Here is a 55,138-nt window from a genome sequence, read left to right on the forward strand (position 1 = left end):
CTTCTTGCCGGGACATAACCTCGTCCCGGGAGCCTTTATCCATTTGATTGGCGCCGAGACGTTGAAGCGAGGCGATCCGGCCGACATAGGCTGGATGCCCGCGTTCGCGCTTGCCTTACTCACGACACTGGGCGCCGTAGCCGTTCGCCGCGGCCGATGGTTCAATGCGATAGCGCTGGGCACGATCCTCGTGCTGATCATCGTCAAGGTCTGGCTGACGACGATGCTCGTCACCGGTTCGATCGGCGCCGCGCTGGTTCTGATCGGAGTGCTTGGCGCCAATGTCTCGCGCCGCCGCCGCCGCGAATCGGCGCTCCATGAAAATCCCGTATCGGGGCTGCCCAATTTCGAGGCGCTGCGATCGCAGGCGCCGTTCGGAAGTCACACCGTGATTGCGGCAAAACTGGTCAATTTCGGCGATCTCGTCGCCTTCCTGCCCGGTGAAGGCAGCCAGCAGCTCGTCGAGCAGGTCGCGCGCCGCCTGCAGCTCGCGTCGCAGTCGACGGCGCTGCACCACGACCCCGACGGCAACTTCGCCTGGCTCGTCCCATTTTATCAGCATAGCCAGATCGAGGCGCAGCTCGCGGGTCTCGCCGCGCTGTTCAACGCCCCGCTGACGATCGGCGGCGCGCGCATCGACGTCGCGATCGCCTTCGGCGTCAACGACGAGTTCGAGGGATCGAACGCGCAGCGGCTGGCCGCGGCGCTGGTCGCCGCCGATCACGCGGTTCGCACCCGCACGCTGTGGACCAAACATATGCCGCGCCAGCAGGAGGACGCCGGCTGGCAATTGAGTTTCCATTCGCAGCTCGAGGACGCGCTGACCGGCGGCGACATATGGGTCGCCTTTCAGCCGCAATATGGCATCGCGACCGGCCAGCTGGTCGGCGTGGAGGCGCTGGTGCGCTGGACGCATCCGACCCGCGGCCCCATCCCGCCCGACGAGTTCATCGTCCAGGCCGAGAAGAGCCAGGACATCTATCGCCTGACGCTGTTCGTCATGGACCAGGCGATCCGGTCGGCGGCCCAGCTGCATGCCCGCGGTCTCCACGCCAACATGTCGGTGAACCTGTCGGCGGCGTTGCTCGACCATGACGACCTCGTCGGCACGATCCGCGTGATGCTCACGGCGCATCATCTGCCGCCCGAATTGCTGACGATCGAGATCACCGAAACCGCGCAGATCGAGAACAGCCGGCAGGCGCGCCAGACGCTGGCGCAGCTTCGTCGTGCCGGCATCCGCCTGTCGATCGACGATTATGGCACCGGCCAGTCCAACCTCGAATATCTGACCGAGATCGAAGCCGACGAGATCAAGATCGACAAGCGATTCGTGATGACGATGCGCGATTCGCAGCGCAACTTCGAAATCGTCAAATCGACCATCGATCTGGCGCATCGTCTGGGCGCCGTCGCGGTCGCCGAAGGGATTGAGGACGCCCCGACGATGGCGTTGCTCCATCAACTCGGCTGCGACGTCGGACAGGGCTATCATCTTGGAAAACCGCAGTTGTTTTCCGATCTGGTCGCGTCGATCTTCCCCACTTCCCACAGCCGCATCGCATAGCTGCCAATCTGGCGGCAATCCCATTGGTTAAGACTCGATTTACCTTAAAAATTAAGGTATACGCGCGGTTAACTGTTCTTTTCGTGGGGCAGTGCCGACAGGAGATTGATCATGGGTTGGTTTTGGGGTTGGCTTGGCGGCTCCGGCAGCGTCATTGGCGGCGCGCACGCCTAAGCCTTGAAAAAATTGCAGGAAGGGCCTCGGCATCGCCGGGGCCTTTTCTTTTTGGGCGAATGGCGATTCGGGATGGAGCCATTTCCATCCGCGCCCGGGCCCCGCTGCCCCCATCCCGCTCCCTGCCGTGACACGGCCGTTGACGGCCACGCATCTGAAAGCGTCGAACCCGCGGAATAGCGTGACCGGCGCGCATCGCGGAGCGGGCGCGAGCGATGAACCGAATCAAATCAGCGACGAATCGAGTCGGTAATCGGGCATTTACTCTCTTGCATCCCTGCGCCGAAGTGGCACTATAGGTGGTGGGTGATCCGTCGGGGGGCCCCAAGAAATTGTATCTGGCTGCAAATGGCGGATTTCCGTCGCTCTTCGTGCAGAGGGGCGGGAAAAGGGCGTGGTGCGCCAAATATGTCCCACCCGACGCGCCGAAAGATGCTAGGCTGGGGCTTCGCCCCGAGTCGAACAAGACAAGAACGAAGGCGCCGTCGCGCGCCATGCAAACGGGGTGAAGCAGGATGGATTTTCGCGAGACCGAACGGGTGGAGATGAACGACGTGGCGACGGTGGAACTGACGAGAAACGATGCGCCCGGTGCGGCCGAATCGAAGACTGATTCGCCGGTCGTCGGGCAGGGCGATTCAGGCGAACCGAAAGTGCACGCGCGCCGATTCGAGGTCACGACCGATTCCAGCCGCGACGCGCTGCTCACCGATTTCGGCAAGGAGACGCTGCAGGACCGCTATCTGCTGCCCGGCGAATCCTATCAGGACCTGTTCGCGCGAGTCGCATGCGCCTATGCCGACGATGCCGACCACGCCCAGCGCCTCTACGACTATATCTCGCGCCTCTGGTTCATGCCTGCGACCCCGGTGCTCTCGAACGGCGGCACCGGCCGCGGCCTGCCCATCTCCTGCTATCTGAACTCGGTCGACGACAGCCTCGAGGGTATCGTCGGCACCTGGAACGAGAATGTCTGGCTGGCCAGCCGCGGCGGCGGCATCGGCACCTATTGGGGCAATGTCCGCGGCATCGGCGAACCCGTCGGCCTCAACGGCAAGACCAGCGGCATCATCCCCTTCGTGCGCGTGATGGACTCGCTGACCCTCGCGATCAGCCAGGGCAGCCTGCGCCGCGGTTCGGCCGCCTGCTACCTCGACATCTCGCATCCCGAGATCGAGGAGTTCCTCGAGGTGCGCAAGCCGTCGGGCGACTTCAACCGCAAGGCGCTCAACCTCCACCACGGCGTCCTCCTGACCGACGAGTTCATGGAAGCGGTGCGCGACGGCGTCGAGTTCAATCTGCGCAGCCCCAAGGACCAGAGCGTCCGCGGCACCGTCGACGCGCGCGGGCTGTTCCAGAAGCTGGTCGAGACGCGGCTCGCGACCGGCGAGCCCTACATCATCTTCATCGACCAGGTGAACCGCATGATGCCCAAGCATCACCGCGACCTGGGGCTGAAGGTCTCGACCTCGAACCTCTGCTCGGAAATCACGCTGCCGACGGGCCGCGACCATCTGGGCAACGACCGCACCGCGGTCTGCTGCCTCTCGTCGCTCAACCTCGAAACCTGGGACGAGTGGAGCGGCGACAAGCCGTTCATCGAGGACGTGATGCGTTTCCTCGACAATGTCCTCAGCGACTATATCGACCGCGCGCCCGACGAAATGGCGCGCGCCAAATACAGCGCGAGCCGCGAACGCTCGGTCGGCCTCGGCGTCATGGGCTTCCACAGCTTCCTCCAAGCGCGCGGCCTGCCCTTCGAGGGCGCGATGGCGAAATCGTGGAATCTGCGCATCTTCAAGCATATCCGCGCGCAGGTCGACCAGGCGTCGATGCTGCTCGCCAAGGAGCGCGGCCCCTGCCCCGACGCCGCGGACCAGGGCGTGATGGAGCGTTTCAGCTGCAAGATGGCGATCGCGCCGACCGCGTCGATCAGCATCATCTGCGGCGGCACCAGCGCGTGCATCGAGCCGATCCCGGCGAACATCTACACCCACAAGACGCTGTCAGGCAGCTTCGTGGTCAAGAACCCGCACCTCGAATCGCTGCTCGTCGACAAGGCGAAGAACAGCGACGCGGTGTGGAATTCAATCCTCGAAAAGGGCGGCAGCGTCCAGCACCTCGACTTCCTGACGCAGGACGAGAAGGACGCGTTCAAAACGAGCTTCGAGATCGACCAGCGCTGGCTGCTCGAACTCGCCGCCGACCGCACGCCCTATATCGACCAGGCGGCGTCGCTGAACCTGTTCATCCCGGCGGACGTCGAGAAGTGGGACCTGCTGATGCTCCACTATCGCGCGTGGGAACTCGGTATCAAGTCGCTCTATTATCTGCGGTCCAAGTCGGTGCAGCGCGCGGGCTTCGCGGGCGGTGTCGAGGCCGATAACACGGCCGAAGCGCCCAAATACGAACTCACGGCCGAAAGCACCGATTACGACGAATGCCTGGCGTGCCAGTGATGCGCGCACGCGCATCCCTGTCCCGCGGCAAGCGCCGCCACGCATCCTCCGCAGCCCTCGCGCGTTATTCCGACGCGAGGCGGGCTGAAGCGGAGCATGGCGATGAGCGACATCATCCACTACCCGATCCTGACGGCGCTGTTCACGCTGGTCAGCTTCGTCGCGATGATCTGGCTCATCATCAACGCGCGCGGCGTGGCGCGCCTGTTCGCCAAGCGGACCAACGATCTGGAACCCGGCCCGGCACCGCGCGGCGTGACGGCATCGGCGCGCGCGGTGTGGATCGCGATCGTCCTGTTCGTTCTCGGCGGATTCGGCGCCTTCCTGATGCTGTTCCTGAGCGGGGAGCGTCAGGAGATCGACGCGATCGACGGCCGCGCGACGCTCGGCGCGCCCTATATCCCGCCCGCCGGCTGACGCCGGCACGGGCACCGGGCCCGCGTACCCCCTTCTATCATGCCGGACGCCCGCCGGGCCGTCCGGCATCTGCCCTTGTCCGCCCTGCCGCTGCCATTGCCTGACGAAAGAAACGAACCATGCCTCTTCTCGAAGCCCGCAAGACCTATAAGCCCTTCGAATATCCCTGGGCCTATGATTTCTGGAAGCGCCAGCAGCAGATTCATTGGGTGCCGGAGGAAGTGCCGCTGGGCGAGGATTGCCGCGACTGGGCGCAGAAGATCAGCGACCACGAACGCAATCTGCTGACGCAGATCTTCCGCTTCTTCACCCAGGCCGACATCGAGGTGCAGGACTGCTACCACGAAAAATACGGCCGCGTGTTCAAGCCGACCGAGATCAAGATGATGCTGACCGCGTTCAGCAATATGGAAACGGTCCATATCGCGGCCTATTCGCACCTGCTCGACACAGTCGGCATGCCCGAAAGCGAATATGGCATGTTCCTCGAATATGAGGAGATGCGCGCCAAGCACGACTATATGGGCACCTTCGGCGTCGACAATGACGAGGACATCGCGCGTACGCTCGCGATGTTCGGCGGCTTCACCGAGGGGCTTCAGCTCTTCGCCAGCTTCGCGATGCTGATGAACTTCCCGCGCTTCAACAAGATGAAGGGAATGGGTCAGATCATCAGCTGGTCGATCCGCGACGAGAGCCTGCATTGCGAAGGCATCACGCGCCTGTTCCACGCCTTCGCCAAGGAACGCGACTGCCTGACCAAGGCGGTGAAGGAGGACATCATCGACTGCTGCCAGAAGACGGTGCGGCTCGAGGATGCGTTCATCGACCTGGCGTTCGAGCAGGGACCGGTCCCCGGCATGACGCCCAAGGAGATCAAGCGCTATATCCGCTACATCGCCGACTGGCGCCTCGGGCAGCTCGGTTTCCAGCCGATCTACATGATCGAGGAGCACCCCCTCCCCTGGCTCGCGCCGCTGCTCAACGGCGTCGAGCACGCCAACTTCTTCGAAACCCGCGCCACCGAATATTCGAAGGCGGCGACGCGCGGCGACTGGAACAGCGTGTGGGACAGCTTCGACAACCGCAAGAAGGCGAAGGCGAACGACGACGCGCCGGTCGACGAAGCCGAAGCCGACGGCGAGGACATGTTCGCCAAGGCGGGCATCGCGGCGGAATAACCCTTCCTCACCCCCTCCTGCTTGCGGGGAGGGACGGCGAGACTTATGGGCTCCGTCCCATCGATCACAGTAGCGGGGCGGGCATCCGGTGTCCGCCCCGGACGCTTAGGAACGAGAAGTCAGAGACGACGGAATGACCGAAAAGAAGAAACTCAAACTCCTGATCCTCAGCCAGCCCCAGCGCGCGACGCTCGAGGGTCTCTCCAACCGCCGCCCCCAACTCGCCGCCGATCCCATCCGCGACGAGCTCGTCGCGCTGGGCCTCGTCGCGCAGCAGGGCGTCAGATGGGCGCTGACCCCGACGGGCAAGAAGGTGCTGGCGGCGAACTCCAACCGGCGGAACAAGGGCGGATTTTCGGTTTAAGGCGGTTATTCCGGTCGCTCCGGGTTCCCGGACGATCCTGCAACGGGGAATCGCCCCCGAATGCCCGGCATCAATGCACCGACACCGAACCGCCGGGGCTCCGCATGCGGCCCACCGCGAACATCACTCCGCCGCGCACCGCCTCGGGCGAGTCTTCGAGCAGGTAGAGCTTGACCAGTTCGCGCGTCACCTCGCTGTCGTCGTCGACGACCAGCCGGAGCGACGCGATGCCGAGGTCGTTGCGTTCGATCACCACGTCGCGGATCAGCGCGAGCGGCCACGCGGCGTCGGTGCCGCGATAGAGCTGCGCGCCGTCATGGACGATCCAGGCATCGCGGCGGCGCCACGCGCGGAAGAAGCCGACGAAGCCGAAGATCGCCGCCGCAAGGGCCGCGGTCACCACCAGATTGCCGAACAGCAAGTTCAGCGCGACCTCCGTCACGTTCGCGCCACGTGCCTGCCGCGCGATCAGGCCAGCCGCCGCCAGCGCGCACAGCAATTGCCCCGCCAGCAGCGGCTTCGCCCTCAATCGGCCGATCACGATCATCCTCGAACCCCGGTGCGTCATCGCCCGGTCCATAGCATCGCCGCCGCACCGCGCCAGCCCGCGCGTCCCGCCCCGCCACGCCGCTCCGCTCTCCCGCCACGACGGGTTGCGGGCGACCGCTTTGCCCGACTCGGCGCGCACATGGTACGCTGATCCGGAAAAGGAGAAATGCCATGCAGGTCGTGACCGAAGGCGATCGCCGCAAGGAGGTCCGCGCGCTCCTCTATCAGATTCAGGCGCATCCCGAGCGCGACTGGACCGCGGCGCGCCGGCGCATCGCCACGTTGAACCGGCTCATCGCGACGCGGCCCGCATCCCGTCACTGACGCCTCGCGCCGAAGTCGGAAGCCCGCTGCAAGAGCGAATCGGAAAGCCGATGGTCTGCAACGACCATTCCGCTGCCGCCGGCCGCGTTCGTCGCAACCTCGCGGCGTCTCGGCGCTTTTCGCCATCCTTCCGGATTCAGCATAAGCGTGTGTAAGAAATAGGTAATTTCCAACGGCCGCGTCTGATCAGGCAGTCGGCGCGACTTGGCGCCATGCAACAGCGCCGCCGATCCTTCGTTTTACCCGCATCCGTCCCCTCGCGGACTCCCCTATCCGATGGAGAATGATGATGCGCAAGACGATGATGATATTCGCCGCGGGCACCGCGCTGCTTGCGGTCCCCGCGTTCGCTCAGCTCGATGTCGGCGGCGCCGTTGGCGGCACGCTCGGCGCGCAGGTCGATCCGGGCGCGACGGTCGGCAACACGGTCGACCGGGTGACGCAGCCGGTCGGCGACACGGTCGACCGCGTCGACGGCACGGTGAACAGAACCGCCGATGCGACTAAGCTGACGCTCGCGACGCGTGAAGAGGTGCGCGCCGGCGTTCAGATCACCGACACCAAGGGCAAGAGCATCGGCACGGTGCAAAGCATCGATGGCGACAATGCGGTGGTGGTCGATGGCGGCAAGCTTTACAATGTGCCGCTTTCCTCGCTCTACCGGCAGGCTGACGGCGCGGCGGGCACGCTGGTGACTAAGCTGCCGAAGGCCGGCCTCGAGGCGCGCGGCAGCGCCGAGGGCGAGACGAACGCCGACGCAACGACGCGCTGAGGCCAAGTAAAAGCCCGGCCGCCGCGATCCGCGTGGCGACCGGGCGCGTATCGAACGGAGCCGGCCCGCGTGTCTGGCTCCGTTTTTTCATGCGCAATCGATCGCCCGAACGGGAAGGGGCTAATCTCGGCTTTTGCCAAAAGGAAATGGCCCGCCCCGGGGCGTCGGGACGGGCCAGTTTCGGTACCGGGGTGCCGGATTGCACCCCCGGCCCTCTGGTTATCCGATCATTCCTCGAACAGGTCGACCGCGTTCGCGGCGTTCGCCGACAGGCGAACCGTGTCGCCATCGACCGAAGCGACGAGACCCGCCGGCAGATAATGATGCCGGCCGTCGCCGCTGTCGGCGCGGGTCAGCTTGATCCGCTCGCCGTCGAGATGATAGACGGTACCGATATGGACGCCGTCGGCGCCGATGACATGCATATGTTCCTTGATCGCGCTATGGTCGTGATCGGCCATGGTCTGTCTCCTTGCCGCGCCGCCGTCCGTTCCGCGGCGACGATGGAGGTCATACGCGCAAGGCCCGCTTCGGCTCCGCCCGCTCCGACGAACCGCCCGAAAGCTGCGGTCGCGCAGCGCCTCGCGACAGGATGGGGTCTGTCAGGGCGCGCCGCGCGGTTCGTCGTCTTCGATACCGCCCGGCCCCAGTTCGGCCTCTTCGTCATCGTCGCTGCGCTCGCCGCGATAGGCGTCCATGTCGATCCGGCCCGATCGCTCCATCTGGCGCATATGGTCGACCAGATCCTCGGCATCGTCACGTTCGTCGCGCGCCTTCGTCTTCCGGCTGTCTTCGAGCGGGCGAGCGCGGCGCGCGGCCTCGGCGACAGTCTGGGCCTGCGCCTCCTCGTCCTGCTGTTCGCGGTTTCGCGCCTCGGGCGCTTCATTCTTGTCGTTGCGGGGTTCGTCGACCATGACCGGCTCCATCGCTGGGGGATGACCGGGAAACGCCCGAGGCGCCGCGGCCGTTCCGTCAGGCGGCCGCCGTCAGCAGCTTGTTCTCGATGATGCGGACGAAGACCTCGGGATCCTGCGCGCCGGGAATCAGCATCCGGCCGCCGAGAATAAAGGCCGGCACGCCGGTGATATTGTTATCGGCCCAATACGCCTCTTCGGCGCGGACCTCCTCGGCATAGGCATCGCTCGCGAGGATCGTGGCGGCGCGCGCGGGATCGAGGCCCGCCGATGCCGCAACATCGACCAGCACCTGCGGATCGCCGACGTCGCGATTGTCGGTGAAATGGGCGCGGAAGAGCGCGAGCTTCAGCGCAGTCTGCACGCCGGTCGCCGCCCCCACCGGTTCGACCGCTTCGCATGCAGCCGCCCAGGCGAGCAGCCGGTGGGCGTCGAAGCTGTTGCGCATGCGGAACGCGGGCCCGCGATTGAAGACGAAGCCCAGTTCGGCGGCCACGCCGGCGAGCCTTTCGCTGCTCGCGCGGCTTTGTTCGGCGCTGATGCCATATTTGCGCATCACGTGGCTCGCCGCGTCCTCGCCCTCGGGCGGCATGTCGGGGTTGAGCTCGAACGGGTGCCAGCGGACGCGAAAGGCCAGCCGCCCCGCGAAATGCGCCATCGCCTGCTCGAAACGGAGCCAGCCGATGATGCACCAGGGGCACATCACGTCGGACACGATGTCGACGTCGAGGCGCGGGATTGCCGTGTCGGTCACGATTGTCCTCCTGCGCACCGCCGTGCGTGTTGACCGGATTCAGGAAGGCGAACGGCGATCCTTGCCCGAACGGCGATCGTCACCGCTGCGTCGCTCCGGCCCTTTGTAATTCGGGTCGTCCGCTACCCGCCGGTCACCCGAGCGCCGATCCGCCCGGTCCCTCTTGTCCTGATCTCGCGACATGGTCTTCCTTTCCCGCACGAAAAGGGAAAAGCTGCTGCGACCCGCGAAACATTATTCACATTATCGGCGAAAAGACAATCGGCGGAGTATCGAAGGCCCGGATCAGCCGCCCTGCGAGACGGCGCCGTCCGCCAGGGCTGAGCGCGACAGGGTCCACCAGGCCCCGATCATCAGCGCCGTGGACAGCGCCTCGATGATCATCGCCTGGACGATGCCGCCGTTGACCACATCGCCGCTCGCAGCGCCGATCAGGCGGCCGAGAAGCGCGGTGCCATAGAGCGCCGCCGGGACCAGCAACGCGCGAAGCCAGCCGGGCACGAGCGCCCCGACCGCCGCCCCGCCGGCCGCGACCAGGAAAAAGGCCGACATGTCGGCGCGCACCGTGTTCGCGGCGGCGCCATCGATGCCGATGCCGAACTGTTCGACATAGGTGGCGGGATCGAGCACGCCCCGCACGCCCAATATGGCGAACAGCAGCGCCCAGAGCAGGACCGCGCCGCGCAATACCCAGTTGATCATCGCTCTTCTCCCTTGCTGGCCGCAGGCTGCGGCATCGCCGGGAAAAGTGCAATCCCATCCTTGCACGCCGCGAGGGGCGCGCCGCGCCTCGGATCAGGCGGCGTCGGCCGCGAAGCTTTCCTCGATCCACCCGCCGCCAAGCACCCGGCTCGCATCGCCGGCGTCATAGAACACCGCCGCCTGCCCCGGCGCGACGCCATATTCGGGCGCCGCGAACAACAGCCGGTCGCCCACCATGCGCGCCGGCACCGGCTTCGCCATGCTGCGGACCTTCGCCAGCACATCGCGCCCTTCGACATCGGCGAGCCAGTTCGCCTCGCCGAGCCGCGCGCCCGATACCGCGAGCGCCCGCCGCGGGCCCACGACGACGCGCTTCGTCTCCGCCTCCAGCCGCACGACATAAAGCGGCTCGGCCTGCCCGCCGATGTCGATCCCGCGGCGCTGGCCGACCGTGTAGTGGATCAGGCCCTTGTGCGCGCCGAGCAGGGTGCCGTCGACATGGACGATCTCTCCCCGGTCATCGGCTTCAGGCCGCAGCTTGCGCACGAGTCCCGCATAGTCGCCGTCGGGGACAAAACAGATGTCCTGGCTGTCGGGCTTGGCCGCGACGCCGAGGCCGAGTTCGCGCGCGATCTCGCGCACCGCGCTCTTTTCGAGCCCGCCGAGCGGGAAGCGCAGGAAATCGAGCTGCTCCTGCGTCGTCGCGAAGAGGAAATAGCTCTGGTCGCGCGCCGGATCGAGCGCGCGGTGCAGTTCCGCGCCGGCGGGGCCCATCACGCGCCGCACGTAATGGCCGGTCGCCAGACAATCGGCGCCCAGATCGTGCGCGAGCTGGAACAGGTCGGTGAACTTGACTCCCATGTTGCAGCGCACGCAGGGGATCGGGGTGCGCCCGGCGAGATATTCGTCGGCGAACTGGTCGATCACCGTGTCACGAAAGCGGCTTTCATGGTCGTAGACATGATGCGCGAAACCCAGCCGGTCGGCAACGGCGCGCGCGTCGCGGATGTCCTGACCTGCGCAGCAGGCACCGACGCGCTTCGCCTTCGCGCCATGCTCGTAAAGCTGGAGCGTCACCCCGATCACCTCGGCGCCCGAGCGCGCGGCGAGCGCCGCGACCACGCTCGAATCGACGCCGCCCGACATGGCGACGACGATTCGCCGGGCCTTCAGCGGTTCGGCGAGCTGGAAATCGCCGAGTCGGTCGGGGGTGAGCAGGGCTGCCATGATGGCCGCCATCTAGGGACGATAGCGGCGAGATGCCAGTATTTCCGGGGTGTCCGTCAAAATATTGACGGAGGTTAAGCTTCGCTAACAAGCCCTGAAATGAGCATTTACGCGGCCTTAGGCGGTTGCCGCTAGACGGGTGGCATGAACCTTGTGCCGTCCGATCTTCCGCCCTTCGCCGGTGCGGCCCGCCTGTCGAAGCCCGGCTTCGACATATTGCTGGCGGTGTCGAGCGCGCGGCAGGCGGCGTTGCCGACGGTGCGGATGATGCGCGAGCGCACGCACGGCGAAGCGCATGCGGTGCGGGTGGGCGCCGTCCGCGACCTGTTGGGGGGCAGGCACGGCGCCATGCAGGGCATGGCGGCGCGACCCGCGCGCTTCTTCGACCTGTCGCCCGAAACGCAGGATTTGACCGAAACCGTGAACGGTCCGTTTACCAGAGGGTTTCAGCCGATGTTGAGCCCCGCCTTTCTAGACCCGCGAATGTCGGTTGAACCGATCCCCCCCGTTGCAGACATTATGGAATGAGCATGATCGAGAATCAGAAAATCCGCCCGGCCCAGGTCATCGGCCCCCTCGGGGAACCGCTGACGCTGGACACGCTGCCGCCGCCGAACACCACGCGCTGGGTCGTCCGACGCAAGGCCGAGGTCGTCGCCGCGGTCAACGGCGGGCTGCTGACGGTCGACGAAGCGTGCGAGCGCTATAGCCTGAGCCTCGAGGAATTCGCCGGCTGGCAGCGCTCGATCGACCGGAGCGGCATGCCCGGCCTGCGCGTCACGCGCATCCAGCATTACCGCGACCTCTACGAGCGCCAGCAACGCTTCTGACCGCGGGCATCGCTGGACGAAAGGGGGGCGCCTTCGGGCGCCTTCTTTTTGCCCCGCACCCCGCCCCAGCGGCGGCGGGATCAAGAAAGAATCGCCTTGCTTCCGATATTTGACGATTTTCCTGCAACCGATGCGTTCATCCCGCGTTAAGCCCCCGAGTCAAACTTGGAGAGAACTCGATATGCGCAAGATTGTGATCACCCTCGCCGCCGCGTCGGCCCTCGCGCTGGGCGCTTGCCAGAGCCCGCAGGCCGACAAGGTCGAGGATCAGGCCGAAGCCCAGGCGGACGCCATCGACGCCCAGGCCGACGCCATGCCCGAAGGCCCCGCCAAGGAAGCCACCGAGGCGAAGGCCGACGCGGTCGAAGAGGCCGGCGAGGCCAAGGCCGACGCGATCGACAACGGAACCGTCGCGCCTCCCCCGGCGACCGTGCCGCCCGTCGACGAGAAGAAATAACGCGAACGTCTCGCCCGAGGCAAAACAAGGGCGCCGGAGGCTTGGTCTCCGGCGCCCTTTGTCATGAGCATGATCGCAGAGAAGATCGCCCGGCCGAAACCGCTCAGTCTTCGTCCTTGTAGATCGCAACCTTGCGCTCGCCGGCGCTGGTCGCCTTGCCGCGATACATGCCCGGCGTGTTGAACGACCAGTCGGCGGTGCCGCCGGGCCCGGTGATGATCACGCCGCCGGTGCCGCCCAGCGCCTCCAGTTCGGCCATGACCGCGTCGGCCGCCTGCCTGGGCGTCTCACCCTTCATCCGGATGCGCGCGCAGATTTCGTGCGCCGCACCGACGCGGATGAAATATTCCCCTGCGCCGGTCGCCGACACCGCGCAGGCGCGATCGTCGGCGTAGGTGCCTGCGCCGATCACCGGCGTGTCGCCGATGCGGCCCCAGCGCTTGCCGGTGAGACCGCCGGTGGACGTCGCCGCGGCGACATGCCCCTCGACGTCGACGGCGACGGCGCCCACGGTGCCATATTTGCGATCGACGTCATAGGAACCGAGCTGCTTCGCCTTCATCCGTTCGAGCTGCCGGCGGCGCTCGGGCGTCGCGAACCATTCCGGATCGACCTGCTGCAGGCCCTGCTCGACCGCGAAGCCGTCGGCTCCGGCGCCGCTCAGGAAGACATGCGGGCTCTTTTCCATCACGGCGCGCGCCAGGCTGACCGGATGGCGCGTCCGCGTCACGCCCGTCACCGCGCCCGCCGCCCGGGTGCGGCCATCCATGATCGCGGCGTCGAGTTCGTTGCGCCCCTCCCAGGTGAAGACCGCGCCGCGGCCCGCGTTGAAATGCGGATCGTCCTCGAGCACCTTGATCGCCGCCTCGACCGCGTCGAGCGAACTGCCCTTGGCCGCGAGCACCGCACTTCCCGCATCGATTGCCCGATCGAGCGCAGCGCGAATCTCCTTGTCCTGTTCGGGCGTCAGGCGATCGCGTTCGATCGTGCCGGCACCGCCGTGGATCAGGATGGTCCAGCCCGGCGGGGCCGAGGCCTGCGATGGCGACTGAGCCCCGGCGGCCGGCGCGGCGACGAGGGAAAGAGCGCCGAGAAGGAACAGAAAACGCATGCGGGACTCCCCTGTTGCGGTGGACGATCTTCGGACCGGGCGCGCCGTCAGGCGAACAGCCGGTCGGGACGGATATGATGCGGCTCGACGCCATGCTCCGAAAGCAGCCCCGGCCACGGCAGGCCGAACAGCAGCGCCTCCGCCGCCATCGCCATCGCCGGCGACGTCTGGAGGCCGTAGCCGCCCTGCCCCGCCAGCCAGAAGAAGCCGGGTGCGTCGGGGGCGAAACCCGCCGTCGGCACCTTGTCGGCGACGAAACTGCGAAGTCCGGCCCATTTGAGCGCGATCCGGCCTACCGACAGCGTTGTCGCCTCTTCGATGCGCCAGGCGGCGAGCGCCATCTCATAATCTTCGGGCTGGACGTCGCACGGCGGCGACGGCGTGACGTCCATCGGCGACACGAGCAGGCGCCCGGCGTCGGGCAACATGTAGAAGCCGTCGTCCTGAACCGTCTTGAGGAAAGGCCAGTCCGCGATCGGGATGCCTTCAGGCGGGTCGAACCCGATGATCGTGCGCCGCAGCGGCGTCAGGCCGAGCGGCCGGACCCCCGCGAGCACCGCGAGTTCGTCGGCCCAGGCGCCCGCCGCATTGACCACCGTCTTCGCGGCATAGCTTCCTTCGGCGGTGTCGACGATCCACTCGGTGCCGTCGTGCGCGATCCCCGTCACGCCGGCGTTGAAGCGGATCTCACTCCCCGCCGCGCGTAGCGCGCGCGCATTGGCCTGGAGCAGCAGGTCGGCGTCAAGCTTTCGCCCGCCGGTATCGAGGACACCCGCCACCGCGCCCTCGCCTCCGACCTTCAGGACCGGCACGATCGCCTGCATCTCGTCCGGGCCGACCCGGGCGATGCTGTCCGTGAAGCGGCGCATCTCCGTTTCGAGCGCGACCAGCTCATCCATGTGCTGCGGCGTGGCGATGAACAGCGCCGCCTTTTCCTGCCACAGCGGCACGTCCGAATAGCCGGGCGGCGGATCGGCGAAGAAGAAGCGGCTGGCCGCGGTCAGACCGCGCACCACATCGTCGCCGATCCCGAAATGATAGAAGGTCGCGCTGCGTCCCGACGAATGATAGCCGAGCGCGCTTTCCCGCTCGAGCAGCACGGTCGGCGCATGCCTTGCGAACAGCGCGGCGGCGGATACGCCCGCGATCCCGCCCCCGATCACCACGATCTCGACGCGCTTCAACGGCTGCTCCTTTTCGTTTCATGCGGGTTGTTCGTCGGCGGGCGGTGGCGCGCGACCAGCGCCCTGACCGCCGCGATGTCGAGCGCCTCGCCGCGCGCCGCCGGCGCCTCCGCGGTTGCCTGCCGCTCGATCGTCGTCGCCATCAGCAGCGAATTGTAGATCGCCTCTTCGGCGGCTTCGGCAGCGGCGACGAACAGCGGCGAGACGGCATCGTTGGACAATTCGGGATAGGCCGCGACCCGGGCGCGGCGCGCGGGCGTACGGCGCACCTCGGCGGCGGTCGAGAAGGCGATGGCATAATCGCCCGAGCCGTTGGAAAAGGCCGATCCGGTTCGCGCCAGCCCGGCGATCGCGCGATGCGCGAGACGGGTCAGGTTGCGGTCGCCGAGCGGCGCGTCGGTCGCGACGACCAGGATGATCGAGCCGTCCGCCGCCGTCCGCTCGCCATGGTCCTTCAGATAATAGCGCCCCAGCGCCCGGCCGACCGGCAGGCCGTCCATGACCAGCGTGCCGCCATAGTTGGTCTGGACGAGGACGCCGACGCGATAGCCGCCCAGCGCCGGCGGCAGGACCCGCGAGCTCGTTCCGATCCCACCCTTCCAGCCGAACGCCATGGTACCGGTGCCCGCGCCGACGCTGCCTTCGGCGACCGGCCCCGACCGCGCGCCTTCGATCGCCGCGACGACGTCGGCGCGGGTGATCGCCCGCTTGCGGATAGCGTTGAGATGGCCGTCGTTGGTTTCGCCCGCCACGGCGTTGACCGACCGCACCGATTCATTCCCCGGCTGGCGCAGCGTCCAGTCGACGATGCCGTCGATCGCCTGCGCGACGTTCAGCGTGTTGGTGAGGACGATCGGCGTCTCGACCTCCCCCAGTTCGGCGACCTGCGTCGTGCCCGCGAATTTCCCGAAGCCGTTCGCGACGACGACGCCCGCCGGCACCTTGTCCTGAAACAGATTGCCACCGTGCGGCAGGATGGCGGTCACGCCCGTGCGGACGTCGGCGCCCTCGATCCGTGTCACCTGTCCGACGCGAATGTCGCCTACGTCGGTAATGGCATTGAGCGGCCCCGGCGCGAACAGGCCGGGCGCGATGCCTATGTCGCGCGCCCGAACGCGCTCCGCGGCCGCGGGAGCCGGCTTTTCCGCGTCATGCGCCCACGATCGACCCAGATCCCCGAAGGCTGCGCAAAGCAGCCCAAGACCGACGAAAGCGGAAAGGCTGCGGGAAACGGAAGATGGACGCAAGGATCGGCTCCGCGGCGGGACAGGAAATTCTGCCTATACGTCCGCGGTCCCATTGGCAAAAGGGATTGCGGACCGCTGGTCCCTCGGCGCGGAGGATCGCAGAGATTTATTAGCTTTTCGGTCGTATCCGCGCGGAAGGGGGGCATCGCTTGCGACACGCGCGTTTCGACAGGATGGGAAGCGGAAATGCGCGCCCCGCGCGGCTCCGGCCGGCGCGCGCGATCGACCTCGTCCGCGAGATGGATGCGGACCGGCTGGCGGCGGAATGGGAACGGCTCGAACCCCGCGGAAACTGGCCGACGCAGACGCGCGATTTCGCTGCGGCGCTCGCTCCGCTCCTGTCCCGCCAGCATCAAAAGCTGCTGGGTGTCCGCAGCGGCATCGCGATCACCGCGCTGCTGCCGCTGTGCCGGGACCGGCGCTATTTCGCCCGCTGGCGGATGGCCGGCGCTATCGAATTGTTCGAGCCCGGCGACCTGCTCTGTGCCGACCCGACGGCGGCCGATCCGATCGCCGCCGCGATCCGTGAGGTGCACCATCCGCTATCGCTCGACCGCATTTCCCGGGACTCGCCCCTCGTACCCGCGCTACGGCGGGCGATGCGGGGCCGCGGCTGGGTATCGGTCCGCCCCGCCATGCCATGCCCGATGATAGCGCTCGGCGAATCGTGGCGCGATCCCGAAAGCCGGTTCAACGCCGGCCGCCGGTCCGATTTTCGGCGCGCGGCGCGGCGCGCCGAAGCGATCGGCCCCGTGACGTTCGAGACGCTGGCCCCGGGCCCGGCGGACTTCGACGCGCTGTTCGACGAAGCGATCGGTGTCGAGCTGCGAAGCTGGAAGCGCGAGGCCGGCAGCGCGCTGGCGGTCGACCGGCGGCGCGAGACCTTCTTTCGCCGCTTCTTCCGTTCGGCCGCGGCGCGCGGCACCTTTCGGCTTTCATTCATGCGCATCGGCGGGGAGGCGGTGGCGATGCAGCTGGCGCTGCTCTGGGCGGGGCAATACTGGCTGTTCAAGATCGGGCATGACGACCGTTTCGGCAAATGCTCGCCCGGAACCCTGCTGATGCTGCACACGCTGCGCTGGGCGGCCGAGCAGGGGCTCGAAAGCTATGAACTGCTCGGCGAGACCGAGGCGTGGATCACACGTTTCTGGACGCAGGAGCAACGCGATTGCGTCCGCGTGCGAACCTATCCCTTCACCCCGCCCGGCCTTGTCGCGCTGCTTGCCGACGGCCTGTTCTGGCTGCGGCATCGACTGGGTAGAGCCGCGCGGTGAAGGAGTCGGCCGCCTGGCGTTGGCTGCGCGACCAGCGTTACGCGCTGCCGCGCCGCGCGGCACGATGGTTGCGGACGCCCGACCCCGCCGATGCTGCCGCGCTATGCGCGCGGCTGCGGCGGCGGGAGTTCGCGGCGACCGTCGGCTATTTCCAGGACGACGGCGACGACCCGGATACGATCGTCGCCGCCTACCGCGCCGTCGCTGCCCGGCTTATCGGCACCGGCGCCTATCTGTCGATCAAGGCGCCGCCGCTCGGCTTCTGTCCCGCGCACCTGCGCGCGCTCGCCAACGCGGGCGCGGCCGCAGGAATGCCGCTCATGCTCGACGCCCACGGCCCCGCCGACGCCGAGGCGACGATTGCGGCAACCGAGCAGCTGCTCGCCGACTTTCCGGGGACCGGCTGCGTGCTTCCCGCGCGCTGGCGGCGCAGCTCCGCCGATGCCGTACGCCTTCGCGACACGACGGCGCGCATCCGGGTCGTCAAGGGTGAGTGGTCCGATCCCGACGCAGACCCCGCGGATACCGATGCGGCCTATCTGGCGCTGGTGTCGGAACTCGCCGGCCGCACTGCGCCGGTCGCCATCGCGACGCATAAGCCGGCGCTCGCCGCGCAGGCGCTCGACAGGCTGATCGCCGCCGGGACGCCCGTCGAACTCGAACAGCTGCGCGGGCTTCCACGGGCGCGAACGGTCACTATTGCGCGGCAGCGCGGCGTGCCCGTGCGTCTCTATATCCCGTTCGGCCCCGGCTGGTGGCCCTATGCGATCGACAAGGCGCTCGCGCGCCCGTGGCTGCCGCTGTGGATGCTGCGCGACATGCTGGGGCTGCGCGATCCGTCCTCAAGCAAAATGGGGCAGCCCGATTAGGGCCGCCCCAGTTGTGTCCGCCGGGGAGAGGGAGAGGGCGGACCGGAGAATGGTGTCTGGCTTGGGATGATGTCAGCGCGACGCAACCTGGCTGTCGCCCTGCGCTTCGGCCACGCCCGCGATCTTCAGCGCGGTGCGATACTGCTTGGCGGCGGCGCGTTCGTTGCCCGCTTCGCACAGCTTGTTGCCTGCGGCGACGAAGCGCTTCGCGCTGGCCTGCTTGCCGCTCTGGACGGTGTCGGCCGCGCCGCGCGCCTGCTCGGCGAGCGCGGTGCAGCGATAGTCGCCGCTCTGGGGCTGGGCGTGCGCCGGCGCGGTCGAGGCGATCAGGCCGGTGAAGGCAAGCGCCGAAGCCGCGACGATCGCGAAGGCGGAGGGAAAGCGGTTAAAAGAGGAGAGCCGATTGGTCATGGGAGAGATCCTTTCGTTTCGTTGTGCAACTTATTTAGCCGCGCTTGCGCCAATAGATAATCCTCTATAATCTGCAAGTGCTTTGAAGCAGGATTTAACAATCCCTCAGGGGGCGCTCGACGGGATCGAGGCTTTTCTGCGCGTGGCGGAACGGCGAAGCTTCTCTGCCGCCGCCGCGGACCTCGGTGTTTCGCCCTCGGCGATCAGCCAGACGGTTAAGGCGCTGGAAGCGCGGGTGGGCGCTCCGCTTTTCATGCGCACGACGCGCAGCGTCGGCCTGACCCAGGCGGGCGAAATGTTCCTCGAACGCGCCGCGCCGGCCTATGCGGGGCTGACCGACGCCTATGAAGCGGCGCGCAATCTGGGCAACCGGCCGGCGGGACGGCTGCGCATCAACCTGATGCGCGGCGCGGTGCAGCCGCTGTTCGAGCCGATCATCGCCGGCTTCTGCGAAGCCTATCCCGACATCGAGCTGGAGATTTACGCCGACGACGGACTGGCGGACCTCAGCGCCGGCGGCTTCGATGCGGGCGTCCGGATGGGCGAAACGCTCGACGCCGACGTGATCGCAGTGCGCCTCACCGGTCCCTTCCGCTTCGTCGCGGCGGCGGCGCCGGCCTATCTCGACCGCCATGGGCGCCCCGAAACGCCGGAGGATTTGCGCGACCATCGCTGCATCCGCTTTCGCTATGCGACCGGCGGTCTGATGCCATGGACCTTCGAAAGGGGGAATCGCGAATATGAGGTGCCGGTGACGGGGCCGGTGATCGTCAACGACTGGATCGCGGCGATGGTCGCGATGCGCGCGGGGGTGGCGATGGGAATGCTGGCCGAACCCGTTGCAAAGACGATGGTGGCGAGCGGCGAGCTGGAGCTGGTGCTGACCGAACATGCGAGTTCGACGTCGGGGCTGTTCCTCTATTATCCCAGCCGCAAGCAGGTGATGCCGAAGCTGCGTGCCTTCATCGACCATGTGCGCGAATATCTTCCCGATCAGGTGAACGGCTGATGCCGCACCGGGGCCGTCTCGGCTGGGCGCGGAAACCCTTCCCTTCAACGGCAGCAGAAAAACTGTACTGGCATTCGCCGTAGAATCGCGGCAGCACCTTCTCAACGAAAATAGTTGGGATGAAATCATGCTTGAACTTTCGGCGCTCGATCCGTCGGCGCTCCTGCCCTTCATCCTGATCGGCTTCGCCGCGCAGCTCGTCGACGGCGCGCTCGGCATGGCATTCGGGGTCATCTGCAACACGCTGCTCGTCGCGGTGATGGGCGTGCCCCCGGCCACCGCGTCGGCGCGCGTCCATGTCGTCGAGGTGTTCACGACCGGCGTGTCGGGCATCAGCCACCTGATCCACCGCAACATCGAATGGGGGCTATTCTTCCGCCTGCTCGTTCCCGGGATCATCGGCGGCGTGACCGGCGCCTATCTACTGTCGTCGATCGACGGCGCGGTGGTCAAGCCGATCGTCCTGACCTATCTGATCCTGGTCGGCGTCTGGCTGCTCATCCGCGGCCTCCTGTATCCGCCGAAGATCCGCAAGCCCAAGGTGATCGCGCCGCTCGGTCTCGTCGGCGGCTTCCTCGACGCGGCGGGCGGCGGCGGCTGGGGACCGGTCGTCACCTCGAACCTGCTCGTCCAGGGCGCCGAGCCGCGCAAGGTCGTCGGCACGGTGAACAGCGTCGAATTCTTCCTGACCCTTGCGGTATCGGCCACCTTCATCTGGCACCTCGGCTTCGCCGACATCGCGGGCGCGACGCTCGGCCTGTTGATCGGCGGGGTGATCGCGGCACCGATGGGCGCCTTCATGGCCAAGCGCTTCTCGCCCAAGCTGATGCTGATCCTCGTCGGCGTCGTCCTGACGCTGACCAGCGCCTTCGGCCTGTGGCGAGCGCTGATCTGACCGGCGGCGGGGCGCCGGCGCTAGTTCGCCGGCCGCGTCTCGTCGATCTTGTCGACCCATTCGGGGTAGAAGCTGGGTTCGCGCGCCGACCAGCCCGGCGCGGTGGCCGCCGATTCGCCGATCGACTGGAGCAGCGCCTTGCGCTTGTCGGGATGGAGATGCGGCAACGCCGCCGCGGCGCAGAAGGCACCGGGCAGCCAGGGCCGCGCATGCGCGCCGAGCAACCGTTCGTACAGGAAGCGATAGGCCCGGAAACTCGGCAGGCGATCCTGCCCGAGGTCGAAGGCCGACACCGCGACCAGCGGCGCCATGAAGCCCTCCAGCGCGTCGAGCCCGCTATCCTCCGGAATATGCGCGCGGATCGCGCCGAGCCGCCCATAGACCTTCGCCTGCACGCGGATCGCCGCTTCCTCGACCGGATCGCGCGACCAGCGCGCAACCGCGTCGTCGCGCTCCAGCCCGATGTCGAGCGAGCGGCGGATATAGCGCTGGGTGCCCGGAAGGAAGGCGGCGAATTCCCGAATCTCCGCGAGCGACAGATCGCCGGCTGCCGGTCCTGAACGCGTGGCCATGGTCGTGCTCCCGCTAAGCGCCCGGGGAGCCATCCCCCCGGAGGCCTGCACCGCGCACCATGCCACCCGGATGGTTAGCGGTCGGTTAACCATGATGTCGGCGATCGTTCAGCCTGTTGCGACGGGCGTTGCGCGCCGCGATGCCGCGGCCTAATCAACAGGCTGTCCCCGAACAACAAAAGACACGCAGGTCATCCATGTCGCACCAATCGCAGCCGGTCCTGTCCGCCACCGGCCTCTTCACCCCCGCCGAACGCATCAGCAACGAAGAACTGGTGGCCAGCTTCAACCGATATGTCGCGCTCTACAATCGCGACAAGGCGGCGGCGATCGCGGCGGGCGAAATCCCGGCGCTGACCGAATCGAGCGTCGAGTTCATCGAAAAGGCCAGCGGCATCGGGTCGCGCCACGTCGTCGACAAGGCGGGCATTCTCGACCCCGCGCACATGGCGCCGCGGCTGCGCGAGCGCGGCAACGACGAATTGTCGATCCTCGCGGAGATCGGCGTCGCGGCGGCGAAGGACGCGCTGGCCCGCGCGGGGCGCGACGCCGCCGATGTCGATGCGGTGCTGTGCGCGGCGTCGAACATGCAGCGCCCCTATCCCGCGATGGCAATCGAGATTCAGCAGGCGCTCGGCATCGACGGCTTCGCTTTCGACATGAACGTCGCCTGCTCGTCGGCGACCTTCGGCATCCAGACCGCCGCCGACTATGTCCGTGCGGGCCATGCGAAAAGCGTGCTCGTCGTGAACCCCGAAATCTGTTCGGGGCACCTCAACTGGCGCGATCGCGACAGCCATTTCATCTTCGGCGACGTCGCGACCGCGATCCTGATCGAGGACAAGGGCTTGGCGCCCGCGGGGCACTGGGACATCCTCGGCACGAAGTTGAAGACGGTATTCTCGAACAATATCCGCAACAATTTCGGCTTCCTCAACCGTGCCCACGGCGGCATCGACCAGTCGGGACCGAAAACCGACAAGCTGTTCGTCCAGGAAGGCCGCAAGGTGTTCAAGGAAGTCGTCCCGATGGTCGCGGCGATGATCGTCGACGAAATGGCGAAGCTGGGGCTCGAAGGCGCCGACATGCGGCGGCTGTGGCTGCATCAGGCGAACACCAACATGAACCGGCTGATCGCGCAGCGGGTGCTGGGCCACGAAGCGAGCGACGACGAAAGCCCGACCGTGCTCGACACCTATGGCAATACGTCGAGCGCGGGGTCGATCATCGCCTTTCACCTGCATCACGACGACATGCAGGCGGACGACACCGGCCTCATCTGCTCGTTCGGCGCCGGCTATTCGGCGGGCACGGTGTTCGTCAGAAAGACCTGACCGGCAAGCCCGCCGCCGCCAGCCGCGCATGCGCATCGGCGATCGTCGCCTCGCCGAAGTGGAAGATGCTCGCGGCGAGCACCGCGCTCGCCCCGCCCTCGATCACCCCGGCAACGAGATGGTCGAGGTTGCCGACCCCGCCGCTCGCGATCACCGGCACCGATACCGCATCGGCGATCGCGCGGGTGAGCGCGAGGTCATAGCCGTCCTTCGTGCCGTCGCGGTCCATGCTGGTGACGAGCAGTTCGCCCGCCCCCAGTTCGGCGAGCCGCACCGCATGCGCGACGGCATCGATCCCGGTCGCCCGCCGCCCGCCGTGGGTGAAGATTTCCCATCGCCCCGCCGCGACCTGCCGCGCGTCGATGCTGCCCACCGCGCACTGGCTGCCGAAGCGGTCGGCGATGTCGGCGACCAGTTCGGGGCGCACCACCGCGGCGCTGTTCACCGCGACCTTGTCGGCGCCCGCGAGCAGCAGCGCGCGCGCATCCTCGGCGCTGCGCACCCCACCGCCGACGGTCAGCGGCATGAAGCAGACCTCCGCCGTGCGGGCGACCATGTCGAGCAGGGTGCCGCGCCCCTGATGACTCGCGCTGATGTCGAGGAAGCAAAGTTCGTCGGCGCCCGCAGCGTCGTAAGCGCGCGCAGCCTCAACCGGATCGCCCGCATCGCGCAGGTCGACGAAGTTCACGCCTTTGACGACGCGCCCGTCGGCGACGTCGAGGCAGGGGATGACACGAACGCGGACGGTCATGGAGCCAACCTTCCGTGTTCCCCGGCGAAAGCCGGGGTCCAGAGCGTTACGAAACCGTCGTTGCGCGATAACACCCTGGACCCCGGCTTTCGCCGGGGAACACTGAGAGGCATGGCCTTCATCCCTGCCCCACGGCAATTGCTTCGACCAGATCGAGCCGACCGTCGTAAAGCGCGCGGCCGGTGATGACGCCTTCGATGCCGCTTGCGACATGCGGACGGAGCGCATGGATGTCGCCGATGTCGGCGACTCCGCCCGAAGCGATCACCGGAATCGCGACTGCCTGGGCGAGCGCCACCGTCGCCTCGACATTGCAACCTTTCAGCAGCCCGTCGCGGCCGACGTCAGTAAAGAGCAGCGCCGCGACGCCGGCATCCTCGAACCGCCGCGCAAGGTCTTCGACGCGCACGTCGGACACATCGGCCCAGCCCTCGGTCGCAACCATACCGTCCCTCGCATCGACCCCCACGACGATCCGTCCGGGTAGATCGCGCGCAGCCGATTTGACGAACTCGGGATCTTTCAGCGCGGCGGTGCCGATGATCACGCGCTCGACACCGCGCGCCAGCCAGCGATCGACGCCCGCCCGGTCGCGAATGCCGCCGCCGACCTGCACCTTGCCTGGAAACGCGGCGATGATGCTCTCGACCGCCGCGCCGTTGACGCTTTCCCCTGCGAAAGCGCCGTCGAGGTCGACGACATGCAGCCAGTCCGCGCCCGCCGCGGCGAACAGCCGCGCCTGCGCCGCCGGATCGTCGCCGTAAACTGTCGCGCGCGCCATGTCGCCCTCGGCCAGCCGCACCACCTGTCCGCCCTTCAGGTCGATCGCGGGGAAGATCGTCAGGGCCGCCATGCGAGAAATCTTTCGAGGGTGGCGAGGCCATAGGCCTGGCTCTTTTCGGGGTGAAACTGGACGCCGACGATATTGCCCCGCGCCACGGCGGCGGTGAAGGTCCCGCCATGGCTGCTCGTCGCCGCGACATGCACCGCATCGGCGAAATGATAGCCGTGGAGATAATAGGCCTCGCCCGCCGCGATCACCGGATGCGCCACCGTGGGAACGACATCGTTCCAGCCCATATGCGGAATGCGAAGCCCCGGCGCGGGCGCGAAGGCGCGCACCGTCCCGCCGATCCAGCCGAGACCCTTGTGCGTGCCATGCTCTTCGCCCGCGTCGGCGAGCAATTGCATGCCGACGCAGATGCCGAGGAACGGCACGCCGTCGCCACGCACGCGCCAGCCCATCGCCTCGACCAGCCCGTCGATGGCTGAAAGGCCGTTCATGCACGAAGCGAACGCCCCGACGCCGGGCAGCACGATGCGGTCGGCCTTGGCCACGACATCGGGATCGGCGGTGACGGCGACATTGTCCGCGCCTGCCGCGACGAGCGCATTATGCACCGAGCGAAGATTGCCTGCGCCATAGTCGATCAGGGCAATCACGCTCATGGACGGCTCCTAGAGCACACCCTTGGTCGACGGGATCGCGTCGCCCTTGCGCGGGTCGATCTCGACCGCCTGGCGCAGTGCACGCGCCAGCGCCTTGTACATGCTCTCGGCGATATGGTGGTTGTTCTCGCCATAGAGAGTTTCGATGTGCAGCGTGATCCCGGCGGCCTGCGCGAAGCTGGCGAACCAGTGCGGGAACAGCTCGGTATCCATCTCGCCGAGCCGCGGCTGCGAGAAACCCGAGTTCCAGACGCAGTGCGGCCGCCCCGAAATGTCGAGGATGCAGCGCGTCAGCGTCTCGTCCATCGGCGCATGCGCCTCGCCATAGCGGGCGATGCCGCGCTTGTCGCCGAGCGCCCTGGCCACCGCATCGCCCAGCGCGAGCGCCGAATCCTCTACCGTGTGGTGCTGGTCGATGTGCAGGTCGCCCTTCACCGTCATCGAAATGTCGATCAGCGAATGGCGCGACAGTTGCTCGATCATGTGGTCGAGAAAGCCGATGCCGGTCGATACCGAATAGGTGCCGCTGCCGTCGAGATCGACGGTGATCGCGATATCGGTTTCCCTGGTCGTGCGCTGGACAGAGGCGGTTCGCATGGCCGACGCCATAGCAGCGACTTTTCGCGTTGCAAGGCGACTCTCCGCTCTCGACCCCCCTTGACCATCGCCCGCGCGCCGTTCATCCCCCTCGCCCATGAGTGACGAAGTCCGCGACAGCCTGATTCCCTATGACGAGATCGTGCAGGACGCCCTGCGCGCCGTGGTCGGCCGCGTGCTGTCGCAGATCGTCGGATCGGACAGCCTGCCCGGCGAGCATCATTTCTATATCACCTTCAAGACGCAGGCGCCGGGCGTGTCGATCCCCGCGCATCTGGTCGCCAAGTTCCCCGACGAAATGACGATCGTGCTCCAGAACCGCTTCTGGGACCTGAAGGTCGAATCGGATCATTTCAGCGTCGGCCTGTCGTTCAACCAGACGCCGTCGATGTTGGTGATCCCCTATGCGGCGATCACCGCCTTCGTCGATCCATCGGTCGATTTCGGGCTCCAGTTCCAGGTCAGCGACGAGGATATGGAAGCGCCCGAACCGCATGACGAAGCCCATAACGACCGCCCCGACGTATCGGCCGAGGACGGGTCGAACGTGGTGACCGTGGACTTCGGCAAGAAGAAATAGCGCCGTGGCCGACAACTGGCCGCCATCGCGCTTCTGGCAATATTGGGCCCTTGCGGGCATGGTCGTGCTGACCGCCGCCTTCTGGTGGGGGGTCGAGGGCTATGCCTTGTTCGAGGGGCCCTATCCCCGCGGGCAGATCGCCGACGGGCTGCTGCGCTTCAGCCTGCTGGTGCTGACCCCGGCGCTGGTGCTGGTCTGGATCGTCGCCGCCTGGCTGCGCGCGCGGGTCGGCGAGCGCGGTTTCTGGAAGCTGCTCAGCCTCGTCGCGCTGATCTGGGCCGGGGCGGTGATGGTGACGAGGATATTGATCCTATGAGCGACACGCGGATCGAAAGCGACAGCCTGGGCGAGATCGCGGTGCCCGCCGACGCCTATTGGGGCGCGCAGACGCAGCGGTCGATCGAGAATTTCCCCTTCGGCGCGCGCGAGCGGATGCCGGTCGGGATCGTCCACGCGCTCGCGCTGGTCAAGCAGGCGGCGGCGCGGGTCAACCGCCGCCACGGCCTGTCCGCCGAAAAAGCCGACGCGATCGAGGCCGCTGCCGCCGAAGTCGCCGCCGGCGAGCATGACGACCAGTTCCCGCTCGTCATCTGGCAGACGGGCAGCGGCACCCAGAGCAACATGAACGCCAACGAGGTGATCGCCGGCCGCGCCAACGAGATGCTGACCGGCACGCGCGGCGGCAAGGTGCCGGTGCATCCCAACGACGACGTCAACCGCGGCCAGTCGTCGAACGACAGCTTTCCGACCGCGATGCACGTCGCCGCGACGCTGGCGATGCGCAGCCGCCTGCTGCCGGCGCTCGACGTGCTGATCGAGGCGCTGCGCGCCAAGGCGGAGGCGTGGGACGATATCGTCAAGATCGGCCGCACCCATCTGCAGGATGCGACGCCGCTGACGCTGGGGCAGGAATTTTCGGGCTATCACGCCCAGCTGCTTCTGTGCCGGACGCGCACCGAACCGCTGGTGCAGCATGCCCTGCCGCATCTCGCGCAGGGCGGGACCGCGGTCGGCACCGGGCTGAACGCCCCCGCGGGCTTCGCCGGGGATTTCGCGGCCGAGATGACCGCGATCACCGGCGTCGCCTTCGCAAGCGCTCCGAACAAGTTCGAGGCGCTGGCGAGTCACGACATGCTGGTCGACCTGTCGGGGCGGCTGAACACGCTCGCGGTCGCGCTGACCAAGATCGCCAACGACATCCGTCTGCTCGGTTCCGGCCCGCGCGCCGGGCTGGGCGAGATCGACCTGCCCGCGAATGAGCCCGGCAGCTCGATCATGCCGGGCAAGGTCAACCCGACCCAGTGCGAGATGTTGACGATGGTCGCGGCGCAGGTGATCGGCAATCATCAGGCGGTGACCGTCGGCGGGATGCAGGGGCATCTCGAACTCAATGTCTTCAAGCCGCTGATCGGCGCCAATGTGCTGCGCTCGATCGACCTGCTCGCGACCGGCATGGAAAGCTTCGCGACCCGCTGCGTCGCCGGGATCGAGCCGAACCGCCCGCGAATCGCCGAACTGGTCGAGCGCTCGCTGATGCTCGTCACCGCGCTGGCGCCCGAGATCGGCTATGACAACGCGGCAATGATCGCAAAACACGCGCACAAAACCGGCTCGACCCTGCGCGAGGCGGCGCTGGCGCTGGGTTTCGTCGATGCGGCGACCTTCGACCGGGTCGTCGACCCGCGCCATATGCTCGGTCCGGAACCCGAAGGCCGCGTCGCGGATTGATGGGGGAGGAAGGATCGTGAAGATGATGGGACGGATCGTCGGCGGCGTGCTCGGCAGCGCGATCGGGCGCCGCAAGAATAATCACCCGGTCGCAGGTGCCGTGATCGGCGCCGGGACGTTGTTCGTGGCGCGGCGGATGTTCCCGCAACGCTATGCCGTGCTCGCCGCGACCGCGGCCGCCGCCTACCTCACCAAGAAATGGGCCGACCGCGCCGAACAGCGCCGCGCCGCCGAGGAAGCGCATCGCATCGGCGACCGGCTGGCGCGCGAAGGCGTGGTCGACAGCTATGCCGGTATCGACAGCGCGGCGTCCGACGGCGAACAGCTCGGCGATGCCCTGCCCCCGGCGCTGCCGGTCGAAACGAATGGGCAGCCGTCGGTTCACTAAAACCGCTTCGTTATCGAAGATCAGCCCGCCTGCCAGTCCTTGATCGCCTCCACCGGCGAGACGAGCATCAGGACGTTGAGCGTCAGATTGTCGCGGATCGCGAACAGGGTGAACAATTCGAAGGCGATCGCAACGGCGACGGTCGTCTGCCAGCGCATCCGGCTCGCGGCGAGGAAGCCGAGCAGCATGAACGCCGCATCGCTCACCGAATTGAGCACCGAATCGCCCGCATAGCCATAGGCCATCGTCACCTCGCGATAACGGTCGATGATGATCGGCGAATTTTCGAGAATCTCCCACGCCCCTTCGATTCCGATCGCGACGGCGAGCGCGATCCACAGCGGCGCGCGCGGCATCAGCCAGCGCGACAGGCCATAGAAGAGGAAGCCGTGGATAACGTGGCTGAAGCTGTACCAATCCGAAATCTGCTGGCTGTTCTGGTTCGACTGGACGACCCCGTGCCACAGGCTGACGGTACCGCACGGACAGATCGGCGGGCGTCCCATCGCGATCAGGATCGCGGCGAGCAAGGTCAGCAGCGCGGCCGCGACCAGCCAACCTCTGCGCGTCATTCCCGCCATGATGCCCCTTCCCGCTTGACCGGCGCCCGCGCGCGCGCAATGAGCCCGCATGGCTGACAGCGTCCATCTTCACCGCCGCGGCGTGCTCTTCATTCTGTCGTCGCCTTCGGGCGCGGGCAAGACCACGATTTCGAAAAAGATGCTCGCCGCCGATCCCGACATCGCGCCGTCGATCTCCGCGACCACGCGGCCGATGCGCCCGGGCGAGCGCGACGGGGTCGATTATCATTTCGTCGATGTCGAAACCTTCAAGCAGATGGCCGCCGACGGCGAATTCCTCGAATGGGCGCATGTCTTCGGCCATCGCTACGGCACGCCGCGCGGGCCGGTCGAGGACCTGCTCGCCGCGGGCAAGGACGTGCTGTTCGACATCGACTGGCAGGGGGCGCAGCAGCTCTATCAGGAAGCCGGCCCCGACGTGGTGCGCGTGTTCATCCTGCCGCCGACGATGGCGGAACTCGAACGCCGGCTGCGGTCGCGCGGGACCGACAGCGACGAGGTGATCGCGGCGCGCATGGCGCGCGCGGCGAACGAGATCAGCCACTGGGACGGCTATGACTATGTGCTGATCAACGACGATGTCGAAGGCTGTTTCGATGAGGTGAAGGCGATCCTGCGCGCCGAACGGCTGAAGCGCCGCCGCCAGATCGGCCTGATCGGCTTCGCCCGCGACCTGATCCGATCGGTGCCCGAGGCGGACAAGAAGCTTTAATAGCGCTAGGCTCCGTCCTCCGTTCATCGTCACCCCGGATCAAGTCCGGGATGACGAAGGTCAGGCCAGATCGCTAAATCGGCCTAGCCAGATTCGCCTCCAGCTCCGCGACCATCTCCGCGCGCAGCGGCTTCGCCTCGCCGTCGGTGCGGCAGACGACGACGGTGTCGCAGGTCGCGATCGCGCGGCCGTTCTGGAACATCGCCTGGATGAGCGTCCAGCTCGACGTGCCGATGCGGCCGATGCCGGTCGCGATCTCGACGGGATCGGGGAAATTGCCCTCGGCCAGATAGTTGATCTCGACCGCGGCGACCATCATGCGTTCGTTCGCCGCACGCTCGCCCTGCGCGCGCAGGCGCCAGTTGAGCAGGACGCGGCCGCTTTCGAACAGCGCCGCGAAGGCCACGTTGTTGAGGTGGCCGTTGACGTCCATGTCCTGGAACCGCGTCTGGAATGTTTCGCAGACGGGGTAGCTGGCGGCATCGAGCCGCCAGCCTTCCGGTTTGGCCATATCAGCGCGGCGCCATGCGGATGCCGCCGTCGAGGCGGACGTCCTCGCCGTTGAAATAGCCGTTCTCGATCATGCAGAGCGCGAGGGTGGCATATTCGTCCGGATTGCCGAGCCGCTTCGGATTGAGCACCGAGGCGGCGAGCGCGTCGCGGACATTCTGCGGCGCGGCGCCGAGCAACGGGGTGTCGAAGATGCCCGGCAGGATGGTGTTCACGCGGATATTCTCGCTCGCGAGGTCGCGCGCGACGGGCAGCGTCATGCCGACGACCCCGCCCTTCGAAGCCGAATAGGCGGCCTGGCCGATCTGGCCGTCCTCGGCCGCGACCGAAGCCGTGTTGACGATCGCGCCGCGCTCGCCGTCCGCCATTGGGTCGAGCGTCATCATGCCCGCGGCCGACTTGGCGATGCAGCGGAAGGTGCCGACGAGGTTGATCTGGATGATCCAGTTGAAGGCGTCGAGCGGGAAATGCCTGATGCTGCCGTCTTCCTTGCTGCGGCTCGCGGTCTTGATCGCATTGCCGGTGCCCGCGCAGTTGACGAGGATGCGCTCCTGCCCGATCGCGGCGCGCGCCTTGGCGAAGGCGGCATCGACCGACGCGTCGTCGGTGACGTTGCATTCGCAGAAGACGCCGCCCAGTTCCTCGGCGATCGCCTTGCCCTTTTCTTCCTGAAGGTCGAAGATCGCGACCTTGACGCCCTTCGCGGCAAGCGCGCGCGCGGTGGCGGCGCCGAGGCCCGAGGCGCCCCCGGTGACGACGGCGGATACGGTGGAATCGAGTTTCATGGGTTTCTCCTGACTAAAGCCCCTCCCCTTCAGGGGAGGAGTTGGGGTGGGGGGTCGCAGGATGGAACGAGACCGCTTGGTCCACCCCGCTGCGACTAGGGAACAAGTTCCCAAGTCTCGCTGCCCCTCCCGCAAGCGGGAGGGGCTTTGAAAGCTTTACAGCCGCTCGACGATGGTGACGTTCGCCTGGCCGCCGCCTTCGCACATCGTCTGAAGGCCGTATTTGCCGCCCCGGGCATCGAGCACGCCGAGCAGCGTCGCCATCAGCTTCGCGCCGGTGGCGCCGAGCGGGTGGCCGAGCGCGATGGCGCCGCCGTGGACGTTGAGCCGCGCGGGATCGGCATCAAGATACTTGAGCCACGCGAGCGGCACCGGCGCGAACGCCTCGTTGACCTCATAGGCATCGATGTCGCCGATCTTGAGCCCCGCCTTCTTCAAGGCCTTTTCGGTCGCAAACAGCGGTTCCTCGAGCATGATGACCGGATCGCCCGCCGTCACCGACAGGTGATGGATGCGCGCGCGCGGGGTCAGACCATGATCCTTGAGCGCCTGTTCGGACACGACCAGCACCGCCGAGGCGCCGTCGCAGATCTGGCTCGACGTCGCCGCGGTGATCGTGCCGCCTTCCTGGAGCAGCTTGACCCCGGCGATGCTTTCGAGCGTCGCGTCGTGGCGGATGCCCTCATCGGCCTTGTGCCATTCCTTGCCGTCGGCGGTCTCGATCTCGACCGGAACGATCTCCCGATCGAACAGGCCCGCCTCGGTCGCCGCCTTGGCGCGGCGGTGGCTTTCGAGCGCGAAGGCGTCGAGGTCGGCCTTGGTGAAGCCGTGCTTCTTGACGATCATCTCGGCGCCCATGAACTGGCTGAACATGATGCCGGGATATTTCTCTTCGAGCCGCGGCGATTTGTAGTTGCCGAGCCCCTCCTTCATGAACAGCGTCGCGACGCTGCCCATCGGCACCCGCGTCATGCTCTCGATGCCGCTCGCCAGCACGACGTCCTGCGTGCCAGACATCACCGCCTGCGCCGCGAACATCACCGCCTGCTGCGACGAGCCGCACTGGCGGTCGATGGTGACCGCAGGGATGCTGTCGGGAAGCTTCGACGCGAGCACCGCATTGCGGCCGAGGTCCATCGTCTGCTGCCCGCCTTGCGACACGCAGCCGGTGATGACGTCCTCGATCACGCTGGTGTCGAAATCGTTGCGGTCGGCGATCGCGTCGAACACCGCTGCGCCGAGGTCGACGGGGTGGACACCGGCCAGCCGGCCGCCGCGGCGGCCGCCGGCGGTGCGGACGGCGTCTACGATATAAGCTGTAGCCATGGAGAATTCCTTTCTTGATCCCCCTCCCGCAGGCGGGAGGGGTTAGGGGTGAGCGCGAGCGGAGCGAGCATCCGGGGGTGAGATGGTCCACCCCGCTGCGACCAGGGAGCAAGCTCCCAGATCTCGCTGCCCCGCCCGCTTGCGGGCGGGGAAATCAGAGCTTCCGCCCGATCAGTTCCTTCATGATCTCGTTCGTTCCGCCGAAGATGCGCGTCACGCGCGCGGCGCGCCACGCGCGGGCGATCGGATATTCGTTCATGTAACCCGCGCCGCCGTGAAGCTGGAGGCACTTGTCCATCACCTCCCATTGCAGGTCGGTGTGCCACAGCTTCGCCGCGGCGCCTTCCTCCGGCGTCAATTCCTTCTTCATGTGGCGCGCGAGCGCCCAGTCGAGGTGCGCCCAGCCGACCTGCAGCTTCGCCTTGAGGTCGGCGAGAACGAAGCGGCTGTTCTGGAAATCGAGGATCGGCTTGCCGAACGCCTTGCGGTCGCGCGTATATTCGACGGTATCGTCGAACGCGCGCTGCGCCGAGGCTTGCGCGCTCACCGCGATCGAAAGGCGTTCCTGCGGCAGTTCGCTCATCAGATAGATGAAGCCCTGCCCCTCGTCGCCGAGGCAGTTGGTGATCGGCACGCGCACGTCGTTGAAGAAGAGTTCCGACGTGTCGGCTTCGTCCTGCCCGATCTTGTCGAGGTTGCGGCCGCGCTGGAACCCTTCGCGCTCCGCCTCGACGAGGATGATCGATACGCCCTTCCACGCCGGCTGCACATCGGTGTCGGTCTTGGCGCAGACGAGGATCAGGTCGGCGTTCTGGCCGTTGGTGATATAGGTCTTCGACCCGTTGATGACATAGTGATTGCCGTCCTTCTTCGCGGTCGTGCGCATCCCCTGAAGGTCGCTGCCGGTGCCCGGTTCGGTCATCGCGATCGCGGTGACGACCTCGCCCGCGACCATCTTGGGCAGCCAGTGCTTCTTCTGCTCCTCGCTGCCGTAGCGGACGATATAGTTGGCGACGATGTCCGACTGGAGCGAGAAGCCCGTGGTCACGCGGCCGTAATAGGCGCTTTCCTCGTCGACGATGGCGTTATAGCCGAAGTCGAGGCCAAGCCCGCCATATTCCTCCGGCACCGTCGGGCACAGCATCCCGATCTCGCCCGCCTTGGGCCACAGCGCCTTGGGGACGATGCCGTCCTCGGCCCATTTCGCCTGGTTGGGGGCGACTTCCTTTTCGAGAAACTGGCGAACCGTCGCGCGGAACGCTTCATGGTCCTCGGTATAAGCGGTGCGCGACAGATGATCGAGCGACATGGGTCTTCCTTTCCTGAGGGCGGCCGAGCGTTATCGGGGAGTCGGTCCGCGCAAGAACGGGCGCGCCGCGGCACGCCCTTCGCCGACCAATGGACCTTACGTTTACGTCCACGTCAAGTAGAAATGCCGCTACGGCACGAAACTCCTTCGTCGAGCGGATTTGCCGGTGCCGGGCGGCGACGCTATGCCATTGCTTATGGTCGAATTGCTCCTCGACGCCCACGCGCTGCTCGGCGAGTCGCCGCGCTGGCACGCGGGCGAATCGCGCCTCTATTGGGTCGATATCGACGCGCACCGCATCCACCGCACCGACCCGACGACGCGACGGACCGAGACGATGCAACTCGACGGGCCGGTCGGCTGCATCGCGCCGCGCGCGGGCGGCGGGCTGGTCGCAGGCCTGAAGGGCGGCTGCGCGCTGATCGACGTCTGGGGACGAGCGCCGCGCCCTTTCGGTCAACAAGTGCTCGCGGACATTCCCGAGCAGCGCTTCAACGACGGCTGCGTCGATGCCGCCGGGCGCTTGTGGGTCGGCAGCGTGACGCGCGACAAGACGAACCCGGCCGCCTCGCTCTATCGGCTCGACCCCGACGGGTCGCTGACGAAAATGCTCGGCGGCCTGCTGACGAGCAACGGCGCCGCATTCAGCCCCGACGGACGGACTTTCTATCACGCCGACACGCCGACGCACGCGCTGCGCGCCTATGCCGTCGATCCGGCGACCGGTATGCTGGGCGAGGGGCGGCTGTTCCACCAGTTCGAGACAGGCACCGGCCGCCCCGACGGCGGCACCGTCGATGCCGAAGGCTGCTATTGGTCGGCGCTGTGGGACGGCTGGCGCGTCGTGCGCCTGTCGCCGGCCGGCGAACTGCTCCAGACCGTCGAGCTGCCGGTGCAGCGCCCGTCGATGATCGCGCTGGGCGGCGCCGACATGCGCACCGCCTTCGTCACCAGCGCGGGCAAGGCGCTGTCCGACGAAGAACGCCGCGAGCAGCCGCACTCGGGCGGCCTCTTCGCCTTTCGCGTCGACGTGCCCGGCCTCATCCAGCCGGGCTTCGCCGGTTGACCGCCGCCTTGCATCGCCGCGCGGTCCCGGGTTAAGGCTCCCCCATATGGTTTCGCCCGAAACCAAAGTTCCCGGGAGATGACCGATGATGCCGCGCCCAGCGCCCCCTCTCGCCCGCCGCCTGTCGATGCTGCTCGCATCCACCGCGCTGGTTGCGGGTTATGCCAGCATGGACAGCCAGATGAGCAAAGCCACCGCCGCCGAACCCGCCGCCGCTCCGGCCGCGGCCACCCCTGCCGCCGACAACCCGATGCTTGCGCCGTGGACCGGCCCCTTTCAGGGGGTGCCGCCGTGGGACAAGCTCGATCCCGAGCTGTTCCCCGACGCCTTCCAGAAGGCGATGGCCGAAACGCGCGCCGAGGTCGAGGCGGTGATCGCCAACCCCGAAGCGCCGACGTTCGAGAATACGCACGTCCCGATGCAGCTCGCGGGCGACACGATGGACCGCGTCTATGCGCTGTGGGGCGTGCAGACGTCGAACAAGTCGAACGACCGCGTCGAGGCGATCGACGCCGAATGGAGCCCGAAGCTTTCGACCTTCTTCACCGAGCTGTTCCTCGATCCGCGCCTGTTCGCCCGCTACAAGGCGGTCTATGACGCGCGGCATTCGAGCGGGCTCGACGCGCAACAGATCCGCATCGTCGAGCGCAGCTATGACGAGATGGTGCGCGACGGCGCCAGCCTGTCGCCCGTCGACAAGGCAAAGCTCGTCGACCTGAATGCAAAGCTCGAAGGACTGTTCTCGGCCTTCTCGTCGAAGCTGCTCGCCGACGAGAAACTCTATACCCTCGTCACCGACAAGGCCGAGCTGGCGGGGCTCGAACCCGCGTTCGTCGCCTCGCTCGCCGCGGCGGCCGAGGCGCAGGGCAAGCCCGGCCAATGGGCGATCAAGAACACCCGTTCGTCAGCGCAGCCCGTGCTTCAGAACGCCGCCAACCGGAGCTTGCGCGAAAAAGTGTGGCGCGCCTTCGTGAACCGCGGCGACAATGGCGACGCGAACGACACCAACGCGACGATCGCCGGGATATTGAAGCTGCGCCAGCAGCGCGCCGAACTGCTCGGTTTCCCGACCCACGCGCATTATCGCATGGCCGACACGATGGCGAAGACGCCCGAAAAGGCGATGGAGCTGATGATGAAGGTGTGGCCCGCCGCGGTCGCGCGCGTGCACGAGGAAGTCGCCGACATGCAGGCGATCGCCGACGCCGAGGCGAAGGCCGGCAAGGGTCCGAAGATCACCATCGAGCCATGGGACTATCGCTATTATGCCGAGAAGGTCCGCAAGGCGAAATACGACCTCGATGAAAGCGAGGTGAAGCCCTATCTCCAGCTCGACAAGCTGCGCGACGCGATGTTCTGGTCGGCGGGGCGGCTCTACGACCTCGGCTTTCGCGAGAATACGGGCACCATCCCCATCTTCGATCCCAAGGTGAAGACCTTCGAGGTCACCAACCTCAAGACCGGCGCGAACATCGGCGTTCTCTATCTCGACAATTTCGCGCGCGACGGCAAACGATCGGGCGCGTGGATGACCACCTATCGCAGCCAGCAGACATTGGGCGGCGACCGCAACGTGCTGGCGTCGAACAACAATAATTTCACCGAAGCCGCGAAGGGCGAACCGACGCTGGTCAGCCTCGACGACGCGACGACGCTGTTCCACGAATTCGGCCACGGCATCCACTATCTGCTGCAGCATGTGACCTATCCGGCACTCGGCGGCGTGCCGCGCGATTTCGTCGAGTTTCCGAGCCAGGTGAACGAGAATTGGCTGATGACGCCCGAGGTGCTGTCGACCTATGCGACGCACTATCGGACGGGCGAGCCGATCCCGCAGGCGCTGGTCGACAAGATCCTGGCATCGGCGAAATTCAACCAGGGGTTCGAGACGGTCGAATATCTGGCGAGCGCGATCGTCGACATGAAGCTGCACGACCGCAAGACCCCCGTCACCGACATCGACGCGTTCGAGCGCGAGACGCTGGCCGAGATCGGCATGCCGAAGGAAATCGTCATGCGGCACCGGCTGCCGCAGTTCGGCCACCTGTTCAGCTCCGACAGCTATTCGGCGGGCTATTACAGCTATCTGTGGTCCGAAACGATGGACGCCGACACCTGGGCGGCCTTTACCGAAGCAGGCGGACCATGGGATCGCGGCGTCGCCGACCGGTTCCGCACCATCCTGCTGATGACCGGCAACGAAACCGACCGCGCCGACGCCTATCGCGCCTTCCGCGGTCGCGACCCGGACGTGAAGGCGCTGCTGCACAAGCGCGGTTTTCCGACCGACTGACCGGCATTCCGCCGCGAAGCAAAGGGGGCCTTCGCGCGCCCTTTGTCCTGTTGTATCGTCCGGCGGGTCCACGTTCGTGACCGCCAGGGCGATCTGGAATGGAATGGCGGGTTTCGACGTTTCTTCTCCCCTCCCGCAAGCGGGAGGGGTCGGGGGTGGGCAGCGACGGCGCAAAGGCCCACCCCGCTGCGACTAGCGAACAAGTTCGCGAGTCTCGCTGCCCCTCCCGCTTGCGGAGGGGGAACCGGTGCATGGCTCAGACGGCTTCCTGCCCCCAAAACCGCCATCACCACCGCCCCACAAATCCAATTGACGCCAGCCAGATACGATATAAATATGATATCATCTTTATATCGGAGAGTGCCATGGGTGATTCGTATGTGACGGCCGCGCTCAACCCGACGCGCGAGGTGCGCGCGGCGACGGCCAGCGGCTATCTGATGCTGTTCGTCTGGCTCGTCCTGCTCGGCATCGCGATCTGGGCGGGGGTGAGCAATGCCACGGGGACCGAAGCGTCGTGGAAATGGGTGCTGCTGGCTGTTTCGGCGATTGCCGGCACGCTGATCCTCTGCGGCTTCTACCTTATCAATCCGAACGAGGCGGCAGCGATCCAGCTTTTCGGCAGCTACAAGGGCACCGACCGCGAAACCGGGCTGCGCTGGGTGCTGCCGTGGCTGACGCGCCGCAAGATCGCCGTGCGCGCGAACAACGTCATCTCCGACAAGATCAAGGTCAACGACCTGCGCGGCAATCCCATCGAAATGGCGGCGCAGGTGGTATGGCGCGTCACCGACACCGCGCAGGCGCTGTTCGACGTCGAGGATTACAAGGGATTCGTCCTCGCGCAGATCGAGGCCGCGGTGCGGTCGATCGGATCGCGCTACCCCTATGACGACATCGAGCATCAGGAGGTGACGCTGCGCGGCAACCATGACGAGGTCGGCGCCGAGCTGCGCAAGGCACTGATCGAACGGCTGGCGGTCGCCGGTATCACCGTCGACGAATGCGGCCTGACCCACCTTGCCTATGCGCAGGAAATCGCCGGCGCGATGCTGCGCCGCCAGCAGGCCGAAGCGGTGATCGCGGCGCGCAGGAAGCTGGTCGAAGGCGCGGTGACGATGGTCGAGATGGCGCTGCAGCACCTGTCGGAGAAGGACGTCGTCCAGCTCGACGACGAGCGCAAGGCGGCGATGGTGTCGAACCTGATGGTGGTGCTGTGCGGCGAACGCGACACCCAGCCCGTCGTCAACACCGGGTCGCTCTATTGATTTGCAAGGACCGTTCGTGTCGAGCCCTTCGACGGCCTTAGCCGGCACTCGGGGCTCGATGCGAACGGGAATTGAGGTTTGTTCCCATGCCCGCGTCGCCCAAAAAAGCCTTTGCCCTCCGCCTCGATCCCGCGCTTTATGCGGCGATCGAGCGGCTGGCCGCGGCCGAGCTGCGCAGCGCCAATGCCGAGATCGAGATATTGCTGCGCGAGGCGCTCGCCCGGCGCAGCGTGGCGGTGAAACGGTCGGAGGTCCCACGGCGCGGACGGCCACGCAGAACCGGGGACTGACAGTCGCCGAAGGCGACCGGGCGCACGGCCGCTTGCTCCCCATCGGCTAGATGGTTAAGGCCGGTCGTCATGACCGCCGCACCCTCCGTCCGCATCGCCCCCTCGATCCTCAGCGCCGATTTCGCGAAGCTCGGCGAAGAGGTGCGCGCGATCGAGGCGGCGGGCGCCGACTGGGTTCACATCGACGTGATGGACGGCCATTTCGTTCCCAATCTGACGATCGGGCCGATGGTGGTGAAGGCGCTGCGGCCGCATTCGGCCCTGCCCTTCGACGTGCATCTGATGATCTCGCCGGTCGACGGCTTCCTCGACGCCTTCGCCGCGGCGGGCGCCGACATCATTACCGTCCATCCGGAAGCGGGACCGCACATCCACCGCAGCATCCAGCACATCAAGTCGCTGGGCAAGCAGGCCGGCGTCTCGCTCAACCCCGCGACCCCGGCGAAGATGCTCGACTATCTGATCGACGAGATCGACCTTGTCCTGATCATGAGCGTCAACCCGGGTTTCGGCGGCCAGAGCTTCATTTCCAGCCAGCTCCGCAAGATCGAAGCGGTGCGCAGGATGATCGACAAGTCGGGCCGCGACATAAGGCTGGAGGTCGACGGCGGCATCGACGCGGGCACCGCGCCGCTCGCGATCGCGGCGGGCGCCGACGTGCTCGTTGCCGGCACCGCGACCTTCCGCGGCGGGCCGGACGCCTATGCCGACAATATCCGGCGCCTGCGCGGCGCCTGAGCGATGGAGGGGAGACCGTTGACCGTTGCCCCCATCGACCCGACCCCCGATGCGGGCGAAGACACGCCGCCGCTCGACGACTCGATCGAGCCCGGCAAGCGGCTGATCCGCCTGCCCGCCGACAAGGGGCTGTCGCTCGGCGACCGCATCGCCAACCAGATCACGCGGCTGACGTGGCGCACTCCGCTGCACGCCTTCCGCCTCAAGGGGCGCTTTCCGCTCAAGCTGCTCGGCGTGCCCGAGGACCCGGTTCCCGGCGACACGCGCGCGGGCACAGCGATCCGCGCCGGCCATTTCCTCCATCGCGGGCTCAGGCTGCCGCTCGCCACGCTCGATTTCACGGCGCTGGGCGTCGCGCCGAGCTTTGCCGATCACATCTACAGCTTTGCGTGGCTGCGCGACCTTGCCGCCACCGGGACGCGCGCCGACGGTGCGGCGATCGCGGAGGCGATCGTGCGCCAATGGCTCGCGGTCCATGGCGAGACGGTCAGCGAACCGGCGTGGAAAGCCGACAATACGGGGTGGCGCATCCTGTTCTGGGCTGCGCACGCGCCGCTGATCCTGTCGTCGAGCGATCTCGTCTATCGCTCCGCCGTGCTCAACCACCTCGCCCGCGCGGCGCGGCATCTCGACCGCGTCGCCGACAAGACGCGCCCCGGCGTCGAGCAGATGGTCGCCTGGATCGGCGTCGTCGCCGCCTCGCTGCTGATGCCCGGCGGCGAACCGCGACAGGTGTTCGGCGAAGCGGGATTGCGCAAGGTCATCGAGACGAGCTTCTACGCCGACGGCGGCAATATCGCGCGGTCTCCGCAGGCGCAGCTCGATGCGATCATGGCGCTGTCGATGCTTGCGCGCATATACGACATGCGGCGGATCGACCTGCCGCCCTTCCTGCACGAGGTGCTGGCGCGCGCGGTTCCGGCGCTGCTCGGGATCGTCCACAGCGACGGCGGCATGGGAAGCTGGCAGGGCAGCGGCGCGACGCCGGCCGAAACGATCGCGGCAATCGTCGCGGCGAGCGGCGTGCGCACCCGCCCGCTCAAACAGGCGCGCGACTGGGGCTATCAGCGGCTCGTCGCGAACAAGGTCGTGCTGCTCGCCGACGCGGCGCCGCCGCCGATCGCGCGCGTGACCGAGGCGGGCTGCGCCTCGACCCTGGCATTCGAGCTGAGCGACGGGGCCGAACGCATCGTCGTCAACTGCGGCGGCGCGGCGCTGACCGGCGCGACGATCCCCACCGAACTGGCGCGCGGGCTGCGCACCACCGCCGCGCATTCGACGCTGGTCGTTGCCGACAGCAATTCGACCGCGATCCTGCCCAACGGCTCGCTCGGCAAGGGGGTGACCGAGGTCGAGCTCGACCGGCACGAAACCCCGCAGGGCAGCCGGCTGGAAATGAGCCACGACGGCTATGCGCGGCGCCACGGGCTGATCCATCGCCGCCTGCTGATCCTCTCCCCCAACGGGCGCGAATTGCGCGGCGAGGACATGCTGCTCCCCGCTCCGCGCAGCCGCCGCAAGGGCGACAAGCATTTCGCGCTGCGTTTCCATCTCGGCCGCAACATTTCCGCCAGCCTGACCGCCGACCGGCTCGGCGCGCTGCTGCGCATCGCCGGCGGGCCGCTGTGGCAGTTCCGCGCCTCCGAGGGCACGCTCGCGGTCGAGGAAAGCCTGTGGGTCGACGGCGAGGGCCGCCCGCATCCCACCGAACAGCTCGTCGTCACCGGCAGCGCCCCCGCCGGCGGCGTCAGCATCGGCTGGATTTTCAAGCATATCGGGTAAGCGGCTTCCATCGCGGTGAGCCTTGAATTTGCGCTAGGACCAATCGACATTCAGCTCTGGCGGCCTGCAAATGGCGGCTTTTCGCGCTTCCGCTGCTCACGTGCCGTCAGCACGCTGCGCTCCGAGTCGCGAAAAACCACCATTTTCGCCTCGCCATCTTCTGAATGTCGATTGGTCCTAGAGCATCGAGCGTTAAATCTGACCCATCGTCCCGTTTGTGTCGAGCGCAGTCGAGACACCCATCAGCGTGGCGCAAGGCCGATGCGTGTCTCGACTGCGCTCGACACGAACGGATAAGGGGCGTTGCAGATTTATGGCACGCCGCTCTAGCCACTCCGTTCGTGCTGAGCTTGTCGAAGCACCGTCCTTCTCCTTGCAGCGCTGAAAGAAAGAACGGCCTTTCGACAAGCTCAGGGCGACCGGGTCGGATTTATGGCTTGCCGGTCCAGCAAACGACATAAAGGCCTTCCATTTTCTTCTGCGCCCCTGCGCGAATTTCCTTCTCCGCGCCGCCACCTGATACTTCCAAAACCTTGCCCAACGGCGATCACGGGCCTAGGGCGACGGCGACTCCTTCCATCCCCTGCCGAGGCTCCCCCATGACCGATCTCGTTCCCGTCCGCCGTGCGCTCCTTTCCGTCAGCGACAAGGCGGGTCTCGCCGATCTGGCCGCCGCGCTCGGCCGTCATGGGGTCGAGCTGGTGTCGACCGGCGGCACCGCAAAGGCGCTGCGCGACGCGGGGCACGCGGTCCTCGACGTCGCCGACCTCACCGGCTTTCCCGAGATGATGGACGGGCGCGTCAAGACGCTGCATCCGACCGTGCACGGCGGCATCCTCGCGGTGCGCGACGACGCCGCTCACGTCGCCGCGATGGACGCGCACAGCATCGGCGGCATCGACCTGGTCGTCGTCAACCTCTATCCCTTCGCCGCCACCGTCGCAAAAGGCGCGCCGCGCGAGGAGATCATCGAGAATATCGACATCGGCGGCCCGGCGATGGTGCGTTCGGCGGCGAAGAACCACGCCTTCGTCGGCATCGTCACCGAGCCGCAGGATTATGCCGCGCTGATCGAGGAACTGGACGCCAACGACGGTGCGACCACCCTCGCTCTGCGCAAGCGGCTCGCCGCGACCGCCTTTGCCCATACCGCGACCTATGACGGAATGATCGCGCAGTGGTTCGCCTTCGCCGACCAGGGCAAGCTGTTCCCCGACACGCTGCCGCTGACCGCGACGCTGTCGGCCGAGCTGCGCTATGGCGAAAATCCGCACCAGCAGGCGGCGCTCTACCTTCCCGCCGGCCCCGCCGCGCGCGGTATCGCGCAGGCCGAGCAGGTGCAGGGCAAGGCGCTCAGCTACAACAACATCAACGACGCCGACGCCGCGCTCGACCTCGTCGCCGAGTTCCGCGAGGCCGACCCGACCTGCGTCATCGTCAAGCATGCCAATCCGTGCGGCGTCGCGACCGCTGCGACGCTGACCGCGGCGTGGGACGCGGCGCTCGCCTGCGACAGCGTCTCGGCCTTCGGCGGCATCGTCGCGCTCAACCGGCCGCTCGACGGCGCGACGGCGGAAGCGATCGCCAGCATCTTCACCGAGGTGGTCGTCGCCCCCGACGCCGACGCCGACGCGCGCGCGATCTTCGCGAAGAAGAAGAATCTGCGCCTGCTGCTGACCGGCGAACTGCCCGACCCGGCGCGCGGCGGCCTGATGATGAAGACGATCGCCGGCGGCTGGCTCGCGCAGACCCGCGACAACGGCCGGATCACGAAGGACGATCTGAAAGTCGTCACGACGCGCACGCCGAGCGACGCAGAATTCGCCGACGCGCTGTTCGCCTGGACGATCGCCAAGCATGTGAAGTCGAACGCCATCGTCTATGCCAAGGGCGGCGCGACCGCGGGTATCGGCGCGGGGCAAATGAACCGCCGCGATTCGTCGCGCATCGCCGCCGTCCGCGCGCGCGAGGCGGCCGAGGCGAACGGCTGGAGCGAACCCCGCACCGTCGGCAGCGCGGTCGCCAGCGACGCCTTCTTCCCCTTCGCCGACGGCCTGATCTCCGCCGCCGAGGCCGGGGCGACCTGCGTGATCCAGCCGGGCGGCTCGATCCGCGACGACGAGGTGATCGCCGCCGCGAACGAGGCGGGGCTGGCGATGCTGTTTACCGGGATGCGGCATTTCAGGCATTGATTCCGCAGGAAGATCGTCGCCCCGGCGCAGACCGGGGCCGCTATCGTCCTTGTTCGGGCGTCGAAGAGCAAACCGCCAGCGGCCCCGGCTTTCGCTGGGGCGATGGGGCGTGCTTGGGGGTTTATTTCGCCCGTCGCGAACGGCATAGGGAGGCGGTGGTCATCCTGACCCGGCAACAAGGACCAGCATGACCGCCGTCCCCCGCAACAAGTCCATGATCCAGAATCTCTATGCTTGGACCATGGAGAAATCGGCGCATCCGCACGCCGAATATTGGCTGGCGCTGGTCGCCTTCGTCGAGGCGAGCTTCTTTCCGATCCCGCCGCATCCGATGCTCGGGCTGATGTGCCTCGCCGAACCGAGGAAAGCGGTGCGCTATGCGCTGATCTGCACCCTCGCCTCGGTCGCGGGCGGGTGCTTCGGCTATGGGATCGGCTATTTCCTGTATGAGAGCGTCGGGCTGTGGCTGCTCGCGGCGCTGGGACTCACCGACAGTTTCCCGGCAGCCGCCTGCTACCTGCGCGATTACGGGGCGGAGATCATCCTGGTGAAGGGGGCGACGCCGATCCCGTTCAAGCTGCTGACGATCACCGCCGGCTTCATCCACATGAACCCGTTCACCTTCCTGTGGGCGAGCCTGGCCAGCCGGGCCTTTTCCTTCATGCTGGTCGGCATCCTGTTCCGGCTGTTCGGGGCGCCGATCAAGGCATTCATCGACAAATATCTCGCCTGGGTCGCGGGCGCATTCCTCGTCGCGGTGGTCGCCGGCTTCCTGGTCATCGGCGCCCTGTCGGGCGGTGGCGACAAGACCGCCGACAAATGCAGCGGCGCGACGTTCGAAAGCATCGGGCTGGACCGGAAATAAGGCCGCCAGTAGCTGTCATATCTCTCCCCTCCCGCTTGCGGGAGGGGTCGAGGGTGGGCCAGCAGCGGTGCAATGGCCCACCCCGCTGCGAGTAGCAAGCAAGCTCGCAACTCTCGCTGCCCCTCCCGCAGGCGGGAGGGGAAGAAGGAAACCTACTCGTTCACGGGCGGCTGATGCAGCCAGTCGGCGTGGCGCGGCGCCTTCTTCGTCCGGCTCCATTCGTCGAGCATCAGCGGCGCGACGCGGCGCAGTTCGGCATATTGTTCGTCGGTGCCGATGTCGCACGCCAGTTCGATGCGGTGGCCGTTGGGGTCGAAGAAATAGATCGACCGGAAGATGCCATGGTGCGTCGGCCCGAGCACGTCGACGCCATGAGCCTCGAGATGCGCCTTCGCCGCGACCAGTTCGTCATGGCTGCCGACCTTGAACGCCAGATGCTGGACCCACGCCGGGGTGTTTTCGTCGCGACCCATGTCGGGCTGGTTCGGTAATTCGAAGAAGGCGAGGACGTTGCCGCCCCCCGCGTCGAGGAAGACGTGCATGTAGGGATCATATTCGCCGGTCGACGGCACATGATCCTCGGCGAAGGCGGTGGTGTAGGTCATGCCGAGCATGCGCTCGTACCATTCGACCGTCTCCTTCGCGTCCTTGCAGCGATAGGCGGCATGGTGGACGCCGCCGAGTTTGATCGGGCTCGTCATTCGGCAGGCTCCTTTGCGACATCGAGCGCGCCGCGGCGGATCTGGTCGAGTTCCATCGACTTGAACAGCGCGGTGAAATTGCCTTCGCCGAAGCCTTCGTCCTTCTTGCGCTGGATGAATTCGAAGAAGACCGGGCCGATCACCGTCTGGCCGAAAATCTGGAGCAGCAGGCGCGGATCGCCTTCCTGCGTCGATCCGTCGAGCAATATGCCGCGTGCCTTCAGCTCCTCGACCGGTTCGCCATGGCCGGGCAGCCGTTCGGCGAGCAGTTCGTAATAGGTTTCCGGCGGCGACGGCGCGAAGGGATTGCCGAGCGCGGCGAGCTTGTCCCACGAGGCGTAGAGATCGTCGCAGGCGAAGGCGATATGCTGGATGCCCTCGCCATTATAGGCGCGCAAATATTCCTCGATCTGGCCGCCGCCGCCCGCGCCTTCCTCGTTGAGCGGGATGCGGATCTTGCCGTCGGGCGCGGTCATCGCCTTCGAGGTCAGGCCGGTATATTCGCCCTTGATGTCGAAATAGCGGATCTCGCGGAAGCCCGCGATGCGCTCGTAGAACGCCGCCCAATGCGCCATCCGCCCGCCGTAGACATTGTGCGTCAGGTGATCGATCACCTTGAGCCCCGCACCTTCGGGATGGCGGTCGACGCCGTCTTCATAGACGAAATCGATGTCGTAGATGCTGAGGCCGTCGCCGTAACGGTCGATCAGATAGATGATCGACCCGCCGATGCCGCGTATGGCGGGCAGGCGCAATTCCATCGGCCCGGTGCGCACCTCGACCGGCTCGGCACCGCGCGCGATCGCTTCGGCATAGGCTTTCGCCGCATCGCGGCAGCGCCACCCCATGCCGCATGCCGACGGGCCATGTTCGGCGGCGAAATAGGCGGCGGGCGAGCGCGGCTCGTAATTGGCGATCAGGTTGATGTCGCCCTGCCGCCACAATATCACGTCCTTCGAGCGATGATGCGCAATCTGCGTGAAGCCCATGCGTTCGAACACCGGCTCGAGAATCCCCTTCTCGGGCGCCGAGAATTCGACGAATTCGAAGCCGTCGAGCCCCAGCGGATTTTCGAACAGATCGGCCATGGTCCATCCCTTATGGTTACAATTGAAACCATTATGATGGGCGGCGGCGGGGGAGTCAATGCGGGGCTCTTATGATGGTGGCGTCGTTTGAAAGCAGCGTGAGCTTTCCTTCTCTGCGGCCCCTGCGCCAAATGGCTGAACGGCGGCGCGACCCGACCCGTCAGGCCGCCGCCGTTTCGATCGCCTCCAGCGCGTCCATCCAGGCCGCCTCGACACTTTCGAGTTCGGCGGCGAGCTTGCCGCGACGCTGCGCGAGGTCGCCCATCGTCAGCTTGGCGAGCGCGGGATCAGCGCTCGCGGGGTCGAACATCGCGCGGTCGATCGCCGAAATTCGCGCCGAAAGCCTGGCCGCCTGCGCTTCGAGGTCCTTCGCCGACTTGCGCAGCGCCGCCTGCGCCTCGCGCGCCTTTGCCGCTTCCTGCCGCGCCAGCTTTGCGTCCTTCGGCTTCGCCGGCGCGGCCTTCGCCTCGTCGGCCGCGCCCCTGCCGAGGATGAAGGCGACATAATCGTCTATGCTGCCGTCGAAATCGCGCGCCGTGCCGCCGTCGACGAGCACCAGCCGGTCGGCCGACAGTTCGAGCATGTGACGGTCGTGGCTGACGATCAGCACCGCGCCGTCATAGCCGTTCAGTGCCTGCACCAGCGCCTCGCGCGCGTCGACGTCGAGGTGGTTGGTCGGTTCGTCAAGGATCAGCAGATGTGGCGCCTCGCGCGTGATCAGCGCCAGCGCCAGCCGCGCGCGCTCGCCGCCCGACAGCTTGGCTACCTCGGTCGTCGCCCGGTTTCCCGAAAATCCGAAGCGCCCGAGCTGCGCGCGCACCGCGCCGGGCGTCTTGCCCGCCATCACGCGCGTCATGTGACCGAGCGGCGTGTCGGCGCCGTCGAGCTCCTCGACCTGATACTGGGTGAAATAGCCGACGCGCATCTTGCCCGACGCAGCCATGGCGCCGTCCATCGGCTGAAGCTGCGCCGCGAGCAGCCGCGCGAGCGTCGTCTTGCCGTTGCCGTTGCGTCCCAGCAGCGCGATGCGGTCGTCGGGGTCGATGCGCAGGTTGAGCCGGCTCAGCACCGGCTCGCCCGGCGCATAGCCGACGCTGGCAAGATCGAGCGTGATCAGCGGCGGCTTCAGTTCGTCCGCCGGGCTTGGGAAATCGAACACCAGGCTCGGGTCCTCGGTAAGCGCGGCGATCGGCTGCATCCGCGCGAGCTGCTTGGCGCGCGACTGCGCCTGCTTCGCGGTCGAGGCGCGGGCGCTGTTGCGCGCGATATAGTCGACCAGCCGCGCGCGCTGCGCATCCTGCGCCGCCTTCGCCGCCGCCAGCTGCGCCGCGCGCTCGGCGCGCTGGCGCTCGAACGCGTCGTAGCCGCCCGGATAGAGCGTCACCTTCCCGCCTTCCAGATGCAGGATATGATCGACGACATTGTTGAGCAGGTCGCGCTCGTGGCTGATCACGACAAGCTGCCCCGGATAGCTTCTGAGGAAGCTTTCGAGCCACATCGTCGCTTCGAGGTCGAGGTGGTTCGACGGCTCGTCGAGCAGCAGCAGGTCGGGGTTGGAGAAGAGCAGCGCCGCGAGCGCGACGCGCATCTTCCACCCGCCCGAAAAGCTGTCGAGCGGCTGCGCCTGCATCGTCTCGTCGAAACCCAGGCCGATCAGAATGCGCGCGGCGCGCGCGGGCGCCGTATAGGCGTCGATCGCGATCAGCCGCTCGTGGATGTCGCCGAGCCGGTCGGGATCACTCTCTGTCTCCGATGCCGCGAGCAGGGCGGCGCGTTCGCTGTCGGCAGCCAGCACGGTCTCGAACGGCGTCGCGGTGCCGCTCGGCGCCTCCTGCGCGATATAGCCGACGCGCGTGCGGCGCGGCATCTCGATCCCGCCCTCATCGGCCTCGATCTGGCCGATCATCGCCTTCATCAGTGTCGATTTGCCGGCGCCATTGCGCCCGATCAGCCCGGTCCGGCTCTTCGCCGGCAGGCTCGCGCTCGCGCGGTCGAGGATGGTGCGCCCGCCGAGGCGCACGGTAAGGCCGTTGATCGTCAACATGGGCGCGCCGCCTAGCATAGCCGGGCGGCCAACCCAAGCGGCTGGACGCCGCGGCGCCCACTCCTGTCAGTGCGACGCGCCCATCGACACGTGGCGGGGGCGCGGCGCGCACCAGACCGCAAGGGCGGCAATGATGAACACCGCGGCCGAGGCGAGGAAAATGTGGATGACGCCGATCGTCGCCGCCTGCACCTCGACCAGCCGGTCGAGCGCCGCGCGCGCCTGTTCGAAGGTCAGCCCGCCGCCCTGCAATATGTCCATGGCGCCGGCGGGATCGTTGAGCGCGGGCACGATCTCCGACCGCGAAACACGCGTCGAATCATCCCATGCGGTGGTCGCGACCGCCGTGCCGATCGCCCCGCTGAGCGTGCGCAGGAAGCTCATCAACCCCGCCGCCGACGTCTGATCCTTTTCGGGGACAGAACTGAGCGCGAGCGCGGTCAGCCCGACGAAGAAGAAGGGCATGCCCATCCCCTGCAACAGGTGCGGCAGCGCGAGCGTCCAGTAATCGACGTCGGCGTTCCAACCCGCGCGCAGGATCGATACGAAGGCCATCCAGACGATCCCGGCGGAGATGGAGATGCGGATGTCGATCTTGTCGATCGACGCCGCCGCGACTGGCGACAGCAGCACCGCGAACACGCCCAGCCAGGCGACGACATAGCCAGTATCGGTCGCGGTATAGCCCACCATCTGCTGGAGCCACAAAGGCGTCAGCACGACCTGCGCGAAGAAAGCTCCGAAACCGAGCGATATCGCCAATGTCGCGAAGCTGAACCCGCGGAAGCGGAAGACGCGCAGGTCGACGACCGGGTTCGCGTCGGTGAATTCCCAGATGATGAAGGCGACGAAGCTGATCGCCGAGACGATCGCCAGCGCGACGATCCACGTCGATCCGAACCAGTCGTGCTCGCGGCCGGTGTCGAGCATGGTCTGGAAAGCGCCGACCGACACCACCAGCAGGACCAGGCCGATCACGTCGATCCGCGCCTTGACCCGCTTCGTCTCGAACGCGCCGAGCAGGCTGCCGACCCCGAAGGCGCAGAGCGCGACGACGGGCAGGTTGATGAAGAAGATCCACGGCCAGTTCCAATTGTCGCTGATCAGGCCGCCTAGAATTGGCCCGAGGATCGGCGCGGTGGTCGTCGTCATCGCCCAGATGGCGAGTCCGATCCCCGCCTTTTCCTTCGGGAAGATGCGCAGCAGCAATATCTGCGACAGCGGCATCAGCGGCCCGCCCGACAGCCCCTGCAGGATGCGGAAGAGGATCAGCGCGTCGAGCGTGCGCGACACGCCGCACAGGAAGGAGAACAGGCCGAATCCCATGATCGAGATCAGGAACCAGCGCACGGTGCCGAAGCGCGCCGCGAGCCAGCCGGTGAGCGGCACGCTGATCGCGTCGGCGACGGCATAGCTGGTGATCACCCACGTCCCCTGTGTCGGCGACACGGCGAGCCCGCCGGCGATATGCGGCACCGACACATTGGCGATAGTGCTGTCGAGCACCACGACGAAATTGGCGAGCGCCAGCGCGAACGCCGCGGCGAGCAGCCGCACGCCTTTCAGCGGTTGCGGTTCGGCCGGAAGCGATGCGGGGGACGCGGCGGCGGTCGCCATGTCAGGCCGCCCTTTCGTCAATAAGCCTCGTCATTGCGAGGAGCCGAAGGCGACGCGGCAATCCGGAGTGGACGGAAGCCGCCCTGGATGGCTTCGCTCCGCCCGCAACAACGAGGCCGGCGTCGTGAGCATCAATCGTCCCCGCGCGTGTCGATCGTCGCTTCCATCGACAGGCCGACGCGCAGCGGGTGCTTGCGCAGCTGCGCGGGGTCGAGCGCGATGCGCACCGGCAGGCGCTGTACCACCTTCACCCAGTTGCCCGTCGCATTCTGCGCCGGGATCAGCGAAAAGGCCGCGCCGGTGCCGCCCGCGATGCCGACCACCTTGCCGCGATAGACGACGTCGCCGCCATAATAGTCGGAGGTCAGCTCGACCGGCTGGCCGATGCGGATGCGCCGGAACTGGCTTTCCTTGAAATTGGCGTCGACATAGGCAGTGTCGATCGGGACCACGACCATGATCGGCGCGCCCGCGGCGATCCGCTGGCCGACCTGCACCTGCCTGTTGGTGACGATGCCGTCGACCGGCGCGCGGATCACCGTGCGTTCGAGGTCGAGCCGCGCCTTGTCGAGCCGCGCCTGCGCCGCCGCGACGTCGGGGGCGGTGTCGATCGTCGTGCCGCGCACCACGGCTTCGGCCGCGCCGAGATCGCCGCTCGCCGAGCCGCGCGTCGCCTGCGCCGAGGTCACGCCCGCCGCGGCGAGGTCGCGCGCCGCCTGCGCCTGCTTGAGCGCCGCGCGCGCCGCTGTCAGTTCCTCGCCCGACACGGCGCCGGTCCCGGCGATGCTCTCGCGCCGCGCCAGTTCGGCGCGCGCGCGCTCGACCGTCGCATCGGCGTCGCGCAGCCGCGCCTGTGCCTGCGAAATCTCGGCCCCGCGCGCCGCGACGCGCGCGCGCGCCGCATCGGCAGTCGCATCGGCCTGCCCGTAGCGCTGGCGCGCCTGCCGCAGCGCCGCTTCGGCATCGGCGACCGCCAGCCGTTGGTCGGCATCGTCGAGGATGACGAGGATATCGCCCTTTTTCACCGCCTGCGTGCCGCTGACGCGCACCGCCTTGACCGGGCCCGAGACAAGCGCGGTGACGGTGGCGCTGTCGGCGCCGACATAGGCATTGTCGGTCGAGACACGCCCCGCCTGCGTCAGAAAATACCAGATGCCCCACGCCGCCGCGATCGTCGCCACGACGATCAGCAGGATGCGCAGCAGTTTCCGGCGCTTGCCGAGCCGCGCCGCCTGCGCCTCGGCGGTTTCGGGCGCGTCGGGGGTAGCCGTGTCGTCGGCCATCGTCATTCTCCTGTTGGATGGACGGCGCGATAGCCGCCGCCGAGCGCGCGGATCAGCGCGACGTCGAGCGCGCGCTCACGCGCTTCCAGGTCCGCGACCGCGCGGCTGAGCGCGACCATGTCGTCCTCGGCGGTCAGTTGGGCGAGCTGGTTCGACAGACCGGCACGATAGCGCAGTCCGGCCAGCCGCGCCGCGTCGGCCGCCGCCTGCAGCGCCGCGCGGCGCTCGGCAAGCTGGCGCTCGGTCGCCGTGCGGCTGGCAGCGAGGTCGGCGATATCGCGCAGCGCATCGATCAGGGTGCGATCATAGCCGGCCACCGCTGCGTCATAATCCGCGCGCGCGCCGCGATACCGCCCCTCGATGCGCCCGCCGTCGAAGATCGGCAGGCTGATCGCCGCGCCGCCATTGCCATATTTCGACCCCGCGTCGAACAGGTTCGCGAGCCCCAGCGACTGGAAACCGACCAGCGCCGACAGGCTGATATTGGGATAATAGTCGGCGCGCGCGACGTCGATGCGCTTCGCCGCGGCTTCGGCGCGCAGCCGCGCCGCGACGATGTCGGGCCGGCGGCCGACGAGCGCGATCCCGGCGTCGGCGGGAAGCCCCGTCGCGGGCGCGGCGAGCGTCGGACGCGCGATGCTCATCCCGCGATCGGGCCCCGCGCCGACGAGCGCCGCGAGCCGATGCCGGGTGAGCGCGATCGCTTCCTCGATCGCCGCGATGTCGCCGCGCGCGGAGGCGGCACGGCTTTCGGCCTGGCGCGCGCTCGCCTGGTTGTCGAGCCCGGCGCGCGCGCGGTCAGCCGACAGCGCCGCGCTCGCGGTGCGCACGCGCAGGGCTTCGCGCGCGACGTCGAGCGCTTCGTGATGGGCGGCGAGGTCGGCATAGGCCGCCGCGATGCCGGTGGTCAGCATCAGCCGCGCCTGCGCCGCATCGACGCGCGCCGCCTCGGCTTCGGAGGTCGCCGCCGCCAGTGCGGCGCGGTTCCGGCCCCACAGGTCGAGGTCGAAGGACAAGGTCGCAGCGACGTGGCCGGTGTCCTGAATGCCGTCGGGGACGAACTGCGGCGGAATGCCCATCGTCCGGCTCTGCTTCACGCCACCGGCGCTGCCTTCGGCGCCGAGGCGCGGCAGCAGCGCCGCTCCCGCCTGCCGCGCCAGCGCGTCGGCGGCGCGCACCCGCGCCGCGGCGGCGGCAAGGTCGGGCGATCCGGCGAGCCCTTCGGCGATCAGCGTGTCGAGCTGCGCGTCGCCCCACGCGCGCCACCAGCCTTCGACCGGCCATTCGCCGTGCGCGTCGGCCAGACTGGCGCCCGACGCGAGCGAGTCGGCGGCGGCGACCTGTGGCCGCGGCCCCAGGTCGGGCGCCGCGCAGCCGGCGAGCAGGCCGAAAAGGGCCGTTGTCGTAACAAGGAAACGGGGCATGGCGTCCAACGATACTAGCTGGTATCGTGCGTCCATAATGGGAGGAGTCGAATTGTCAATCGAAATGATACCAGCCAGTACGGGACCCGCCGACGACGCGAGCGAGAAGCGCCGCCAGGCGTTCGTCGATACGGCGCGCGAAGCCTTTTTCGCCCACGGCTATGCCGGCACGACCATGTCGTCGATCGCGAGCAAAGTGGGCGGGTCGAAGACGACGCTCTGGACCTATTTCCCGTCGAAGGAGGAATTGTTCGAAGCGGTGGTCGACGATATCGTCCGCCAATATGGCGAGATGCTGCACATCGACCTGCCGGTCGACGAGGATGTCGTCGCGGTGCTGCGCCGCTTCGCCAATATCCTGGTCCCGACGCTGATGACCGATCCGCTGCTGTCGCTCTATCAGCTCGTGGTCGGCGAGGCGCGGCGTTTCCCGCATCTGGCCGAGGCTTTCTATGAGCGCGGGCCGCGGCGCGGCAAGGCGCGGCTCGCGGTGTGGATCGGCGAGAAGATGGAGCGGGGCGAGCTCAGGCGCGGCGATCCGCTGCGCGCGGTCCAGCATTTCACGGGCCTGTGCCAGAGCGGCTCCTATCAGTTCGCGGTGCTCAACCTTCCCGAGGCGCGGCGCTGCGACCGGGCGCGGGTGGCGGCCGAGATCGAGGGCGCGCTCGACACCTTCTGTCGCGCCTGGGGCCCCGAAAGCATGGGCATCGGCGCGCACGCCCTGTCCCAAAAGGCGACAGCTCCGTCGCGTGGCGATGCGAAGGCCTGAGGATTCCCGTGGTATCGAGGCGGCGTGGAACCGATTCGCGACGCCATCTATCATGAGCAACTGGCGCGCGTCGCGCGGCTGAAGGCCGACGCGAGCAGCGATCCCTTCCTCGCGCGGCGGCTCCGCGAAGCGGCGGTCCGGCACGAGCGCACGGCGCGCCGCCTGCGGCGCGAGGAGAGCGCGGCTTCCGACGGAGGGAGTTGAAGCTTTCCCCTAAAGTTCGATCAGGATGCGGATGGAGGCAGCATCGACCCCCGCCGCGCGCGCGATGCGCTGGCGCGCGGTGGCGATCTCGGCCTTCAGCATGTCCATGTCCTCGGCCGCGGCTCGGCGGCTGGCCGCCTGCGCCGATGCCCGCAGGCCGACCATGGCGGCATCGCCGACGATCTCCTGTTCGGAAACGCGCAGCGCGGTCGCGAGCGCGTGCAGGCTTTTCCGGCGCGGCACGGTGGTGCCCTTTTCCCACGCCCAGACGCTCGGCTTGCTGAGCCCGGCCGCCCTGGCAAGGCCCGCAAGGCTCATCCCGCGCGCCTCGCGCAGGCGGCGCAGGCGCATGCCCAGCGGCTCGGCGGCGTCGGCAGCCACAGCCTCGCCCCCGTCGGCCGGATCGACATCGGACGGCAGGGGATTGCGTAGGCGCGCGGCGCTCAGCACGGCGCGCGGCAGCGGCTGGCGGAAGCGGCAACCGAACAGCCGCTCGCTCTGCCACACGACCGAGGCGACCACCTCGCCCGCCTCGGGCAGCACAATGGTGAAATCCTGGCCCAGCAGCAGGTCGGCGGCGGTTTCGATCAGCGCGCCGGTCACCGACAGATTGTGCACGGTCACGGCGGTCCCGCCCTGCCCTGTCGTACCGCCCTCGACCGTCAGGTTGAGCCGCAGGCGGTCCGCGCGCTGTCGGGCGGAGCCGGCGGGCGGTTCCATCATCGTTCCGTGAATGACCATAGGCGCGCGATCTTCGCAGCGAGGCGTTGCCGAGGGGTTAACGGCCCGCCGGGAAACGCCCTCTCCGACATCCGCCGACGACCCGCGAACGGAGCGGGAGGCGGATGACGGGATGGCGGCGGGCGGGAAGACGGGGGGAACGGACGAGGACATGATGCCTTTCATTTCGGCCTGGTCGCCCAACCGCCAGAATCCGGCCGGATAGGCCGTACCGAGCGAAACGCGCACTCGTCAGCGATCGTTGCCGCGATCCGCCGCAAGCTTGGCGCGGTCCGGCGTGGATGCAGCTCGTGTCGACGCTCCGCAGAGCAGAAATCCGGTTAAGATTCGGATGCAGCCTGTTCCATAACAGGACGGCTTGCCTGCCGGGCATCGCGACCGGTCCGGCGGTTAACCCTCAAGACCCCCATCATTCCCGGCTTTCCCAGAGTTTCCTTACATTTACCGCCTCGCGATTCTGGGCGACGGGTCATTTTGGGGGTTCACATAAAAATTAACTCCCGTATTAAATTGGCCCTAACGGAGGGGGGGTGAGTCGGGTCGCGACTTCCCCGGGCATAGGGATGCCCAGGACCGCAATTACGCGGACAAAAACCGTTCAGGTTTATTTGACCGGCCCCCACCGAGTGGTCCGATCGGATTGTTAGTGCATTGACGCCTCCATCGCCAGTGTTGGCCGTAGGTGGAGCGAAGCGGAACCGGAGGGCGACACTGGCGATGGAACAGCCTCTGGCGCCGGTGGTCGATATCCCAGCGAGCTGTGCGGCCGGACGGTGTTGTAATGACGCCTCCACGCCTCGATCAGGATACGAGCCTCGGCGAGCGAGTAGAAGATTTCGCCGTTGAGCAGTTCATCGCGCAGCGACCCGTTGAAGCTTTCGCAATAGCCATTCTCCCATGGCGATCCGGGCGTGATGTAGAGCGTCTTCACGCCGATCTGGGCGAGCCATTGCTGCACCGCCGTCGCGATAAACTCCGGACCATTGTCCGACCTGATATGCGCCGGCGGCCCACGCGTGACGAACAGCTCGGAGAGTGCCGCCAGCACGTCATCGCTCCTGAGCTTGCGCGCGACCGGCAGCGCCAGGCACTCCCGGCTCGCCTCGTCGATGATCGACAGGATCCGATATTTGCGACCATCGTGGGTCCGCCCTTCGACGAAGTCGTAGGACCAGACATGCCCGGGATATTCCGGCCGGAGCCGGATGCACGATCCGTCGTTCAGCCACAGCCGCCCGCGCTTCGGCTGCCTTTGCGGCACCTTGAGCCCCTCGCGCCGCCAGATGCGCTCGACCCGCTTGCGGTTCACATGCCACCCCGCATCGCGCAGCAACGCCGTCACCCGGCGATAGCCATAGCGACCATATTGCCGGGCCAGCGCGATGATATCCTCGGTGAGAGCGGCTTCGTCATCCGCCCCGCGAGGCGCCTTGCGCTGTGTCGATCGGTATTGCCCGAGC

At 67.3% G+C, this 55,138-nt stretch carries 58 protein-coding genes (2 of these 58 only partly in view); 30 read left to right on the forward strand and 28 right to left on the reverse strand.

The window, feature by feature from the left end; translation table 11 throughout:
- From SGRAN_RS18375 to SGRAN_RS18395, 5 genes are all read left to right on the forward strand, one after another.
- A protein-coding gene (locus tag SGRAN_RS18375) for an EAL domain-containing protein (protein ID WP_067186041.1) crosses the window boundary here: on the forward strand, nt 1-1,567 show its 3' portion. Its footprint begins 722 nt before the window's first position; only the last 1,567 of its 2,289 coding nucleotides appear in the window; its start codon lies off the left edge, out of view; it ends in the stop codon at nt 1,565-1,567.
- A gap of 689 nt (nt 1,568-2,256) precedes the next feature.
- A complete protein-coding gene (locus tag SGRAN_RS18380) occupies nt 2,257-4,200 on the forward strand; it encodes a ribonucleoside-diphosphate reductase subunit alpha (RefSeq protein WP_067186043.1) in 1,944 nt (647 codons plus the stop codon).
- Between the two features lie 102 nt (nt 4,201-4,302).
- A complete protein-coding gene (locus SGRAN_RS18385) occupies nt 4,303-4,617 on the forward strand; it encodes a hypothetical protein (RefSeq protein ID WP_067186045.1) in 315 nt (104 codons plus the stop codon).
- A gap of 119 nt (nt 4,618-4,736) precedes the next feature.
- Complete coding sequence (locus SGRAN_RS18390) at nt 4,737-5,798, forward strand: ribonucleotide-diphosphate reductase subunit beta (RefSeq protein ID WP_067186047.1); 1,062 nt, start codon at nt 4,737-4,739, stop codon at nt 5,796-5,798.
- A 133-nt stretch (nt 5,799-5,931) separates the two neighbouring features.
- Nucleotides 5,932-6,162, forward strand: coding sequence for a hypothetical protein (locus tag SGRAN_RS18395; RefSeq protein WP_067186048.1), 231 nt, complete (start codon nt 5,932-5,934; stop codon nt 6,160-6,162).
- Between the two features lie 70 nt (nt 6,163-6,232).
- Here SGRAN_RS18395 and SGRAN_RS18400 read toward each other — a convergent pair whose 3' ends face one another.
- Entirely contained in the window at nt 6,233-6,709 is a 477-nt protein-coding gene (locus SGRAN_RS18400) for a hypothetical protein (protein ID WP_237233561.1), read from the reverse strand.
- Nucleotides 6,710-6,882: 173 nt separating this feature from the next.
- On the opposite strand from SGRAN_RS18400, the gene SGRAN_RS22710 reads away from it, so the two are divergent.
- Both SGRAN_RS22710 and SGRAN_RS22715 read left to right on the forward strand, forming a co-directional pair.
- Nucleotides 6,883-7,035 (forward strand): hypothetical protein, encoded by a 153-nt coding sequence (locus SGRAN_RS22710; RefSeq protein ID WP_172709677.1) that lies wholly within the window; start codon nt 6,883-6,885, stop codon nt 7,033-7,035.
- Between the two features lie 289 nt (nt 7,036-7,324).
- Entirely contained in the window at nt 7,325-7,807 is a 483-nt protein-coding gene (locus SGRAN_RS22715; RefSeq protein ID WP_210434172.1) for a hypothetical protein, read from the forward strand.
- Nucleotides 7,808-8,034: 227 nt separating this feature from the next.
- Here the strand turns inward: SGRAN_RS22715 and SGRAN_RS18410 are convergent, their stop codons facing one another.
- The 5 genes from SGRAN_RS18410 to mnmA form a co-directional block, all read right to left on the reverse strand.
- A complete protein-coding gene (locus SGRAN_RS18410; protein WP_067186052.1) occupies nt 8,035-8,268 on the reverse strand; it encodes a DUF2171 domain-containing protein in 234 nt (77 codons plus the stop codon).
- A 141-nt stretch (nt 8,269-8,409) separates the two neighbouring features.
- Complete coding sequence (locus SGRAN_RS18415; RefSeq protein ID WP_067186054.1) at nt 8,410-8,721, reverse strand: hypothetical protein; 312 nt, start codon at nt 8,719-8,721, stop codon at nt 8,410-8,412.
- Between the two features lie 58 nt (nt 8,722-8,779).
- Complete coding sequence (locus SGRAN_RS18420) at nt 8,780-9,475, reverse strand: DsbA family oxidoreductase (protein ID WP_237233562.1); 696 nt, start codon at nt 9,473-9,475, stop codon at nt 8,780-8,782.
- A 285-nt stretch (nt 9,476-9,760) separates the two neighbouring features.
- Nucleotides 9,761-10,177, reverse strand: a complete 417-nt coding sequence (locus SGRAN_RS18425; protein ID WP_067186056.1) for a hypothetical protein — start codon at nt 10,175-10,177, stop codon at nt 9,761-9,763.
- A gap of 93 nt (nt 10,178-10,270) precedes the next feature.
- Nucleotides 10,271-11,404, reverse strand: a complete 1,134-nt coding sequence (mnmA, locus tag SGRAN_RS18430; RefSeq protein ID WP_067186058.1) for a tRNA 2-thiouridine(34) synthase MnmA — start codon at nt 11,402-11,404, stop codon at nt 10,271-10,273.
- Nucleotides 11,405-11,548: 144 nt separating this feature from the next.
- Here mnmA and SGRAN_RS18435 point away from each other — a divergent pair, with 144 nt between their 5' ends.
- The 3 genes from SGRAN_RS18435 (at nt 11,549) to SGRAN_RS18445 (ending at nt 12,691) form a co-directional block, all read left to right on the forward strand.
- Complete coding sequence (locus SGRAN_RS18435; RefSeq protein ID WP_067186060.1) at nt 11,549-11,932, forward strand: hypothetical protein; 384 nt, start codon at nt 11,549-11,551, stop codon at nt 11,930-11,932.
- Nucleotides 11,933-11,934: 2 nt separating this feature from the next.
- Entirely contained in the window at nt 11,935-12,234 is a 300-nt protein-coding gene (gene sciP / locus SGRAN_RS18440) for a CtrA inhibitor SciP (RefSeq protein ID WP_067186062.1), read from the forward strand.
- Between the two features lie 181 nt (nt 12,235-12,415).
- Nucleotides 12,416-12,691, forward strand: a complete 276-nt coding sequence (locus tag SGRAN_RS18445) for a hypothetical protein (protein WP_067186063.1) — start codon at nt 12,416-12,418, stop codon at nt 12,689-12,691.
- A gap of 103 nt (nt 12,692-12,794) precedes the next feature.
- On the opposite strand, the gene SGRAN_RS18450 is transcribed toward SGRAN_RS18445, so the two are convergent.
- Genes SGRAN_RS18450 through SGRAN_RS18460 form a run of 3 tightly spaced genes read right to left on the reverse strand, consistent with a single transcriptional unit; the run spans nt 12,795 to nt 16,233 of the window.
- Nucleotides 12,795-13,802 (reverse strand): isoaspartyl peptidase/L-asparaginase family protein, encoded by a 1,008-nt coding sequence (locus SGRAN_RS18450; protein WP_082737348.1) that lies wholly within the window; start codon nt 13,800-13,802, stop codon nt 12,795-12,797.
- A gap of 47 nt (nt 13,803-13,849) precedes the next feature.
- The gene (locus SGRAN_RS18455) at nt 13,850-14,986 is read right to left on the reverse strand and encodes an NAD(P)/FAD-dependent oxidoreductase (RefSeq protein WP_067186065.1); all 1,137 of its coding nucleotides are present in this window, start codon (nt 14,984-14,986) and stop codon (nt 13,850-13,852) included.
- Nucleotides 14,983-16,233 (reverse strand): DmpA family aminopeptidase, encoded by a 1,251-nt coding sequence (locus SGRAN_RS18460; protein WP_311880090.1) that lies wholly within the window; start codon nt 16,231-16,233, stop codon nt 14,983-14,985. The genes SGRAN_RS18455 and SGRAN_RS18460 overlap by 4 nt, the downstream gene beginning before the upstream one ends.
- Before the next feature lie 149 nt (nt 16,234-16,382).
- Here SGRAN_RS18460 and SGRAN_RS18465 point away from each other — a divergent pair, with 149 nt between their 5' ends.
- Complete coding sequence (locus SGRAN_RS18465; protein WP_237233563.1) at nt 16,383-17,507, forward strand: GNAT family N-acetyltransferase; 1,125 nt, start codon at nt 16,383-16,385, stop codon at nt 17,505-17,507.
- Entirely contained in the window at nt 17,504-18,376 is an 873-nt protein-coding gene (locus SGRAN_RS18470; RefSeq protein WP_067186068.1) for a proline dehydrogenase family protein, read from the forward strand. Before SGRAN_RS18465 ends, SGRAN_RS18470 begins: the two co-directional genes overlap by 4 nt.
- A gap of 72 nt (nt 18,377-18,448) precedes the next feature.
- On the opposite strand, the gene SGRAN_RS18475 is transcribed toward SGRAN_RS18470, so the two are convergent.
- Entirely contained in the window at nt 18,449-18,787 is a 339-nt protein-coding gene (locus SGRAN_RS18475; RefSeq protein ID WP_067106095.1) for a hypothetical protein, read from the reverse strand.
- An 82-nt stretch (nt 18,788-18,869) separates the two neighbouring features.
- Between SGRAN_RS18475 and SGRAN_RS18480 the strand changes: the two genes are divergently transcribed.
- Nucleotides 18,870-19,796, forward strand: coding sequence for a LysR family transcriptional regulator (locus SGRAN_RS18480; protein WP_067186070.1), 927 nt, complete (start codon nt 18,870-18,872; stop codon nt 19,794-19,796).
- Nucleotides 19,797-19,923: 127 nt separating this feature from the next.
- Nucleotides 19,924-20,691 (forward strand): sulfite exporter TauE/SafE family protein, encoded by a 768-nt coding sequence (locus SGRAN_RS18485; RefSeq protein ID WP_067186071.1) that lies wholly within the window; start codon nt 19,924-19,926, stop codon nt 20,689-20,691.
- Between the two features lie 20 nt (nt 20,692-20,711).
- Here SGRAN_RS18485 and SGRAN_RS18490 read toward each other — a convergent pair whose 3' ends face one another.
- Complete coding sequence (locus tag SGRAN_RS18490) at nt 20,712-21,263, reverse strand: hypothetical protein (RefSeq protein ID WP_067186073.1); 552 nt, start codon at nt 21,261-21,263, stop codon at nt 20,712-20,714.
- 197 nt (nt 21,264-21,460) lie between these two features.
- On the opposite strand from SGRAN_RS18490, the gene SGRAN_RS18495 reads away from it, so the two are divergent.
- Complete coding sequence (locus SGRAN_RS18495) at nt 21,461-22,597, forward strand: beta-ketoacyl-ACP synthase III (protein WP_067186075.1); 1,137 nt, start codon at nt 21,461-21,463, stop codon at nt 22,595-22,597.
- On the opposite strand, the gene hisF is transcribed toward SGRAN_RS18495, so the two are convergent.
- The 4 genes from hisF to hisB all read right to left on the reverse strand — a co-directional run bounded on the left by hisF (nt 22,584) and on the right by hisB (nt 25,394).
- Nucleotides 22,584-23,348 (reverse strand): imidazole glycerol phosphate synthase subunit HisF, encoded by a 765-nt coding sequence (gene hisF / locus SGRAN_RS18500; protein ID WP_067106085.1) that lies wholly within the window; start codon nt 23,346-23,348, stop codon nt 22,584-22,586. The genes SGRAN_RS18495 and hisF overlap by 14 nt on opposite strands.
- A 118-nt stretch (nt 23,349-23,466) precedes the next feature.
- Nucleotides 23,467-24,201, reverse strand: a complete 735-nt coding sequence (gene hisA / locus SGRAN_RS18505) for a 1-(5-phosphoribosyl)-5-[(5-phosphoribosylamino)methylideneamino]imidazole-4-carboxamide isomerase (protein WP_067106083.1) — start codon at nt 24,199-24,201, stop codon at nt 23,467-23,469.
- Nucleotides 24,189-24,797: an imidazole glycerol phosphate synthase subunit HisH gene (gene hisH, locus SGRAN_RS18510; RefSeq protein WP_067186077.1), complete on the reverse strand. Its 609-nt coding sequence runs from the start codon at nt 24,795-24,797 to the stop codon at nt 24,189-24,191. The genes hisA and hisH overlap by 13 nt, the downstream gene beginning before the upstream one ends.
- Nucleotides 24,798-24,806: 9 nt before the next feature.
- On the reverse strand, nt 24,807-25,394 hold the full coding sequence (hisB, locus tag SGRAN_RS18515; protein ID WP_067106177.1) for an imidazoleglycerol-phosphate dehydratase HisB: 588 nt from the start codon (nt 25,392-25,394) through the stop codon (nt 24,807-24,809).
- Nucleotides 25,395-25,491: 97 nt separating this feature from the next.
- Here hisB and SGRAN_RS18520 point away from each other — a divergent pair, with 97 nt between their 5' ends.
- Genes SGRAN_RS18520 through SGRAN_RS18535 form a run of 4 tightly spaced genes read left to right on the forward strand, consistent with a single transcriptional unit; the run spans nt 25,492 to nt 28,090 of the window.
- Nucleotides 25,492-25,974 carry an SspB family protein gene (locus tag SGRAN_RS18520; protein ID WP_067106079.1) on the forward strand — a complete coding sequence of 161 codons (483 nt, stop codon included), beginning with the start codon at nt 25,492-25,494 and terminating at the stop codon, nt 25,972-25,974.
- A 4-nt stretch (nt 25,975-25,978) separates the two neighbouring features.
- Entirely contained in the window at nt 25,979-26,290 is a 312-nt protein-coding gene (locus SGRAN_RS18525; protein WP_067106077.1) for a hypothetical protein, read from the forward strand.
- Nucleotides 26,287-27,702: a class II fumarate hydratase gene (gene fumC, locus SGRAN_RS18530; protein ID WP_067186079.1), complete on the forward strand. Its 1,416-nt coding sequence runs from the start codon at nt 26,287-26,289 to the stop codon at nt 27,700-27,702. The genes SGRAN_RS18525 and fumC overlap by 4 nt, the downstream gene beginning before the upstream one ends.
- A 22-nt stretch (nt 27,703-27,724) precedes the next feature.
- Nucleotides 27,725-28,090, forward strand: a complete 366-nt coding sequence (locus SGRAN_RS18535; protein WP_067106073.1) for a hypothetical protein — start codon at nt 27,725-27,727, stop codon at nt 28,088-28,090.
- 20 nt (nt 28,091-28,110) lie between these two features.
- Here SGRAN_RS18535 and SGRAN_RS18540 read toward each other — a convergent pair whose 3' ends face one another.
- Nucleotides 28,111-28,662 carry a DUF2585 domain-containing protein gene (locus SGRAN_RS18540; RefSeq protein ID WP_148650921.1) on the reverse strand — a complete coding sequence of 184 codons (552 nt, stop codon included), beginning with the start codon at nt 28,660-28,662 and terminating at the stop codon, nt 28,111-28,113.
- A 58-nt stretch (nt 28,663-28,720) separates the two neighbouring features.
- On the opposite strand from SGRAN_RS18540, the gene gmk reads away from it, so the two are divergent.
- A complete protein-coding gene (gene gmk / locus SGRAN_RS18545) occupies nt 28,721-29,383 on the forward strand; it encodes a guanylate kinase (protein WP_067186083.1) in 663 nt (220 codons plus the stop codon).
- Nucleotides 29,384-29,456: 73 nt separating this feature from the next.
- Here the strand turns inward: gmk and SGRAN_RS18550 are convergent, their stop codons facing one another.
- The 4 genes from SGRAN_RS18550 to SGRAN_RS18565 all read right to left on the reverse strand — a co-directional run bounded on the left by SGRAN_RS18550 (nt 29,457) and on the right by SGRAN_RS18565 (nt 33,313).
- On the reverse strand, nt 29,457-29,894 hold the full coding sequence (locus tag SGRAN_RS18550; protein WP_067106066.1) for an acyl-CoA thioesterase: 438 nt from the start codon (nt 29,892-29,894) through the stop codon (nt 29,457-29,459).
- 1 nt (nt 29,895) lies between these two features.
- Nucleotides 29,896-30,678 (reverse strand): SDR family NAD(P)-dependent oxidoreductase, encoded by a 783-nt coding sequence (locus tag SGRAN_RS18555; protein ID WP_067186085.1) that lies wholly within the window; start codon nt 30,676-30,678, stop codon nt 29,896-29,898.
- 156 nt (nt 30,679-30,834) lie between these two features.
- Nucleotides 30,835-32,004 carry an acetyl-CoA C-acetyltransferase gene (locus tag SGRAN_RS18560; protein ID WP_067186087.1) on the reverse strand — a complete coding sequence of 390 codons (1,170 nt, stop codon included), beginning with the start codon at nt 32,002-32,004 and terminating at the stop codon, nt 30,835-30,837.
- 154 nt (nt 32,005-32,158) lie between these two features.
- Nucleotides 32,159-33,313: an acyl-CoA dehydrogenase family protein gene (locus SGRAN_RS18565; protein ID WP_067186089.1), complete on the reverse strand. Its 1,155-nt coding sequence runs from the start codon at nt 33,311-33,313 to the stop codon at nt 32,159-32,161.
- Nucleotides 33,314-33,509: 196 nt separating this feature from the next.
- Here SGRAN_RS18565 and SGRAN_RS18570 point away from each other — a divergent pair, with 196 nt between their 5' ends.
- The 8 genes from SGRAN_RS18570 to SGRAN_RS18605 all read left to right on the forward strand — a co-directional run bounded on the left by SGRAN_RS18570 (nt 33,510) and on the right by SGRAN_RS18605 (nt 43,807).
- Nucleotides 33,510-34,379, forward strand: a complete 870-nt coding sequence (locus tag SGRAN_RS18570) for an SMP-30/gluconolactonase/LRE family protein (RefSeq protein ID WP_067186091.1) — start codon at nt 33,510-33,512, stop codon at nt 34,377-34,379.
- 85 nt (nt 34,380-34,464) lie between these two features.
- On the forward strand, nt 34,465-36,672 hold the full coding sequence (locus tag SGRAN_RS18575) for a M3 family metallopeptidase (RefSeq protein WP_237233567.1): 2,208 nt from the start codon (nt 34,465-34,467) through the stop codon (nt 36,670-36,672).
- Nucleotides 36,673-37,037: 365 nt separating this feature from the next.
- Nucleotides 37,038-37,940 carry an SPFH domain-containing protein gene (locus SGRAN_RS18580; RefSeq protein ID WP_067186093.1) on the forward strand — a complete coding sequence of 301 codons (903 nt, stop codon included), beginning with the start codon at nt 37,038-37,040 and terminating at the stop codon, nt 37,938-37,940.
- An 86-nt stretch (nt 37,941-38,026) separates the two neighbouring features.
- Nucleotides 38,027-38,230, forward strand: coding sequence for a hypothetical protein (locus SGRAN_RS18585; protein ID WP_067186095.1), 204 nt, complete (start codon nt 38,027-38,029; stop codon nt 38,228-38,230).
- Between the two features lie 69 nt (nt 38,231-38,299).
- Nucleotides 38,300-38,968, forward strand: a complete 669-nt coding sequence (rpe, locus tag SGRAN_RS18590; RefSeq protein ID WP_067186097.1) for a ribulose-phosphate 3-epimerase — start codon at nt 38,300-38,302, stop codon at nt 38,966-38,968.
- A 3-nt stretch (nt 38,969-38,971) separates the two neighbouring features.
- Entirely contained in the window at nt 38,972-40,750 is a 1,779-nt protein-coding gene (locus tag SGRAN_RS18595) for a heparinase II/III family protein (RefSeq protein ID WP_067186099.1), read from the forward strand.
- A gap of 599 nt (nt 40,751-41,349) precedes the next feature.
- A complete protein-coding gene (gene purH, locus SGRAN_RS18600; protein WP_067186101.1) occupies nt 41,350-42,942 on the forward strand; it encodes a bifunctional phosphoribosylaminoimidazolecarboxamide formyltransferase/IMP cyclohydrolase in 1,593 nt (530 codons plus the stop codon).
- Nucleotides 42,943-43,156: 214 nt separating this feature from the next.
- Complete coding sequence (locus SGRAN_RS18605; protein ID WP_067113185.1) at nt 43,157-43,807, forward strand: YqaA family protein; 651 nt, start codon at nt 43,157-43,159, stop codon at nt 43,805-43,807.
- Nucleotides 43,808-43,959: 152 nt separating this feature from the next.
- Here SGRAN_RS18605 and SGRAN_RS18610 read toward each other — a convergent pair whose 3' ends face one another.
- From SGRAN_RS18610 to SGRAN_RS18635, 6 genes are all read right to left on the reverse strand, one after another.
- A complete protein-coding gene (locus tag SGRAN_RS18610; RefSeq protein WP_067186103.1) occupies nt 43,960-44,508 on the reverse strand; it encodes a VOC family protein in 549 nt (182 codons plus the stop codon).
- Nucleotides 44,505-45,596, reverse strand: coding sequence for a 4-hydroxyphenylpyruvate dioxygenase (gene hppD, locus SGRAN_RS18615; protein ID WP_067186105.1), 1,092 nt, complete (start codon nt 45,594-45,596; stop codon nt 44,505-44,507). Before hppD ends, SGRAN_RS18610 begins: the two co-directional genes overlap by 4 nt.
- 160 nt (nt 45,597-45,756) lie before the next feature.
- On the reverse strand, nt 45,757-47,640 hold the full coding sequence (locus tag SGRAN_RS18620; RefSeq protein WP_067186107.1) for an ABC-F family ATP-binding cassette domain-containing protein: 1,884 nt from the start codon (nt 47,638-47,640) through the stop codon (nt 45,757-45,759).
- A gap of 66 nt (nt 47,641-47,706) precedes the next feature.
- On the reverse strand, nt 47,707-49,257 hold the full coding sequence (locus tag SGRAN_RS18625; protein ID WP_067186109.1) for a DHA2 family efflux MFS transporter permease subunit: 1,551 nt from the start codon (nt 49,255-49,257) through the stop codon (nt 47,707-47,709).
- 131 nt (nt 49,258-49,388) lie between these two features.
- Nucleotides 49,389-50,546, reverse strand: a complete 1,158-nt coding sequence (locus SGRAN_RS18630; protein WP_067186111.1) for an HlyD family secretion protein — start codon at nt 50,544-50,546, stop codon at nt 49,389-49,391.
- Nucleotides 50,543-51,964, reverse strand: coding sequence for an efflux transporter outer membrane subunit (locus SGRAN_RS18635; protein WP_067186113.1), 1,422 nt, complete (start codon nt 51,962-51,964; stop codon nt 50,543-50,545). The genes SGRAN_RS18630 and SGRAN_RS18635 overlap by 4 nt, the downstream gene beginning before the upstream one ends.
- Nucleotides 51,965-52,016: 52 nt before the next feature.
- On the opposite strand from SGRAN_RS18635, the gene SGRAN_RS18640 reads away from it, so the two are divergent.
- Nucleotides 52,017-52,733 (forward strand): TetR/AcrR family transcriptional regulator, encoded by a 717-nt coding sequence (locus tag SGRAN_RS18640; RefSeq protein WP_082737478.1) that lies wholly within the window; start codon nt 52,017-52,019, stop codon nt 52,731-52,733.
- 24 nt (nt 52,734-52,757) lie between these two features.
- On the forward strand, nt 52,758-52,937 hold the full coding sequence (locus tag SGRAN_RS18645; protein WP_067186115.1) for a hypothetical protein: 180 nt from the start codon (nt 52,758-52,760) through the stop codon (nt 52,935-52,937).
- A 9-nt stretch (nt 52,938-52,946) separates the two neighbouring features.
- On the opposite strand, the gene SGRAN_RS18650 is transcribed toward SGRAN_RS18645, so the two are convergent.
- Nucleotides 52,947-53,657 carry a helix-turn-helix domain-containing protein gene (locus tag SGRAN_RS18650; RefSeq protein WP_067186117.1) on the reverse strand — a complete coding sequence of 237 codons (711 nt, stop codon included), beginning with the start codon at nt 53,655-53,657 and terminating at the stop codon, nt 52,947-52,949.
- Nucleotides 53,658-54,321: 664 nt separating this feature from the next.
- Nucleotides 54,322-55,138 (reverse strand): IS3 family transposase gene (locus SGRAN_RS18655; protein ID WP_148650924.1); it runs 313 nt beyond the window's last position. Within the gene, nt 54,322-55,138 belong to an annotated coding region that runs on past the window's edge; the region does not span the whole gene.

Origin of the sequence: Sphingopyxis granuli, from assembly GCF_001559015.1 — a bacterium.
GTDB lineage: Bacteria > Pseudomonadota > Alphaproteobacteria > Sphingomonadales > Sphingomonadaceae > Sphingopyxis > Sphingopyxis granuli.

Bases quoted from the DNA above. Each gene is read 5' to 3' on its own strand.
- SGRAN_RS18650 (WP_067186117.1), bottom strand. From the start codon at position 53,657: ATGGAACCGCCCGCCGGCTCCGCCCGACAGCGCGCGGACCGCCTGCGG.
- gmk (WP_067186083.1), top strand. From the start codon at position 28,721: ATGGCTGACAGCGTCCATCTTCACCGCCGCGGCGTGCTCTTCATTCTG.
- SGRAN_RS18435 (WP_067186060.1), top strand. From the start codon at position 11,549: ATGAACCTTGTGCCGTCCGATCTTCCGCCCTTCGCCGGTGCGGCCCGC.
- hisA (WP_067106083.1), bottom strand. From the start codon at position 24,201: ATGGCGGCCCTGACGATCTTCCCCGCGATCGACCTGAAGGGCGGACAG.
- SGRAN_RS18385 (WP_067186045.1), top strand. From the start codon at position 4,303: ATGAGCGACATCATCCACTACCCGATCCTGACGGCGCTGTTCACGCTG.
- SGRAN_RS18610 (WP_067186103.1), bottom strand. From the start codon at position 44,508: ATGACGAGCCCGATCAAACTCGGCGGCGTCCACCATGCCGCCTATCGC.
- SGRAN_RS18630 (WP_067186111.1), bottom strand. From the start codon at position 50,546: ATGACGATGGCCGACGACACGGCTACCCCCGACGCGCCCGAAACCGCC.
- SGRAN_RS18585 (WP_067186095.1), top strand. From the start codon at position 38,027: ATGCCCGCGTCGCCCAAAAAAGCCTTTGCCCTCCGCCTCGATCCCGCG.
- SGRAN_RS18485 (WP_067186071.1), top strand. From the start codon at position 19,924: ATGCTTGAACTTTCGGCGCTCGATCCGTCGGCGCTCCTGCCCTTCATC.
- SGRAN_RS18595 (WP_067186099.1), top strand. From the start codon at position 38,972: ATGGAGGGGAGACCGTTGACCGTTGCCCCCATCGACCCGACCCCCGAT.
- SGRAN_RS18410 (WP_067186052.1), bottom strand. From the start codon at position 8,268: ATGGCCGATCACGACCATAGCGCGATCAAGGAACATATGCATGTCATC.
- SGRAN_RS18635 (WP_067186113.1), bottom strand. From the start codon at position 51,964: ATGCCCCGTTTCCTTGTTACGACAACGGCCCTTTTCGGCCTGCTCGCC.
- SGRAN_RS18565 (WP_067186089.1), bottom strand. From the start codon at position 33,313: ATGTCGCTCGATCATCTGTCGCGCACCGCTTATACCGAGGACCATGAA.
- SGRAN_RS18560 (WP_067186087.1), bottom strand. From the start codon at position 32,004: ATGGCTACAGCTTATATCGTAGACGCCGTCCGCACCGCCGGCGGCCGC.
- fumC (WP_067186079.1), top strand. From the start codon at position 26,287: ATGAGCGACACGCGGATCGAAAGCGACAGCCTGGGCGAGATCGCGGTG.
- sciP (WP_067186062.1), top strand. From the start codon at position 11,935: ATGATCGAGAATCAGAAAATCCGCCCGGCCCAGGTCATCGGCCCCCTC.
- hisH (WP_067186077.1), bottom strand. From the start codon at position 24,797: ATGAGCGTGATTGCCCTGATCGACTATGGCGCAGGCAATCTTCGCTCG.
- SGRAN_RS18380 (WP_067186043.1), top strand. From the start codon at position 2,257: ATGGATTTTCGCGAGACCGAACGGGTGGAGATGAACGACGTGGCGACG.
- SGRAN_RS22715 (WP_210434172.1), top strand. From the start codon at position 7,325: ATGCGCAAGACGATGATGATATTCGCCGCGGGCACCGCGCTGCTTGCG.
- SGRAN_RS18570 (WP_067186091.1), top strand. From the start codon at position 33,510: ATGGTCGAATTGCTCCTCGACGCCCACGCGCTGCTCGGCGAGTCGCCG.
- hisF (WP_067106085.1), bottom strand. From the start codon at position 23,348: ATGACCGTCCGCGTTCGTGTCATCCCCTGCCTCGACGTCGCCGACGGG.
- SGRAN_RS18555 (WP_067186085.1), bottom strand. From the start codon at position 30,678: ATGAAACTCGATTCCACCGTATCCGCCGTCGTCACCGGGGGCGCCTCG.
- SGRAN_RS18540 (WP_148650921.1), bottom strand. From the start codon at position 28,662: ATGACGCGCAGAGGTTGGCTGGTCGCGGCCGCGCTGCTGACCTTGCTC.
- SGRAN_RS18400 (WP_237233561.1), bottom strand. From the start codon at position 6,709: ATGATCGTGATCGGCCGATTGAGGGCGAAGCCGCTGCTGGCGGGGCAA.
- rpe (WP_067186097.1), top strand. From the start codon at position 38,300: ATGACCGCCGCACCCTCCGTCCGCATCGCCCCCTCGATCCTCAGCGCC.
- SGRAN_RS18490 (WP_067186073.1), bottom strand. From the start codon at position 21,263: ATGGCCACGCGTTCAGGACCGGCAGCCGGCGATCTGTCGCTCGCGGAG.
- SGRAN_RS18575 (WP_237233567.1), top strand. From the start codon at position 34,465: ATGATGCCGCGCCCAGCGCCCCCTCTCGCCCGCCGCCTGTCGATGCTG.
- hisB (WP_067106177.1), bottom strand. From the start codon at position 25,394: ATGCGAACCGCCTCTGTCCAGCGCACGACCAGGGAAACCGATATCGCG.
- SGRAN_RS22710 (WP_172709677.1), top strand. From the start codon at position 6,883: ATGCAGGTCGTGACCGAAGGCGATCGCCGCAAGGAGGTCCGCGCGCTC.
- SGRAN_RS18620 (WP_067186107.1), bottom strand. From the start codon at position 47,640: ATGTTGACGATCAACGGCCTTACCGTGCGCCTCGGCGGGCGCACCATC.
- hppD (WP_067186105.1), bottom strand. From the start codon at position 45,596: ATGGCCGATCTGTTCGAAAATCCGCTGGGGCTCGACGGCTTCGAATTC.
- purH (WP_067186101.1), top strand. From the start codon at position 41,350: ATGACCGATCTCGTTCCCGTCCGCCGTGCGCTCCTTTCCGTCAGCGAC.
- SGRAN_RS18475 (WP_067106095.1), bottom strand. From the start codon at position 18,787: ATGACCAATCGGCTCTCCTCTTTTAACCGCTTTCCCTCCGCCTTCGCG.
- SGRAN_RS18550 (WP_067106066.1), bottom strand. From the start codon at position 29,894: ATGGCCAAACCGGAAGGCTGGCGGCTCGATGCCGCCAGCTACCCCGTC.
- SGRAN_RS18425 (WP_067186056.1), bottom strand. From the start codon at position 10,177: ATGATCAACTGGGTATTGCGCGGCGCGGTCCTGCTCTGGGCGCTGCTG.
- mnmA (WP_067186058.1), bottom strand. From the start codon at position 11,404: ATGGCAGCCCTGCTCACCCCCGACCGACTCGGCGATTTCCAGCTCGCC.
- SGRAN_RS18535 (WP_067106073.1), top strand. From the start codon at position 27,725: ATGATGGGACGGATCGTCGGCGGCGTGCTCGGCAGCGCGATCGGGCGC.
- SGRAN_RS18415 (WP_067186054.1), bottom strand. From the start codon at position 8,721: ATGGTCGACGAACCCCGCAACGACAAGAATGAAGCGCCCGAGGCGCGA.
- SGRAN_RS18495 (WP_067186075.1), top strand. From the start codon at position 21,461: ATGTCGCACCAATCGCAGCCGGTCCTGTCCGCCACCGGCCTCTTCACC.
- SGRAN_RS18445 (WP_067186063.1), top strand. From the start codon at position 12,416: ATGCGCAAGATTGTGATCACCCTCGCCGCCGCGTCGGCCCTCGCGCTG.
- SGRAN_RS18390 (WP_067186047.1), top strand. From the start codon at position 4,737: ATGCCTCTTCTCGAAGCCCGCAAGACCTATAAGCCCTTCGAATATCCC.
- SGRAN_RS18625 (WP_067186109.1), bottom strand. From the start codon at position 49,257: ATGGCGACCGCCGCCGCGTCCCCCGCATCGCTTCCGGCCGAACCGCAA.
- SGRAN_RS18520 (WP_067106079.1), top strand. From the start codon at position 25,492: ATGAGTGACGAAGTCCGCGACAGCCTGATTCCCTATGACGAGATCGTG.
- SGRAN_RS18580 (WP_067186093.1), top strand. From the start codon at position 37,038: ATGGGTGATTCGTATGTGACGGCCGCGCTCAACCCGACGCGCGAGGTG.
- SGRAN_RS18450 (WP_082737348.1), bottom strand. From the start codon at position 13,802: ATGCGTTTTCTGTTCCTTCTCGGCGCTCTTTCCCTCGTCGCCGCGCCG.
- SGRAN_RS18605 (WP_067113185.1), top strand. From the start codon at position 43,157: ATGATCCAGAATCTCTATGCTTGGACCATGGAGAAATCGGCGCATCCG.
- SGRAN_RS18395 (WP_067186048.1), top strand. From the start codon at position 5,932: ATGACCGAAAAGAAGAAACTCAAACTCCTGATCCTCAGCCAGCCCCAG.